The 42,108-nt window shown below is 71.0% G+C and carries 42 protein-coding genes and 1 pseudogene; 16 read left to right on the plus strand and 27 right to left on the minus strand.

Features of this window, described 5'->3' with window-relative positions:
* Both ABZY11_RS21150 and ABZY11_RS21155 read right to left on the minus strand, forming a co-directional pair.
* On the minus strand, positions 1-989 hold a 989-nt coding region (locus ABZY11_RS21150; protein WP_356480605.1), incomplete at its 3' end, for a protein kinase.
* A gap of 203 nt (positions 990-1,192) precedes the next feature.
* A complete protein-coding gene (locus ABZY11_RS21155) occupies positions 1,193-3,178 on the minus strand; it encodes a serine/threonine-protein kinase (RefSeq protein ID WP_356480606.1) in 1,986 nt (661 codons plus the stop codon).
* A 120-nt stretch (positions 3,179-3,298) separates the two neighbouring features.
* On the opposite strand from ABZY11_RS21155, the gene ABZY11_RS21160 reads away from it, so the two are divergent.
* Positions 3,299-4,393, plus strand: coding sequence for a serine hydrolase domain-containing protein (locus ABZY11_RS21160; protein ID WP_356480607.1), 1,095 nt, complete (start codon positions 3,299-3,301; stop codon positions 4,391-4,393).
* A 27-nt stretch (positions 4,394-4,420) separates the two neighbouring features.
* Here the strand turns inward: ABZY11_RS21160 and ABZY11_RS21165 are convergent, their stop codons facing one another.
* Positions 4,421-6,127 carry a glycerol-3-phosphate dehydrogenase/oxidase gene (locus ABZY11_RS21165; RefSeq protein WP_356480608.1) on the minus strand — a complete coding sequence of 569 codons (1,707 nt, stop codon included), beginning with the start codon at positions 6,125-6,127 and terminating at the stop codon, positions 4,421-4,423.
* Between the two features lie 259 nt (positions 6,128-6,386).
* Between ABZY11_RS21165 and ABZY11_RS21170 the strand changes: the two genes are divergently transcribed.
* Positions 6,387-7,649 carry a nucleotide sugar dehydrogenase gene (locus ABZY11_RS21170; RefSeq protein ID WP_356480609.1) on the plus strand — a complete coding sequence of 421 codons (1,263 nt, stop codon included), beginning with the start codon at positions 6,387-6,389 and terminating at the stop codon, positions 7,647-7,649.
* 105 nt (positions 7,650-7,754) lie between these two features.
* A complete protein-coding gene (locus tag ABZY11_RS21175) occupies positions 7,755-8,351 on the plus strand; it encodes a hypothetical protein (protein ID WP_356480610.1) in 597 nt (198 codons plus the stop codon).
* Positions 8,352-8,429: 78 nt separating this feature from the next.
* Here ABZY11_RS21175 and ABZY11_RS21180 read toward each other — a convergent pair whose 3' ends face one another.
* The 4 genes from ABZY11_RS21180 to ABZY11_RS21195 form a co-directional block, all read right to left on the minus strand.
* Positions 8,430-9,554 (minus strand): GuaB3 family IMP dehydrogenase-related protein, encoded by a 1,125-nt coding sequence (locus ABZY11_RS21180; RefSeq protein ID WP_072486665.1) that lies wholly within the window; start codon positions 9,552-9,554, stop codon positions 8,430-8,432.
* 105 nt (positions 9,555-9,659) lie between these two features.
* On the minus strand, positions 9,660-11,165 hold the full coding sequence (guaB, locus tag ABZY11_RS21185) for an IMP dehydrogenase (RefSeq protein WP_356480611.1): 1,506 nt from the start codon (positions 11,163-11,165) through the stop codon (positions 9,660-9,662).
* A 139-nt stretch (positions 11,166-11,304) separates the two neighbouring features.
* Positions 11,305-11,880, minus strand: coding sequence for a sigma-70 family RNA polymerase sigma factor (locus ABZY11_RS21190; RefSeq protein ID WP_356480612.1), 576 nt, complete (start codon positions 11,878-11,880; stop codon positions 11,305-11,307).
* 297 nt (positions 11,881-12,177) lie between these two features.
* On the minus strand, positions 12,178-12,789 hold the full coding sequence (locus tag ABZY11_RS21195; protein WP_003948568.1) for a response regulator transcription factor: 612 nt from the start codon (positions 12,787-12,789) through the stop codon (positions 12,178-12,180).
* Positions 12,790-13,203: 414 nt separating this feature from the next.
* On the opposite strand from ABZY11_RS21195, the gene ABZY11_RS21200 reads away from it, so the two are divergent.
* Positions 13,204-13,539, plus strand: a complete 336-nt coding sequence (locus tag ABZY11_RS21200) for a WhiB family transcriptional regulator (RefSeq protein ID WP_124716892.1) — start codon at positions 13,204-13,206, stop codon at positions 13,537-13,539.
* A 97-nt stretch (positions 13,540-13,636) separates the two neighbouring features.
* On the opposite strand, the gene ABZY11_RS21205 is transcribed toward ABZY11_RS21200, so the two are convergent.
* Positions 13,637-14,527: a LysR family transcriptional regulator gene (locus tag ABZY11_RS21205; RefSeq protein WP_356480613.1), complete on the minus strand. Its 891-nt coding sequence runs from the start codon at positions 14,525-14,527 to the stop codon at positions 13,637-13,639.
* Between the two features lie 108 nt (positions 14,528-14,635).
* On the opposite strand from ABZY11_RS21205, the gene ABZY11_RS21210 reads away from it, so the two are divergent.
* Together ABZY11_RS21210 and ABZY11_RS21215 are read left to right on the plus strand one after the other, a co-directional pair.
* On the plus strand, positions 14,636-15,310 hold the full coding sequence (locus ABZY11_RS21210) for an MOSC domain-containing protein (RefSeq protein WP_356480639.1): 675 nt from the start codon (positions 14,636-14,638) through the stop codon (positions 15,308-15,310).
* 35 nt (positions 15,311-15,345) lie between these two features.
* Positions 15,346-16,119: an SDR family oxidoreductase gene (locus ABZY11_RS21215; protein WP_356480614.1), complete on the plus strand. Its 774-nt coding sequence runs from the start codon at positions 15,346-15,348 to the stop codon at positions 16,117-16,119.
* A gap of 8 nt (positions 16,120-16,127) precedes the next feature.
* Here ABZY11_RS21215 and ABZY11_RS21220 read toward each other — a convergent pair whose 3' ends face one another.
* Complete coding sequence (locus ABZY11_RS21220) at positions 16,128-17,657, minus strand: right-handed parallel beta-helix repeat-containing protein (protein WP_356480615.1); 1,530 nt, start codon at positions 17,655-17,657, stop codon at positions 16,128-16,130.
* Positions 17,658-17,879: 222 nt separating this feature from the next.
* On the opposite strand from ABZY11_RS21220, the gene ABZY11_RS21225 reads away from it, so the two are divergent.
* The 6 genes from ABZY11_RS21225 (at position 17,880) to ABZY11_RS21250 (ending at position 24,080) form a co-directional block, all read left to right on the plus strand.
* Positions 17,880-18,968 (plus strand): substrate-binding domain-containing protein, encoded by a 1,089-nt coding sequence (locus ABZY11_RS21225; RefSeq protein WP_356480616.1) that lies wholly within the window; start codon positions 17,880-17,882, stop codon positions 18,966-18,968.
* Between the two features lie 192 nt (positions 18,969-19,160).
* Positions 19,161-20,489, plus strand: coding sequence for a sugar ABC transporter substrate-binding protein (locus ABZY11_RS21230; RefSeq protein WP_356480617.1), 1,329 nt, complete (start codon positions 19,161-19,163; stop codon positions 20,487-20,489).
* Entirely contained in the window at positions 20,489-21,382 is an 894-nt protein-coding gene (locus ABZY11_RS21235) for a sugar ABC transporter permease (protein WP_356480618.1), read from the plus strand. Before ABZY11_RS21230 ends, ABZY11_RS21235 begins: the two co-directional genes overlap by 1 nt.
* Positions 21,379-22,233, plus strand: a complete 855-nt coding sequence (locus ABZY11_RS21240; protein WP_356480619.1) for a carbohydrate ABC transporter permease — start codon at positions 21,379-21,381, stop codon at positions 22,231-22,233. The genes ABZY11_RS21235 and ABZY11_RS21240 overlap by 4 nt, the downstream gene beginning before the upstream one ends.
* A gap of 36 nt (positions 22,234-22,269) precedes the next feature.
* A complete protein-coding gene (locus ABZY11_RS21245; RefSeq protein ID WP_356480620.1) occupies positions 22,270-23,298 on the plus strand; it encodes a hydroxyacid dehydrogenase in 1,029 nt (342 codons plus the stop codon).
* A gap of 68 nt (positions 23,299-23,366) precedes the next feature.
* Entirely contained in the window at positions 23,367-24,080 is a 714-nt protein-coding gene (locus ABZY11_RS21250; RefSeq protein ID WP_356480621.1) for an ester cyclase, read from the plus strand.
* 69 nt (positions 24,081-24,149) lie between these two features.
* Here the strand turns inward: ABZY11_RS21250 and groL are convergent, their stop codons facing one another.
* Both groL and groES read right to left on the minus strand, forming a co-directional pair.
* Positions 24,150-25,775, minus strand: coding sequence for a chaperonin GroEL (gene groL / locus ABZY11_RS21255; protein WP_356480622.1), 1,626 nt, complete (start codon positions 25,773-25,775; stop codon positions 24,150-24,152).
* Between the two features lie 98 nt (positions 25,776-25,873).
* On the minus strand, positions 25,874-26,182 hold the full coding sequence (gene groES / locus ABZY11_RS21260) for a co-chaperone GroES (protein ID WP_351785952.1): 309 nt from the start codon (positions 26,180-26,182) through the stop codon (positions 25,874-25,876).
* Positions 26,183-26,498: 316 nt separating this feature from the next.
* Here groES and ABZY11_RS21265 point away from each other — a divergent pair, with 316 nt between their 5' ends.
* On the plus strand, positions 26,499-26,972 hold the full coding sequence (locus ABZY11_RS21265) for a DUF6234 family protein (protein WP_356480623.1): 474 nt from the start codon (positions 26,499-26,501) through the stop codon (positions 26,970-26,972).
* Between the two features lie 92 nt (positions 26,973-27,064).
* Here the strand turns inward: ABZY11_RS21265 and ABZY11_RS21270 are convergent.
* Positions 27,065-27,187, minus strand: a pseudogene (locus tag ABZY11_RS21270) (polysaccharide deacetylase family protein); the annotation flags it as partial.
* Positions 27,184-28,212 (minus strand): polysaccharide deacetylase family protein, encoded by a 1,029-nt coding sequence (locus ABZY11_RS21275; protein ID WP_356480624.1) that lies wholly within the window; start codon positions 28,210-28,212, stop codon positions 27,184-27,186. The pseudogene ABZY11_RS21270 and the gene ABZY11_RS21275, both read right to left, overlap by 4 nt.
* 109 nt (positions 28,213-28,321) lie before the next feature.
* On the opposite strand from ABZY11_RS21275, the gene ABZY11_RS21280 reads away from it, so the two are divergent.
* Positions 28,322-29,578, plus strand: coding sequence for a methyltransferase domain-containing protein (locus ABZY11_RS21280; RefSeq protein ID WP_356480640.1), 1,257 nt, complete (start codon positions 28,322-28,324; stop codon positions 29,576-29,578).
* 19 nt (positions 29,579-29,597) lie between these two features.
* On the opposite strand, the gene ABZY11_RS21285 is transcribed toward ABZY11_RS21280, so the two are convergent.
* The 4 genes from ABZY11_RS21285 to ABZY11_RS21300 all read right to left on the minus strand — a co-directional run bounded on the left by ABZY11_RS21285 (position 29,598) and on the right by ABZY11_RS21300 (position 32,907).
* Positions 29,598-29,963 carry a hypothetical protein gene (locus ABZY11_RS21285; RefSeq protein ID WP_356480625.1) on the minus strand — a complete coding sequence of 122 codons (366 nt, stop codon included), beginning with the start codon at positions 29,961-29,963 and terminating at the stop codon, positions 29,598-29,600.
* Between the two features lie 50 nt (positions 29,964-30,013).
* The gene (locus ABZY11_RS21290; RefSeq protein WP_356480626.1) at positions 30,014-30,679 is read right to left on the minus strand and encodes a hypothetical protein; all 666 of its coding nucleotides are present in this window, start codon (positions 30,677-30,679) and stop codon (positions 30,014-30,016) included.
* Between the two features lie 35 nt (positions 30,680-30,714).
* Complete coding sequence (locus tag ABZY11_RS21295) at positions 30,715-31,179, minus strand: VOC family protein (RefSeq protein ID WP_356480627.1); 465 nt, start codon at positions 31,177-31,179, stop codon at positions 30,715-30,717.
* A gap of 207 nt (positions 31,180-31,386) precedes the next feature.
* Positions 31,387-32,907 (minus strand): MFS transporter, encoded by a 1,521-nt coding sequence (locus ABZY11_RS21300; protein ID WP_356480641.1) that lies wholly within the window; start codon positions 32,905-32,907, stop codon positions 31,387-31,389.
* 189 nt (positions 32,908-33,096) lie between these two features.
* Here ABZY11_RS21300 and ABZY11_RS21305 point away from each other — a divergent pair, with 189 nt between their 5' ends.
* Positions 33,097-33,801: a TetR/AcrR family transcriptional regulator gene (locus ABZY11_RS21305; RefSeq protein WP_356480642.1), complete on the plus strand. Its 705-nt coding sequence runs from the start codon at positions 33,097-33,099 to the stop codon at positions 33,799-33,801.
* On the opposite strand, the gene ABZY11_RS21310 is transcribed toward ABZY11_RS21305, so the two are convergent.
* From ABZY11_RS21310 to tsaB, 4 genes are read right to left on the minus strand one after another with little or no spacing between them, the layout of a single operon-like run.
* Positions 33,798-34,079, minus strand: coding sequence for a hypothetical protein (locus tag ABZY11_RS21310; RefSeq protein ID WP_356480628.1), 282 nt, complete (start codon positions 34,077-34,079; stop codon positions 33,798-33,800). The two genes, ABZY11_RS21305 and ABZY11_RS21310, sit on opposite strands and share 4 nt — an antisense overlap.
* On the minus strand, positions 34,076-35,176 hold the full coding sequence (gene tsaD, locus ABZY11_RS21315; RefSeq protein ID WP_356480629.1) for a tRNA (adenosine(37)-N6)-threonylcarbamoyltransferase complex transferase subunit TsaD: 1,101 nt from the start codon (positions 35,174-35,176) through the stop codon (positions 34,076-34,078). Before tsaD ends, ABZY11_RS21310 begins: the two co-directional genes overlap by 4 nt.
* Positions 35,176-35,691 (minus strand): ribosomal protein S18-alanine N-acetyltransferase, encoded by a 516-nt coding sequence (rimI, locus tag ABZY11_RS21320; RefSeq protein WP_356480630.1) that lies wholly within the window; start codon positions 35,689-35,691, stop codon positions 35,176-35,178. Before rimI ends, tsaD begins: the two co-directional genes overlap by 1 nt.
* Complete coding sequence (gene tsaB / locus ABZY11_RS21325; protein ID WP_356480631.1) at positions 35,688-36,350, minus strand: tRNA (adenosine(37)-N6)-threonylcarbamoyltransferase complex dimerization subunit type 1 TsaB; 663 nt, start codon at positions 36,348-36,350, stop codon at positions 35,688-35,690. Before tsaB ends, rimI begins: the two co-directional genes overlap by 4 nt.
* A 152-nt stretch (positions 36,351-36,502) precedes the next feature.
* Here tsaB and ABZY11_RS21330 point away from each other — a divergent pair, with 152 nt between their 5' ends.
* On the plus strand, positions 36,503-37,069 hold the full coding sequence (locus ABZY11_RS21330) for a hypothetical protein (RefSeq protein WP_356480632.1): 567 nt from the start codon (positions 36,503-36,505) through the stop codon (positions 37,067-37,069).
* 53 nt (positions 37,070-37,122) lie between these two features.
* Here ABZY11_RS21330 and ABZY11_RS21335 read toward each other — a convergent pair whose 3' ends face one another.
* The 6 genes from ABZY11_RS21335 to ABZY11_RS21360 all read right to left on the minus strand — a co-directional run.
* Positions 37,123-37,326 (minus strand): hypothetical protein, encoded by a 204-nt coding sequence (locus tag ABZY11_RS21335; RefSeq protein WP_356480633.1) that lies wholly within the window; start codon positions 37,324-37,326, stop codon positions 37,123-37,125.
* Positions 37,327-37,456: 130 nt separating this feature from the next.
* Positions 37,457-37,987 carry a tRNA (adenosine(37)-N6)-threonylcarbamoyltransferase complex ATPase subunit type 1 TsaE gene (tsaE, locus tag ABZY11_RS21340; protein WP_356480634.1) on the minus strand — a complete coding sequence of 177 codons (531 nt, stop codon included), beginning with the start codon at positions 37,985-37,987 and terminating at the stop codon, positions 37,457-37,459.
* On the minus strand, positions 37,956-39,212 hold the full coding sequence (locus ABZY11_RS21345; RefSeq protein ID WP_356480635.1) for an alpha/beta hydrolase: 1,257 nt from the start codon (positions 39,210-39,212) through the stop codon (positions 37,956-37,958). Before ABZY11_RS21345 ends, tsaE begins: the two co-directional genes overlap by 32 nt.
* A 93-nt stretch (positions 39,213-39,305) precedes the next feature.
* Positions 39,306-40,460 (minus strand): alanine racemase, encoded by a 1,155-nt coding sequence (gene alr / locus ABZY11_RS21350; RefSeq protein ID WP_356480636.1) that lies wholly within the window; start codon positions 40,458-40,460, stop codon positions 39,306-39,308.
* A gap of 97 nt (positions 40,461-40,557) precedes the next feature.
* Positions 40,558-40,944 (minus strand): DUF488 family protein, encoded by a 387-nt coding sequence (locus ABZY11_RS21355; RefSeq protein WP_356480637.1) that lies wholly within the window; start codon positions 40,942-40,944, stop codon positions 40,558-40,560.
* Between the two features lie 52 nt (positions 40,945-40,996).
* On the minus strand, positions 40,997-42,108 hold a 1,112-nt coding region (locus tag ABZY11_RS21360; RefSeq protein WP_356480638.1), incomplete at its 5' end, for an NAD(P)H-hydrate dehydratase.

Raw genomic sequence — 42,108 nt, forward strand, 5'->3', positions numbered from 1 at the left:
GCGCCCGCGCGGTATGCGGCGATGGCTCCGGCGCGCTCGGCCCGCAGCTGCGCGGCGTCTCCCGTGCCGCCGTGCGGGACGTCGCGACCGTCGTCGCCTTCGTCGACTTCGTCGTACGGGTCGTCGTCCGCGTACGGGTCGTCATCGCCGTGGGGCGCGTCGGCCTCCCGGCCCGTCTCGATCGCCGCCGGACCGCGTGAGGCCGGCACCTCGGCCGGAGGGGCAGGCAGGGGCGGCATCGCGGGCAGGGGCGGCGCGAAGGCACCCGCGGAGCCCGTACCGAGCGCCGGGCGGGCGAACCCGTCCTCGTACCCGTAGCCGTCGTCGTGTCCGTAACCGCCCCGGCCCCCGTAACCGCCCTGGCTCTCGTCCTCGCCCTCGTCCTCGCCCTCGTCGAGCTGCGGTGTCGTCACGTACCCGCAGAGCGCCTCCTCCGCCGCCCCGGCCGCCAGGCCGGTCAGCACGACGCGGCCGTCGTCACAGATCAGCACCGTGCGGACGGTGATGTTCCGGTGGGTCCAGCCGTGGGCGTGCAGCGCGCGCAACGCGGTCAGCACATCGGAGCCGATCTCGGCGGCCCGGAAGGGATTGAGCGGTCGTTCCGCGAGCAGCGAGGAGAGCGGGCGGGCCGCGACGAGTTCGCTCACGATCCAGAGCGATCCCGCCTCGGCGAACACGTCGAAGACCTGGGCGAGCCTGGGGTGGTCGGGCACCTGGGCCGCCGCCTGAGCGGCTTCCACGGCGCGACGGACCGCCGGGTCGGCGAGCGCGCGCCCCGCCTGTCCGGTGGCCCGCCGGTCCGCCGGGGCCGGATCGTCGGCGTCGAGCACCTCGGCGTCCACCACCTCGGGCAACGGCACCTGCCGGACCAGGACTTCCTGTCCGCTATAGGCGTCAAACGCCCGGGTCTCGACCGCTTCGTACTCATCTGTCAGGGACAGCGGAAGGCGGTAGCGGTCGGCAAGCACCCGACCCGCATAGTCATCCACGACGCCTCCCCAGAGCGCGCTGTCCCCCGGTCACGAAGACCGCGTCAATCCATCAATTGCAGTCACTTACCGTGCAATTGACCTACCGTTCTGGCTGCGTACGGTCTTCCGGCTCTCACGATACGTGGCAAGTGACAGCCACGCTGCCGGGTCGACGCATCCCGGACCTTTTCGCCCACGGATCAGTCGGTGGGCCTGATCGTTCAGTCGATGGGCTTGAACGTGTCGAACGCGGTCTTGCGCAGCGTCCGGCACTCCTTGCTGTCCCACTCGTCGGCCTTGCAGCTGATCATGATCGCGTAGCCGTGCTTGCCGTCGACCTTGAAGCCCCGGTTGAGTACATGGACCCGCTGGCCCTGCTGGGTGCGCTCGAACTGCCAGTCGGCGACGGTCGGGTAGCCGTTGTACTGGACCTTTTTTATGCCGACTTGGTGGAAGCCGTTGCTGCTGGCCGCTACGGCGGCCTTCGCTGCGTTCCAGGCCGCGGCCGCATCACCGCCGGGCGAATCGGTGTAGTCGACCTGGATACGGGGGAAGCCGCCGCTGACGTTGTAGATGCCGCCGGAGTTGTTGCCCGCCGTGGTGTCGAACTGGAAGTCCTCGGGCATGGCCATCGCGAAGTGGAACCGCTTGTTCGTGATCGCCCGGAATCCGGCGGGCAGCGCGTCCCCCGGCTTGTCGCCCTTCGGGCCGCCCGACTCCTTGTCCGCCTTGTCCTTGTCCTTGCCGTTGTCCTGCCCCTGGCCCTGGTTGCCGTTCTGGTCCTTGCCGCTGCCACTGCCGCTGTCGGTGTCCGTGGAGCCGCCGGTCGCCGTCGAGGACCCGGCCGAGGTGGACTTGTCGTCCTTGCCGTTGGCGCCGCCCGCGTCGTTCTTGTCGTCTCCGCCGAGCGAGAGCGCGAGGACCGTGCCGATCACGGCGAGCACGATCACGGCCGCGATGATCGCCAGGGTGCGGCGCGGCACCACGTCCGTGATGGACGCCCGGGGCGGGGTGGTCGGCGACGTGGCCGGGCGCGGCGGCGGTACGACCGCGGAGGCCGTGGCGGCAGCGGCCGCGGGCCGGGCGGGCTTGGCGGAGGCGTCCGCGCCACCGGCCGAGGAAGAGACCGACGAAGGCGCCGAGGGCGGGGGCGGCGCGGTGGTCGGGGCCGCGGCGGCCGGGGCCGCCTTCGCGTTCCGTACGGAGCGCAGTGCGCCCCGCAGCCGGTCCCGCGCGCCCTCGCCCTGTTCCGCGGGCTTCGCCGTCGCCTTGGCGCCGGACTCGGCCGGCGTCGTGGGCAGCGCCATGACCTGGGTGGCGTCGGCGGGCGGGCGCACCACCGGCTCCGGCTTCTCGGGGGCGTGGATCACGTCGTTGAGCAGGGCACGGGCGCCCGCGTCGTCGAGCCGGTGCTCGGGGTCCTTTGCGAGCAGGCCGTAGATGACCTCCTCCAGCGGACCGGCGTTCTTCGGCGGGTCGAGCGGTTCGGTCATCACCGCGGTCAGGGTGGCGATGGCCGACCCCTTGTCGTACGGCGGGGAGCCCTCGACGCTGGCGTACAGCAGTCCGCCGAGCGACCAGAGGTCGGCGGGCGGTCCCGGCTTGTGGCCGCGGGCGCGCTCGGGAGAGATGTACGAGGGGGCGCCGACGAGCATGCCGGTCGAGGTGACCGACGGGTCCCCCTCGACCTGGGCGATACCGAAGTCGGTCAGCACGACCCGGCCGTCCTCGGCGATCAGCACGTTGGACGGCTTCACATCGCGGTGCAGGATGCCCTCGCGGTGCGCCGAGCGCAGCACGTCGAGGATGGCGAGGCCGACCTCGGCGGCGCGCTTCGGCGTCAGCACGCCGTCCTCGCGCACGGCTTCGGCGAGGGACTTGCCCTCGATGAGCTCCATCACGATCCACGGCCGGTCGTCCTCGTCGACCACGTCGTAGACCGTCACCGCGCCGTTGTTGCGGATCCTGGCGATCGCCTTCGCCTCGCGCAGCGTGCGCGTGATCAGCCGGCGCTTCTCGTCGTCGTCGATGGCCGAAGGGAACCGCAGTTCCTTGACCGCGACCGTGCGGCCCAGCGTCTCGTCGACGGCACGCCAGACCGTGCCCATACCGCCCCGGCCGAGCACCTCCCCGAGCCGGTACCGCCCCGCAAGGAGACGTCCGTCCTTGTCCCGTTGGGGCTCCCGTGCCTGCTCCGCCTCCGACATGCGTCCCCTCTGCGATCAACCCGCCCTGGCAGAGCGTTCATTGTCCCTCACCCCGGCACCGGTCATGGTGCCGGGTCCGCGGGCCCGTCATGATGTGCCCGGAGGAAGGGAATCCCTGCCATGTCGATACTCAGGGCGCTGCTCGCCGCCCCGTTGGTGCTGGCGCTGTCCGTCCTGGGAACAGCGACCCTGTCCAGCGAACCACACCTCACCCCCGCAGCCGCCTACCTTCCCCGGCTCGTCGCCGAGGGCGGTGCTCCCACGGCGGCGCTGCTGGCCCGTCGCGCCTCTTCCGCACCGTACGACACCTACCGCTCGACAGGTCCCGGTATCCGGCGGGCGGACCGGTTCCGGGCGGGGAGCATCACCAAGACCTTCCTCGCCACGGTCGTGCTCCAACTCGCCCGGGAACGAAGGCTGCACCTGTCGGACCCGGTCGAACGGCTACTGCCGGGACTGGTGCGCGGCAACGGCAACGACGGCCGCCGCATCACCCTGCGCGCCCTGCTCAGCCACACCAGCGGCCTCTACGACTACACCGCCGATCCATCCGCCCACCCCCTCTCCGCCGCCGCGGCGGTCCGTGTCGCCCTGGCCCACCGGCCGACGGGCGCGCCCGGCCACTACGCCTACTCCAACACCAATTACGCCGTACTCGGACTCGTCGTTCAACGGGTCACCGGACACGGCTACGCCACCGAGATCCGCAATCGCGTCATCACCCCCCTCCGTCTCACGGGCACCTCCCTCCCGGGCGCCCGCACCGCTCTGCCCTCCCCGCACGGCCGTGCCTACACCCGCGATCCGGACGACGGCAGCCTGCGCGACGTCACCGTGCTGGACCCGCGCACGGCGGGCCCGGCCGGTGAGCTGATCTCCACGCTCGACGACCTGAACCGCTTCTACGCGGCCCTGCTGGGCGGCCGTCTCCTCGCGCCCGCCCAGCTGGCGGTCCTGCTGAACACCCGGGCCACGCACGGCGTCTACGGCCTGGGCATCTATCCGCAGAAGCTCTCCTGCGGCATCACCGTCTGGGGGCACAACGGCCATATCTCGGGCAGTTACGTCCGCACCGCCACCACGCGCGACGGCCGGCACACCCTGACGTATCGCATCGACACGGACACTCTGGCCGACGCGGAGACCCTCGAACCCTCGCTGCTCGACGCGGAGTTCTGTCCCGGGGCGGGCGCGGGCTCGCGGGGCCCGGCCTGATCCGGCCTGATCCGGACGGGACAGCCGTTAGATCGGCACGATGTCCGGAGCCCCGAGCCGCGCCGCGTCCGCCGTGAGGTCGTCCGGCTGCCGCTGCGACTCCCGCTCCGCCTGCACCCGCTTCTCGTAGTGCTCGACCTCCCGGTCGATCTGCCCCTCGTCCCAGCCCAGCACCGGAGCCATCAGTTCCGCGCAGAGCCGGGCACTGCGCGTGCCCCGGTCGAAGGTTTCGATGGAGATCCGGGTCCGGCGGGTCAGTACGTCGTCGAGATGGCGGGCCCCCTCGTGCGAGGCGGCGTAGACGATCTCGGCCTTCAGGTAGTCGTCCGCCGAGGGCAGCGGCTCCCCCAGCACCGGATCGCCGAGGATCAGCTCAAGGATCTGCTCGGTCGTCGAGCCGTACCGGTTGAGCAGGTGCTCCACCCGGGCGACATGGAGGCCGGACCTGGCCGCGATCCTCGCCCTGGCGTTCCACATCGCCGGGTATCCCTCCGCGCCCAGCAGCGGGATCTCCTCGGTGACGCAGGCCGCCACCCGCTGGTCGAGGCCGTGCACCGCCTCGTCCACGGCGTCCTTGGCCATCACCCGGTACGTCGTGTACTTGCCGCCCGCCACGACCACCAGGCCCGGCAGCGGATGTGCCACCGTGTGCTCGCGCGAGAGCTTGCTGGTCGCGTCGGACTCGCCGGCCAGCAGCGGCCGCAGCCCGGCGTAGACGCCCTGGACGTCGTCCCGGCTCAGGGGGGTGGCCAGGACCGAGTTGACGTGTTCGAGCAGGTAGTCGATGTCGGCGCTGGACGCCGCCGGGTGTGCCTTGTCCAGGTCCCAGTCGGTGTCCGTCGTCCCGACGATCCAGTGCCGTCCCCACGGGATGACGAAGAGGACGGACTTCTCGGTCCGCAGGATCAGGCCGGTCGAGGAGTGGATGCGGTCCTTGGGGACGACCAGGTGAATGCCCTTGGACGCCCGGACGTGGAACTGTCCGCGCTCCCCGATCAGCGCCTGGGTGTCGTCCGTCCAGACCCCGGTCGCGTTGACCACCTGCTTGGCCCTGACCTCGTACTCCCCGCCCGCCTCGACGTCCTCCACCCGGGCGCCGACGACCCGCTCGCCCTCCCGGAGGAAGCCGATCACCCGCGCGCGGTTGGCCACGTGCGCGCCGTATCCGGCGGCGGTGCGCACCAGGGTCGCCACATAGCGGGCGTCGTCCATCTGTGCGTCGTAGTACTGCAATGCCCCGACCAGGGCGTCCTTCTTCAGCGCCGGGGCGACGCGCAGGGCATGGCGGCGGGAGAGATGCCGGTGCACGGGCAGGCCGCGGCCGTGGCCCGAGGACACCGACATCGCGTCGTAGAGCGCCACACCGGAACCGGCGTAGAGCCGCTCCCAGCCCTTGTGCTGCAACGGATAGAGGAACGGCACCGGCTTCACCAGATGCGGGGCCAGCCGCTCCAGGAGCAGCCCGCGCTCCTTCAGTGCCTCCCGGACGAGCGCGAAGTCGAGCATCTCCAGATATCGCAGCCCGCCGTGGATCAGCTTGCTCGACCTGCTAGATGTGCCGGACGCCCAGTCGCGGGCCTCGACCAGGCCGGTCGAGAGTCCTCTCGTCGCCGCGTCCAGCGCCGTACCGGCGCCGACCACGCCCGCCCCGACGACCAGCACGTCCAGTTCGCGCTCGGCCATCGCGGCCAACGCCTCGGCGCGCTCCGCAGGTCCCAGTGTCGCTGTCCTCACTGCTGCCTCCCGGGTAGATCGGGGTGGTCCGGCACGGAAAGCGACCCGGCCCGGCGGCCGGGGCGGCCCGCGCCCACCTCTCGATTCTGTCCGCCGTCCACGACTTCGGCCACCGCCTGTGGACAACACCAGGACGACAGGAGGCCAGCAATGCGGCATATAGGTCATATTTACGCCTAGTGTGACATTGCGCTGTCCACAGCGGTTGCGCTTTCTGCCCTCATGGTCATAGTCCGACCGGGAAGGACGGCCCATCCACATGCCCGCAGACCTCGCAGTCATCGGACTCGGCCACCTCGGCCTGCCCCTCGCCCAGGCCGCCGTGGCCGCAGGCGTACAGACCGTCGGCTACGACACCGACCCACGCCCCTACACGGAGCTCTCCGCGGGCCGCACCCCCGTCGAGGGCTCGCTCACCGCATCGGACATCCGCCGGATGCTCTCGGGGGGCTTCCGGCCCACCACCAACCCGGCCGAACTGGGCCGGGTCCGTACCGCGGTGATCTGCGCGCCCACCCCGCTCGGCGCCGACCGCACCCTCGACCTCACCGCCGTCGGCGACGCGGCCCGCGCGCTCGCCGCCCGGCTGCGCCCGCACACCACCGTCCTGCTGGAATCGGCCGTGCCGCCCGGCACCACCGAGAACTACCTGCTGCCGCTGCTCGAAGAGGGCTCGGGGCTGCGCGCCGGCCGCGACTTCCACCTGGCCTGCTCCCCCAGCCGCCTCGACCCCGGCAACAGGTCCCACGTCTACGCCAACACCCCCAAGGTCATCGGCGGCCTCACCCCCGCCTGCACCGAGTCCGCCGCCGCCTTCTACGGCCGGCTCACCGACAAGGTCGTCCGGGCCCGCGGGCCGCGCGAGGCCGAGATGACGAAGGTCCTGGAGACCAACTTCCGGCATGTCAACATCGCCCTGGTCAACGAGATGGCGGTGCTCTGCCACGACCTCGGCGTCGACCTGTGGGACGTCATCCGGTGCGCCGAGACCAAGCCCTTCGGCTTCCAGCCGTTCCGGCCGGGCCCCGGCGTCGGCGGCCACGGCGCACCCGTCGACCCGGGCTACCTCCCGTACAACAGCCGCACCCCCGGCCACCCGCTGCGGATGGTCTCGCTCGCCCAGGAGATCAACGACCGGATGCCGCAGTACGTGATCCAGCGCTGCGCGACCCTGCTGAACGAACACGGCAAGTCCGTCCGCGGCGCCCGGGTGCTGCTGCTCGGGGTCACCTACAAGCCGGACCTCGCCGACCAGGAGGGCTCACCCGCCCGGGAGATCGCGATCCGGCTGATGGACATGGGCGCCCAGATCGGCTACCACGACCCGCACGTCCTGGACTGGCGGGTGCGCGAACTCCCGGTCCCGCGCGCCGACTCGCTGTACGAGGCGGCGTCGAGCGCCGACCTCACGGTGCTGCTCCAGCACCACCGGACGTACGACCTCCAGGGCCTCGCGGTGAAGGCCCAGCTCCTCCTGGACACCCGGGGCGCGACCCCGGCGGGGGCCGCACACCGGCTGTGAAAGCCCGTCCCCCGGGATTTCGGTAGGCGATGTCACAGGCTGCTGCTAGCCTGCGGCGTCACTTCTCGCACAGTCGTGCGTTTCCGTCCCAGGGGGGATACCACCATGAGCCAGCCCGTGCCGCCGAACCAGCCGCAGCAGCCGTACAACGCCCAGCCCGACGGCGGCAACCCGTTCGCGGGCCAGCAGTCCGGCGCGCCAACCGGCAACCCGTTCGCGGGCCAGCAGCCCGGCGCGCCGACCGGCAACCCCTTCGCGGGCCAGCAGCCCGGCGCCCCGTTCACCCCGCCGGCCCCCGCACGCAACAACATCGGCCTCGGCCTGGTCGCCGCCGTCGTCGCGGCCGTGGTCGCCGCGGGCATCTACGGGGCCATCATCGGCGCCACCAAGCACGAGATCGGCTACGCGGCCGTGGGCGTCGGCTTCGTCGTCGGCTTCGCCGCGGGCAAGGTCGGCGGCCGCAACCCCGCGCTGCCGGTCGTCAGCGCCCTGCTCTCGCTGGTCGCCGTCTACTTCGGCCAGCTGCTCGGTGAGGCGATGATCGCCGCCAAGGAGCTCCCGGTCACCGTCTCCGAGCTGTTCTTCGACCACTTCAGCCTGCTGAACGAGGCGTGGAAGGCCGACTCGGACTTCATCTCGTACCTCTTCTTCGCCGTCGCGGCGGTCGCCGCGTTCTCCGGCGCCAAGAAGGCCGCCGACTAGTCGCGGATCGCGCCCCGCACACACGGGAGGGCCCGGACCGCCGCTGCGGTCCGGGTCCTCCCGTCGTGCTCGGAAGACTCAGCGGCGGTGCTGCGAGTCCGCCACCGTGACCTCGACGCGCTGGAACTCCTTGAGGTCGCTGTACCCCGTCGTCGCCATCGCCCGGCGCAGCGCGCCGAAGATGTTCATCGAGCCGTCGGGGGTGTGCGAAGGACCGGTCAGGACCTCCTCGGTGGTGCCGACCGAGCCCAGGTCCACCAGCTTGCCGCGCGGCACGTCCTCGTGGACGGCCTCCATGCCCCAGTGCCGGCCGCGGCCCGGCGCGTCCGTCGCACGGGCCAGCGGGGAGCCCATCATCACGGCGTCCGCACCGCAGGCGATGGCCTTGGGCAGGTCGCCGGACCAGCCGACGCCGCCGTCCGCGATCACGTGCACGTACCGGCCGCCGGACTCGTCCATGTAGTCGCGGCGGGCGCCGGCCACATCGGCGACCGCGGTCGCCATCGGGACCTGGATCCCGAAGACGTTGCGCGTGGTGTGCGCGGCGCCGCCGCCGAAGCCGACGAGGACACCGGCCGCACCGGTACGCATCAGGTGCAGGGCGGCGGTGTACGTGGCGCAGCCACCGACGATCACCGGGACGTCCAGCTCGTAGATGAACTGCTTGAGGTTGAGCGGCTCGGCGGCACCCGAGACGTGCTCGGCGGAGACCGTAGTACCGCGGATGACGAAGATGTCCACGCCCGCGTCGACGACGGCCTTGGAGAACTGGGCGGTGCGCTGCGGGGAGAGCGCGGCGGCGGTGACCACACCGGAGTCGCGCACCTCCTTGATGCGCTGCCCGATCAGCTCCTCCTGGATCGGCGCGGAGTAGATCTCCTGGAGGCGGCGGGTCGCCGACTCGACGGGCATCTCGGCGATCTCGTCGAGCAGCGGCTGCGGGTCGGCGTGCCGGGTCCACAGGCCCTCTAGGTTGAGAACACCGAGGCCGCCCAGCTCACCGATGCGGATCGCGGTCTGCGGGGAGACCACGGAGTCCATGGGAGCGGCCAGGAACGGCAGCTCGAAACGGTAGGCGTCGATCTGCCAGGCGATCGAGACCTCCTTCGGGTCGCGGGTACGGCGGCTCGGAACGACGGCGATGTCGTCGAATGCGTACGCCCGGCGGCCGCGCTTGCCGCGCCCGATCTCGATCTCAGTCACGATGGTGTGGCCTTTCCCTCTACGTCTGCGCTGTCCAGTATCCCCGACACACGGCTGAGGGGCGGTCCCGGGAACCCCGGGCCGCCCCTCCACCGCATGGATGCGTTACTTCCTGCTGTAGTTCGGTGCCTCGACCGTCATCTGGATGTCGTGCGGGTGGCTCTCCTTGAGGCCCGCCGAGGTGATCCGGACGAACCGGCCGTTGTCCTGGAGCTCCGGGACGGTGCGGCCGCCGACGTAGAACATCGACTGGCGCAGACCGCCGGTGAGCTGGTGGACGACCGCGGAGAGCGGTCCGCGGTAGGGAACCTGGCCCTCGATGCCCTCGGGGACCAGCTTCTCGTCGGAGGCGACGCCCTCCTGGAAGTAGCGGTCCTTGGAGAACGACTTGCGCTCGCCACGGGTCTGCATCGCGGCGAGCGAACCCATGCCGCGGTACGACTTGAACTGCTTGCCGTTGATGAAGAGCAGTTCGCCCGGGGACTCCTCGCAGCCCGCGAGCAGCGAGCCGAGCATCACGGTGTCCGCGCCGGCCACCAGGGCCTTGGCGATGTCGCCGGAGTACTGCAGGCCGCCGTCGCCGATGACCGGGACACCGGCCGCCTTGGCGGCGAGCGAGGCCTCGTAGATCGCGGTGACCTGCGGGACGCCGATGCCGGCGACGACGCGGGTGGTGCAGATGGAGCCGGGGCCGACGCCGACCTTGATGCCGTCGGCGCCCGCGTCGATCAGCGACTGGGCGCCGTCACGGGTGGCGATGTTGCCGCCGATGACGTCGACACCGGACGCGTTCGACTTGATCTTGGCGACCATGTCGCCGACCAGCCGGGAGTGGCCGTGGGCGGTGTCCACGACGATGAAGTCGACACCGGCCTCGATGAGCGCCTGGGCCCGCTCGAAGGCGTCGCCCGCGACACCGACGGCGGCGCCCACCAGCAGTCGGCCGTCCTTGTCCTTGGCGGCGTTCGGGTACTTCTCGGCCTTGACGAAGTCCTTGACGGTGATGAGGCCCTTGAGGACCCCCGCGTCGTCGACCAGCGGAAGCTTCTCGATCTTGTGGCGGCGCAGCAGCTCCATGGCGTCCACGCCGGAGATGCCGACCTTGCCGGTGACCAGCGGCATCGGCGTCATGACCTCGCGCACCTGGCGCGTGCGGTCGGACTCGAAGGCCATGTCCCGGTTGGTGACGATGCCGAGCAGCTTGCCCGCGGCGTCGGTGACCGGGACACCGCTGATGCGGAACTTGGCGCACAGCTCGTCGGCGTCGCGCAGCGTGGCGTCCGGGTGGACCGTGATCGGGTCGGTCACCATGCCGGACTCGGAGCGCTTCACCAGGTCGACCTGGTTGGCCTGGTCGGCGATGGAGAGGTTGCGGTGCAGCACACCCGCGCCACCCTGCCGGGCCATGGCGATCGCCATGCGGGCCTCGGTGACCTTGTCCATCGCGGCGGAGAGCAGCGGGATGTTCACCCGCACGTTCCTGGAGATGTACGAGGAGGTATCGATCTGATCGGGCGCCATGTCGGACGCGCCGGGCAGCAGCAGCACGTCGTCGTATGTCAGCCCGAGCGTCGCGAATTTCTCGGGCACTCCGTCGACGTTTGCAGTCATGACACCTTCCCCAAATGGCCTTGATCGGTGCGGATGTCCATGCTAACGGCCTCCGGGGGTGTCTCATTCCACGAGCAAGATCACCTAGAGGTTCTGTAGCTTCATACGGAACCTTCCGTGCGGACCCGACCGGGTCCGTTCACTGCTCCGCGAGGGCCCGCAGCCTGCTCAGGGCCCGGTGCTGGGCGACCCGGACCGCGCCCGGCGACATGCCCAGCATCTGCCCGGTCTCCTCGGCGGTGAACCCGACGGCGACCCGCAGGACGAGCAGTTCGCGCTGGTTCTCCGGGAGGTTGGCGAGGAGCTTCTTCGCCCAGGCGGCATCGCTGCTGAGCAGGGCGCGCTCCTCGGGCCCGAGCGAATCGTCCGGCCGCTCGGGCATCTCGTCGGACGGCACGGCCGTCGAGCCCGGGTGCCGCATGGCGGCCCGCTGGAGATCGGCGACCTTGTGCCCCGCGATGGCGAACACGAAGGCTTCGAAGGGTCTGCCGGTGTCCTTGTAGCGCGGCAACGCCATCAGCACCGCGACACAGACCTCCTGCGCCAGGTCCTCCACGAAGTGGCGGGCATCACCGGGCAGCCGGTTCAGCCGCGACCTGCAGTAGCGCAGCGCGAGCGGGTGGACATGGGCCAGCAGATCATGGGTGGCCTGCGCGTCGCCCTCGACGGCACTGTGCACCAGGGCACCGATCGCCGTCGTCTCGTCGTCGCGCATCGGACCATGGTGCCTCGGAGCCGCGTCATCCGCGCCGCCGCGTCCGTAGTTGTGCACCGAAGCGTTATGAGCGGGTGCGCCGGAAGTCATGTCCTGCGCCCTCCCCTTCCGCTCGACCGAATCGTTCCCGAGGAACTCCACGTCTCAAGGATGCGGCATCGGCCGGGAAGCGTCACATACCGTCGGCGCGACGGGCTCCGCCGGTGGAGCGGAACCCGTCCCGTGTATGTCGGTCACGCCACCCCGTCCGCCGGTGCGCGGACGGGGGTTCGATCGACTGCCGGCCACGGCCGGCCCTCAGCGGACCAGGCCCCAGCGGAAGCCGAGCGCCACGGCGTGCGCCCGGTCCGAGGCGCCGAGTTTCTTGAACAGACGCCTGGCGTGCGTCTTCACCGTGTCCTCCGAGAGGAACAGCTCACGGCCGATCTCGGCGTTCGAACGGCCGTGGCTCATTCCTTCGAGCACCTGGATCTCACGCGCGGTGAGCGTCGGCGCCGCACCCATCTCGGCCGACCGCAGCCGACGCGGGGCGAGCCGCCACGTCGGATCGGCCAGCGCCTGGGTGACGGTGGCGCGCAACTCCGCGCGGGAGGCGTCCTTGTGCAGATAGCCGCGGGCACCGGCGGCGACCGCGAGCGCCACACCGTCCAGGTCCTCGGCGACGGTCAGCATGATGATCCTGGCGCCGGGGTCGGCGGAGAGCAGCCGCCGGACCGTCTCCACACCCCCGAGACCGGGCATGCGTACGTCCATCAGAATCAGATCCGAACGGTCGGCGCCCCAGCGGCGGAGGACTTCCTCGCCGTTGGCCGCCGTCGTCACCCGCTCGACGCCGGGCACGGTCGCGACCGCCCGACGGAGCGCTTCTCGGGCAAGCGGGGAGTCGTCGCAGACGAGGACGGATGTCATGACCGTCCTCCGCAGCTGATGCGCGTCACCTTGAGCCTCCAGGCTGTTACAAGTCGTCACCTGTGCGGTTGACACTCTCGGACACCTGCCCGATCGCTTTTTCCGTCAACCGCCTCCGTCCTCTCAACGACGGTCACTCGAAAGAGTTACGGGTCGGAGAACCGGGTTCGGCACTCTACGTGAGGGAGCGCACACGGAGGAGAATCGGCGCGGATCATCCAATCCTCAACCAAAACTTCACATGAAGACGTGCCCCATTTAGCGGGTTTTCTTCACTTTTCCTGGTGTCTGTGACTAGATTCGCAATCAGTCATATTTACATCTGCTTACACCGTAGATGTACGGTCGTTGGGCACGGTCGATGACGGATGACAACGACGTTTCCGACTCAGCATGGTTTCGAGGGGACAAGCAATGGCAGATTTCTCCCGCCTTCCCGGACCCAACGCCGATCTGTGGGACTGGCAGCTGCTGGCGGCCTGCCGCGGGGTCGACAGCTCGCTGTTCTTCCACCCGGAGGGTGAGCGCGGGGCGGCACGGAGCGCCCGCGAGAACTCGGCAAAAGAGGTCTGCATGCGATGCCCGGTACGCGCCGAGTGCGCAGCACACGCCCTGGCGGTGCGAGAGCCCTACGGAGTGTGGGGCGGACTGACCGAGGACGAGCGTGAAGAGCTCATGGGACGGGCCCGCAGCCGGCTGATCGCGGCAGCGGCGCCTTCGGGCGTTCCGTCCCCGTCGGGGCACGGCTGATCCCGCCACACCCCGTACAGCAACAAAAGAAACGTTTCCGCGCTAAGAGGCGGCAGTCACCCGGTCACAGCGATGGGCCGGGTCTCAGGCAGGCCCTTCAGCGGGCGGCCGCCAGGGACAGCCGGTCCAGGGTGGCCGCCACCGCCGGGACCTGGGCCAGGTCGGGCAGGGTCAGGGCGACGATCTCGCGCTCGATGGCCGGCTCCACCGTCACGGTGCGCGCCCCCTTGGGACGTACCGACTCGATCGCCAGCTCCGGCAGTACGGCCACCCCGAGTCCGGCGCCGACCAGGCCGACCACCGCCGGGTAGTCGTCGGTGGCGAAGTCGATCCGGGGGGTGAAGCCCGACTCCTCGCAGACCTCCACGAGCTGGCGGCGGCAGCGCGGGCAGCCCGCGATCCACGACTCCCCGGCCAGATCGGCGATGCCCACTGCGGCCGAACGCGACAGCGGGTGCCCCTCCGGGACCAGGCCGATCAGCCGGTCGGTGAGCAGCGGGCGCGCCACCAGGTCGTCCCATTCGGTGCCGGAGGTGCCGTACCGGAACGCCAGCGCGATGTCGCAGTCGCCCTCGCGCAGCATCTCGACCGAGCGCGGCGGCTCGGCCTCCACCAGCGAGACCCGGGTGCCGGGGTGGGCCGCGCGCAGTGCGGCGAGGGCGCCGGGGACCAGGGTGGAGCTGCCGCTGGGGAACGAGACGAGCCGGACCCGGCCGGCCCGCAGCCCGGCGATGGCGGCGACCTCCTCCTCGGCGGCGGTGAGACCGGCGAGGATGCCGGAGGCGTGCCGGACGAGGGCCTCACCCGCCTGGGTGAGCCGCATCTCGCGTCCGGTACGGATCAGCAGCGTGGTGCCCGCGGAGGCCTCCAGGGCCTTCATCTGCTGGCTGACCGCGGGCTGGGTGCAGCCCAGTTCGCGAGCGGCGGCGGAGAACGAGCCGGTGGCGGCCACGGCGCGCAGGACACGGAGATGACGGGCTTCGATCACCCCTCAACCATAAGCGATTCTTGGATTGGGTGCGCATTATTGTCGTGCATCTTTGAGAATGGAATGGTTAGCGTTCTCCGCATGACGTCCCTGGAACCGACAGAGCCGATGCGACTGCTGACCGTCAATGTGGGACGGCCGAAGGCCGTCGAGTACACCGACGCCCCCGCGGGCGTGACCGGCATCGACAAGCGGCCGGCCGGCGGGCCGGTACGCGTCACCGACCCCGGCCCCAAGGGCACCGGCGGCAGTGGTCTGGCCGGGGACGCGGTGTGCGATCTGCGCCATCACGGCGGTTCCGACCAGGCGGTGTACGCCTTCGCCCGCGAGGAACTCGACGGGTGGGAGCGGGAGCTCGGCCGCCCGCTGGCCAATGGCGTGTTCGGCGAGAACCTGACGACCGCCGGGCTCGACGTGAGCGGCGCGAAGATCGGCGAACGCTGGCGGATCGGCGCCGATCTGGTGCTGGAGGTGACGTCGGGCCGGATTCCGTGCCGTACGTTCGCCGGTCACCTCGGCGAGGAGCGCTGGGTCAAGCGGTTCACCCGGGCGGCGGCTCCGGGCGCCTATCTGCGGGTGATCGAGCCGGGCGAGATCCGGGCCGGGGATCCGGTCGAGATCGTGCACCGCCCGGACCACGACGTCACCGTGAAGATGGAGTTCCTGGCGTCCACGACGCGGCGGGACCTGCTGCCGGGGCTGCTGGCGGCCGGGGACGCGCTGCATCCCGAGGCGTTGCGTGCCGCTCTGAGGTACGTCGAGAAGTCGGCGGCGGACAGCTGATCACCGCGCGCCGGACAAGCACTAACGTGCCGCGTATGACGACTGCACTGATTACGGGCGCGACCGCGGGGATCGGTGCCGCCTTCGCGCGGCGGCTCGCGGCCGACGGGCACAACCTGGTGCTGGTGGCGCGCGACACCGAGCGGCTGCGCGAGCAGGCGACCGAGCTGCACGACCGGCACGGCATCGAGGCCGAGGTACTGAGGGCCGATCTGTCCGAGGACGAGGGGATCGGCGCGGTCGAGGACCGGCTGACGGACCGCCGGCATCCGGTCGACCTGCTGGTCAACAATGCCGGGTTCGGCAACAAGGGCCGCTATCTGGACGTGCCGATGGTTGATGAGCTGAAGATGCTGAAGGTGCACTGCGAGGCGGTGCTGCGGCTGACCTCGGCGGCCGCGGCCGGGATGCGGGAGCGCGGCCGGGGCGGGGTGGTCAACGTGGCCTCGGTGGCCGCGTTCGTGCCGCGCGGGACGTACGGCGCGTCCAAGGCGTGGGTCGTGCAGTTCACCCAGGGCGCGGCGAAGGACATGGCCGGTACGGGGGTGCGGCTGATGGCGCTGTGTCCCGGGTTCGTACGGACGGAGTTCCACCAGCGGGCCGGGATGGGTACCGGCAACATTCCGGGCTGGATGTGGCTCGACGCGGACAAGCTGGTGGAGACGGCGCTGGCGGATCTGGCGCGCGGCAAGTCGGTCTCGGTTCCGGACCCGCGGTACAAGGCGTTGATGGGGCTCGTGAAGGTGACGCCGCGCGGCCTGCTCGGAGGGGTCACCTCCAAGACAGGCCGCAAGTACGGTCCTCAGTGAGCGGTCGGTTACCGCACCCCACGGCCCGCGTAGGCGCCGATGTTGGGGGCGCCGGGCTTCAGTTCGTTGCCGAAGTAGTCCTTGCCGCCGTTGTTCTCGATGACGGCTCCGGCGGCGAGGGCGGGCGAGCCCGCACCGAGCCGGAAGTCGTCCCGGAGCTTCGGGTCGGCCGTGATGCCGCCCGGGTCGGGACGGGTCATCTCGACGCCGTAGAAGGCGTTGTGGTCGAAGGAGAGCCCGGGGGTCGGGTTCTTGAAGGCGTAGCCGCCGGTTCCCTCGCTCACGAAGATGTTGTTGCGGATGGACAGTTCGTGCTGGGTGGTGGCGGGGCTTCCGGCGTCGTCCTGGACGAGGTAGCCGGGGATCTGCTCCTTGTTGTGGAAGGTGTTGTTGTAGATCTCGGTGCCGAGGATCGGGCCCCAGCAGTTCTGGATCAGCCGGGCACCGTCGTTGCGGCTGACGTTGTAGCGGGCGACCGTGCCGATGGTCTTGGCGCCGCTGTACGGGCAGATCAGCAGGAATCCGCCCTTGTTGTCGTGGCTGTAGTTGTACTGGAAGACGGTGTTCCGGGAGGCGCCGTCGGCGTCGAAGGACATCCCGTCGTGGGTGTTGCCGCCGCCCGAGACCTCGTTGTACTCGACGGTCGTGTCGTCGGTGTTGAAGGTCCAGATGCCCGCGTTGGCGGAGGGCGAGCGGAGCTGGAAGCCGTCGACCCGGTTGTGGTCGACGCGGGCGCCGCTGGTGGTGTCGAGCTTCATGCCGTCGCCGGCCAGGGACTTCAGCGTGTTGTGGTGGATGCGGACGCCGGTGCTGGGCGTCCACTCCCCCGGGTACACGTTCGGGTCCTGCTGCTGGCCGACCAGATCGCGTTTGGAGAAGGTCGACTTGAAGTAGATGCCCTCGCGGTCGACGTCCTCGATGCGGTTGTGGCCGATGTCCAGGCCTTCGTACCAGCTGGCCTTCGCCTTGCCCTCGACGGCGATGTGGATCGCGCTGGAGCCGGAGACCGTCTTGTAGTCGCCGCCGCGCACATCGTGGATGTAGAGGCCGGAGATGTCGAAGCCGCGGGCGACGCCGTAGTCGGTGAGGCGGAGGCGGACACCGTTGCGCTCGCTGCCGGGGTTGTCGGCGTTGGTGATCTCCAGGGCCTTGAGGTGCACGTACTGCGTGTTGGCGAGCAGGACGGCATCGTGGGCGCCCGCGCCGTCGAGCCGGGCGCGGGCCGGGCCGCTGCCGTAGTCGGCGATGGTGAACGGGGCGCGGGCGGAGCCGGCGCCCGTGGGGGCGAGGGTGCCGGTGCAGGTGGCGCCGCGCTTGAAGAGGAGCCGGTCACCGGGGCCGTAGGTGTGCGCGTTGGCCTCGGCGACCGAGGTCCAGGGTTGCTCCTTGCTGCCGGTGGCGCCCGCCGGGTCCGCGGCGCAGTCGACGTGGAAGGTACGGCCGGCGGGTGCGGCCTGCGCGGCGGTCTGGCTCGCGACGGTCAGGCCGCCGGCGGCCGTCAGGGCCGCGAGCGCCGCAGCAGTGACGCGATGTCTCACAATTCCTCCGTACGAACAGTCAGGGTCGGGACGGACAGTCGGGGTGGGGGCGGGACGAGTCCGCATCGCCGGAATCCTGGACTCGGATTGATCGAACGTCAATGGATTGCGTTTGAATGATCGAAACTCCCATCGTTCGATCACGCTGGTCTAGGGTCGGACAACGGCCCCGGCACCGGCCGGACCGGGGGCCGGGCCACACACTGCGAGGGGACTGCTGCCGTGCGCGAAAGTGCTGCTGAACGTCATGACCGCCTGCTCGGGCTGGTACGGGAACGGGGTTCGGCCCGGGTCTCGGATCTGGCCTCGCAGCTGGGCGTCTCACCCGTCACGGCGCGCCGGGACGTGGAGGAACTGGCCGGCCGCGGCCTGCTCGACCGGGTCCACGGATCGGTGTCCTGGCCGCAGGACGCCCCCACGGGCGCCGCCGGGCCCGGCTCCACGGGCAGCGGCCTGGTGCTCGGCATGCTCGCGCCCTCGTCGACCTACTACTTCGCCGAGGTCATCCGCGGCGCCCACGAGGCCGCCGCCAGGGCCGGGGCCAGGCTCATCCTGCGGATCTCCGACTACCGGCCGCAGGAGGACCACGCCCGCACCGAGGGGCTGCTCTCCGCGGGCGCCGAAGGGCTGCTGGTCGCGCCCGGCTGGCAGGACCCGGGCGACCCCGCCGCGTTCGGCGACTGGATCGCCTCGCTGCCCGTGCCGACCGTCCTGCTGGAACGCAGGCCCACCGCGGGCTCCCCGCTGGACGGCCTGGACCGGGTCTGCTCGGACCATGCGCACGGCGTGCTGCTGGCGGTGCGCCACCTGGTGGATCTCGGACACGGGGCGCCGCTGCTGATGGCCCGCGCGGACTCCCCGACCGCCGTCGCGGTGCGGTCCGGGTACGTGGAGGCCCTGGGCGTGCTCGGGCTGCGCGCACCGCAGGACGTGATCGATTCCGTACCGGCCGAACTCGCCCCGGACGCCTTCGAGCAGGCCGTACAGGCGTTGCGCGAGGCGGTCCTCTCGGGGGTGGCGACGGCGGCGCTGATCCACAACGACGTGGACGCGATCCAGGTGGTGCAGCGCTTGGCCGAACTGGACGTGCGAGTGCCGGAGGACCTGGCCCTGATCGCCTACGACGACGAGGTTGCGGCCCTCGCGGACACCCCGCTCACGGCGGTGGCGCCGCCCAAGCGCGAGGTGGGCCGCCACGCCACGGAACTGCTGGTGGAGCGGCTGGGCCAGAGCGCGGGCGCCCCCCGGCGGCATCTGACGCTGCTGCCGCAGCTGCGGGTCAGGGACTCGTGCGGGGCGCGTCTCCCGTAGGCACGGGCGCAGACCTCGGAGCAGGCGTTCCCGCGGCTCTCGCGCCCGATTTCGCAGGTTACCTCACGCAATTCCGTACGTAACTTATCTGATCTTTTTTCGATCAATCGATCGTTCGCTCTTGACTTCGGTCACGACTGGTCCAAGGATCACGGCCAACGCCAATGTCGCCGCCAGTTCAGGAGCCTCGCTGTGAGCCGCAGTCCGAGCAGAACGTCCCTCGCCGTTGTCGGCACCGCCACCGCCCTCGCCCTTCTCACGGCCTGTGGCGGCAGCGGCGACGACGACTCCGCCGCCGGAAGCGACGGCAAGCCCGTCAGCATCACCTTCTGGGGCTGGGCCAAGGGATCCAAGGAGGTCGTTGACGCGTTCAACGCCTCGCACAAGAACATCAAGGTGGTGTACGAGGAGATCCCGTCCGGCAACGCGGGCGGGTACGCCAAGATCTCCAACGCGGTCAAGGCGGGCAACGCCCCCGACCTGGTCTCCATCGAGTACCCGCAGCTTCCGGAGTACGTCAGTCAGGGCGCGCTCCAGGACATCGGCCAGTACTTCACCGAGGACATCAGGAAGAAGCTGCTGCCGCAGGCGGTAGAGCTGACGACGCTCGGCGGCAAGAACTGGGCCGTTCCGTTCGACGCCTCGCCGCAGTCCTTCTACTACCGCAAGGACCTGTTCGAGAAGTACGGCGTCGAGGTCCCCAAGACCTGGGACGAGTTCCGCAAGGCCGCCGAGAAGGTCAAGAAGGCCGACAAGAAGGCCCGGATCGGCACCTTCTTCCCCGATGACCCGACCACGTTCCAGGCGATGGCCTGGCAGGCCGGCGCCCAGTGGTACAAGCCCGAGGGCGACACCTGGAAGGTCAGCACCGCCGACGCGGCCACCAACAAGGTCGCCGACTACTGGCAGGGTCTGCTCGACGACGACCTGATCCGCGCCAACGCCTCGTTCAGCCCCGAGTGGACCAACTCCCTCAAGAACGGCGGCACCGTCGGCTACCTCGGCGCCGCCTGGGGCGCGGGTGTCCTCAAGGGCACGCTGCCCGAGCAGAGCGGCAAGTGGGCCGTCGCCCCGATGCCCAGCTGGGACGGCAAGCCCGCCAGCGGCATGCTCGGCGGCTCCACCTTCGCGGTGACCAAGACCAGCAAGAAGGCCAAGGCCGCGGTCGAGTTCGCCACCTGGATGTCGACCACCGAGGAAGGCATCAAGGCCCGCATCGAGTCCGGTACTTCGAGCGCCTTCCCGGCCGCGGCGGCACTGCGCCCGGTGGCCAAGAAGTCCTTCGACGCCGGCTTCTACGGTGGCGAGGACATCTACCAGGTGTTCGAGGGCGCCGCGACCTCGATCGGCCAGGACTGGAACTGGGGCCCGACCACCGGCACCACGAACACCACCATGAAGGACCAGTTCGGCAAGGTCGCGAGCGGCGGCACCACCCTCAAGGACGCCGTGAAGGCCGGGCACGACGCCACGGTCGCCGAGCTGAAGAAGCGCGGTCTGAAGGTCGAGGACGCAGGCTGATGAAGCGCGCCCGGACGACCAGAGCCGCCGCCATCCTGCTGGGGCCCTTCTTCGTACTGTTCACCGTGGCCATGGTGCTGCCGATCGGTTACGCGGTCTGGCTCAGCCTGTTCACCGAAAAGCAGTCCGGCCTGGGCTTCGGCGGCACCGAGACCGTCTTCAGCGGACTCGACAACTACACGGCGGCCCTGGGCGACCGGGCGTTCCGCGAGGGCTTCGGCGTACTCCTCGGATACTGCCTGTTCTACATTCCGCTGCTGCTCATCGGCGCCCTCGCCCTCGCCCTGCTGCTGGACTCCGCGCTGGCCCGCGCCCGCCGGTTCTTCCAGCTCGCGCTCTTCCTGCCGCACGCCGTGCCCGGCATCATCGCCGCGCTGATCTGGGTGTACCTCTACACACCGCAGCTCAGCCCGGTGGTCAGCGCCATGGAGTCCGGCGGAATCGGCTTCGACTTCTTCTCCCCCGAAGGCGCCCTTCCCTCCGTCGTCAACATCGCACTGTGGGAGTGGCTCGGCTACAACATGGTGATCTTCTATGCCGCGTTGCAGGCCATCGACCGCTCCGTACTCGAAGCGGCCACGGTCGACGGGGCCGGTGCCTGGCGCGTCGCGCTCAGCATCAAGGTTCCGCTGATCCGCGCCTCCGTCGTGATGGTCACGCTGTTCACGGTCATCGGCTCGCTCCAGCTGTTCACCGAGCCGCTGATTCTCAACAAGGGGACCGGCTCCGCCGTCTCCTCCACCTGGACGCCGAACATGTACGCGTACACCGCGGCCTTTGAACGCAATGACTACGGTCTGGCCGCGGCCGCCTCCATCCTGCTGGCGCTCACGGCCGCGCTGCTGTCCTTCGTCGTCACCCGCTTCACCGGCCGGAAGGGCAAGAAAGCATGAACTCCCCCGCCTCCCGCAGCCGATGGATGTCGAAGACCGCTGTCAACGGCTTTCTCCTGCTCGCCGTCGTCTACATGCTCTTCCCCCTCGTCTGGCTGGTCACCGCCGCCACGAAGGACACCGGCGGTCTGCTCGCGGGCAACGCGTTCTCCTTCGAGGGCTTCAACCTCGGCGAGAACCTGTCGAACCTGGCCTCCTACGGCGACGGCATCTACTTCCGCTGGTACCTCAACAGCCTCATGTACGCGGGCGGCGGGGCGATCGTCTGCTCGCTGATCTGCGTCGCCGCGGGATACGCCTTCGACAAGTACGAATTCCGGGGCAAGGAGAAGCTGTTCGGCCTCGTGCTGATGGGCGTGCTCGTGCCGACCACGGCGCTTGCCCTGCCGATGTACCTCCTGGCCTCCAAGACCGGCCTGGTCAACACCTACTGGTCCGTGCTGATCCCGGTGCTGGTCAATCCGTTCGGCGTGTATCTCGCCCGGGTGTTCAGCACCGGCTACATACCGAACGAGGCCCTGGAGGCCGCCCGTATCGACGGGGCCGGCGAGCTGCGCGTCTTCTGGTCCATCGGACTGCGCATGGTCATGCCGGGCTTCGTGACGGTCTTCCTCTTCCAGTTCACCGCGATCTGGAACAACTTCTTCCTCCCCCTCGTGATGCTCTCGGACCGCAAGCTCTTCCCGCTGAGCCTCGGTCTGTACTCCTGGAACACCAACACCCACGGCGAGCCGAGCTTCTACCCGCTCGTCGTCACCGGTTCCCTCCTCGCCGTCATCCCCCTGATCGTCGCCTTCGTCTCTCTGCAGCGGCACTGGAAGGCCGGACTGACCGCCGGCAGCGTCAAGTGACTCTCACCGCGAGCCCTGAGGAGTACGAGTTCCACCATGCCCCACGCCACTGACAACCGGCCGGCGGCCCTGCTCTCGATGGGGCCCGGCATCGCCGACCGCCTCCTCGCCGACCGCCACCGCACCCGGCTCGCCGCCCTCACCCGCACCGACCCGGACTTCGTCGCCCACGACCTGGCCGACCCGACGCCCGAGGTGGCCGCCGCGCTCGCCGAGGCCGAGGTGTTGTTCACCTGCTGGGGCGCGACACCGCTCACCGCCGGGGTACTGGCCGGCGCGCCCCGGCTGCGGGCCGTCGTGCACGCCGCGGGCTCCGTGAAGCACCACATCACCGACGCCTGCTGGGAACGCGGCATCACCGTCACCTCGGCGGCCGGGGCCAACGCCCTGCCGGTCGCCGAATTCACCCTCGCCGCGATCCTGTTCGCCGGAAAGCGGGTGCTGCACACCGCGCACCGCTACCGCGGTCTGCGCGCCGACCACGACTGGCTCGCGGAGCTCGACGGAGCCGGCAACTACCGCCGTACGGTCGGCATCGTCGGCGCCTCCCGCATCGGCCGGCGCGTGATCGAGCTGCTGCGCCCCTTCGACCTGGACGTGCTGCTGTACGACCCGTACGTGGACGGTCCGGAGGCGGCGCGGCTCGGTGTGCGGCTCACCTCGCTCGACGAGCTGTGCGCGAGCAGCTCCGTCGTCTCGGTGCACGCGCCCCAGCTGCCGGAGACACACCATCTGATCGGTGCGGCGCAGCTGTCCGCCATGGCGACCGGGACGACGCTGATCAACACGGCGCGGGGTTCGCTGATCGACGAGGACGCGCTGCTTCCCGAGCTGACGGCCGGACGGCTGCATGCGGTGCTGGATGTGACGGACCCCGAACTCCCGCCCACGCACTCGCCGTTGTACACCCTGCCCAATGTGCTGCTCACCCCGCACATCGCGGGTTCGCTGGGCGACGAGCTGCACCGGATGGCCGACCACGCGCTGGACGAGATGGAGCGGTTCGCGGCCGGTCTGCCCTTCGCGGACCCGGTGCACTCCGGGAGTCTGAGCCACTCGGCCTGAACCGTCGAAAAGCCCGTTCCTCACTAAACTGGAAGCATCCCACCCAGAATGTGAGACCGGGAGACATCATGAGATTCGTACAAGTTATCGACTGCAAGACGGAGCGGTTCGAGGACATGGACCGTCTCATGGACCAGTGGGTCGAGCAGACCAGGGGCACCCGGACCGCCACTCACAGTCTCATCGGCAAGGACCGCTCCGACGGGTCGCACTATGTCGAGATCGTCGAATTCCCGTCGTACGAGGACGCGATGGCGAATTCCGGGCTGCCCGAGACCGAGCGGATCTTCCAGGAGATGGTGGCGCTCTGTGACGGGATGCCCACCTTCACCGACCTCGACGTGGTCCGCGACGAGCAGCTGAACCAGGCGCAGTCCCGCCGCTTCTTCCACGAGATCGCGGTCGGAGGCAATCTCGACGCCATCGACGAGGTGTTCGCGGCCGACTACATCGACCACGACATCGCGAAGACGGAACGAACCGTGGTCGGTTCCGAACAGCTGCGGAACAACGTCGCCGGATGGCGCGCCGCCTTCGACTTCACCCTCGACCTGGACCGGCAGATCTGCGAGGGCGACGACGTCGTGACGCTGTGGACCTGGACCGGTACCCACAAGGGCGAATTCAGGGGCATCGCCCCCACGGGCAGGCAGTGCGTCATGACCGGCACCACGATCTTCCGGTTCAAGGACGGCAGGATCCAGGAAGGCTGGTGGCACGAGGACCTCATGGGCCTGATGCGCGAGCTCGGCGCCCTCGACAGGGGCACGACACCCGCCTGAACGCCCGAAGGCCCCCTGTCCCACCGCTCGGCGGTGGGACAGGGGGCCTTCTGCGGCTGAGGCTGCGCGTCAGTGCGAGTGACCGTGACCGCCGTGGGCGGCCTCGGCCTCCTCCTCGGCCGGCTTCTCGACGACCAGGGTCTCGGTCGTGAGCAGCAGCGACGCGATGGACGCGGCGTTCTCCAGCGCGGAGCGGGTGACCTTGACCGGGTCGATGACGCCGGCCTTCACCAGGTCGCCGTACTCGCCGGTCGCGGCGTTGAAGCCCTGGCCCTTGTCGAGCTCGGAGACCTTCGAGGTGATGACGTAGCCCTCGAGGCCGGCGTTCTCGGCGATCCAGCGCAGCGGCTCGACCGCGGCGCGGCGCACGACCGCGACACCGGTGGCCTCGTCGCCGGTCTTGCCGAGGTTGCCCTCCAGGACCTTGACGGCGTGGACCAGAGCGGAGCCACCACCGGAGACGATGCCCTCCTCGACCGCGGCGCGGGTCGCGGAGATGGCGTCCTCCAGACGGTGCTTCTTCTCCTTGAGCTCCACCTCGGTGGCGGCGCCGACACGGATCACGCACACGCCGCCGGCCAGCTTCGCGAGGCGCTCCTGGAGCTTCTCGCGGTCCCAGTCGGAGTCCGTGGCGTCGATCTCGGCCTTGATCTGGTTGACCCGGCCCTTGACGTCGCCGGGCTCGCCGCCGCCGTCCACGATCGTCGTGTCGTCCTTGGAGACGGTGACGCGGCGGGCGGTGCCCAGCACGTCCAGACCGGCCTGGTCGAGCTTGAGGCCGACCTCCTCGGCGATGACGGTCGCACCGGTGAGGGTGGCGATGTCGCCGAGCATGGCCTTGCGGCGGTCACCGAAGCCCGGGGCCTTCACCGCGACGGCGTTGAAGGTGCCACGGATCTTGTTGACGACGAGGGTCGACAGCGCCTCGCCCTCGACGTCCTCGGCGATGATCAGCAGCGGCTTGGAGCCACCGGCCTGGATGACCTTCTCCAGCAGCGGGAGCAGCTCCTGGATCGAGCCGATCTTGCCCTGGTGGATCAGGATGTACGGGTCGTCGAGGACGGCCTCCATACGCTCCTGGTCGGTCACCATGTACGGGGACAGGTAGCCCTTGTCGAAGGCCATGCCCTCGGTGAAGTCGAGGTCCAGACCGAAGGTGTTGGACTCCTCGACGGTGATGACACCGTCCTTGCCGACCTTGTCCATCGCGTCCGCGATGAGCTCGCCGACCTGCGGGTCCTGCGCGGAGAGCGCGGCCACGGCGGCGATGTCGGTCTTGTCGTCGATCGGGCGGGCGGTCGCGAGGAGTTCCTCGGACACGGCCTTGACCGCGGCGTCGATGCCCTTCTTCAGGGCGGCCGGGGAGGCACCGGCGGCGACGTTGCGCAGACCCTCGCGGACGAGCGCCTGGGCCAGCACGGTGGCGGTGGTCGTACCGTCACCCGCGACGTCGTTGGTCTTGGTCGCCACCTCCTTCACCAGCTGGGCACCGAGGTTCTCGTACGGGTCGTCGAGCTCGACCTCGCGCGCGATGGTGACACCGTCGTTGGTGATGGTGGGAGCGCCGAACTTCTTGTCGATGACGACGTTGCGGCCCTTGGGGCCGATCGTCACCTTGACCGTGTCGGCAAGCTTGTTGACGCCGCGCTCAAGGGCGCGACGGGCGTCCTCGTCGAACTTCAGGATCTTCGCCATGGGAGCTGAGCTTTCCTCTCGAACGAACTGCGCCCCCGACCACCCGGCTGGTTATTCGCGGGGGCCAGGGGCGCAGAACAGAAGCAAACGTGGGTGAATTACTTCTCGACGATCGCGAGCACGTCGCGAGCCGAGAGGACGAGGTACTCCTCGCCGTTGTACTTCACCTCGGTGCCGCCGTACTTGCTGTACAGCACGACGTCGCCGGTGTTGACGTCGAGCGGAAGGCGCTCGCCGTTCTCGAAGCGGCCCGGGCCCACGGCCAGGACGACGCCCTCCTGGGGCTTCTCCTTGGCGGTGTCCGGAATGACCAGGCCGGAGGCCGTGGTCTGCTCGGCGTCGAGCGGCTGGACCACAATGCGGTCCTCGAGCGGCTTGATCGCAACCTTGGAGCTGGCGGTCGACACGATCCGGTCTCCCCCTTCGGAGATCTCACGGGGTAACAGTCTTTGGGTGGCGACCAGGTCGATCCGTCGTCGCGGGTGCCGGACCTGCCAGTCGCGCAGTACTGCTGGCACTCTCCAGTGGTGAGTGCCAGCACCGAGACTATGACCGGGATTAGCACTCGGTCAAGCGGAGTGCCAATTCAGGCGATCGTGGCGTCGCCTTCGCGCCGCTCCCCCGGTGCGAAACGCGACGACCGGGGCACGGTCCGGACAACAGTCCGGACAACATGGGGACAACGCACGGACGGACCGGACCGTTCCGTACGACCGTGTGGACATGACCCGACCTCGGTACGAGCAGCCGCACCCCGCGCCCCGGCGGTCCCCGCCCGCATCGCGTGCCGCGAACGGCTGCCTCGATGTGGTGCTCGGGCTGCTGCTGGTTCTCCTGGAGGGGCTGATCTGCGCGGTCACCGCCTTCCGGCTGGCCTTTTCGCGGTGGGCCCCCGACGGGCCGGAGACGACGGGCCCGCCGCCGATGGACTGGACACCCGTCCTCGTCTTCGGCGGGATCGCCGCGGTGATCTGTCTGTTCGCCGTCGTGCTGATCCGCGGCAACTGGCCCTGGGCGGGCGCGATCCAGTTGCTGGCAGCACTGGCGCTGTGCGTGGTGACGGTGCGGATCGGCCACGAGGACTACCGCCGCTCGCACCCGGCGCCCGCGCCCGCTCCCTCGTACGATCCCGGCCGGACCGGCCACCAGTGCCTCAGCGGCGGCGACAACCGGGAGTGCCTGGACTCCGGCGGCTGACGGCAGGAGATCACCACTGTCGACCCCGGCTCGCCGTGATCACCGTGCGCCGGCGCCGACGGGCCCGCCGCGGGCGTCCGCGGCGGGTGGTGCACCTTCTGCGCGGCCTTGCGGCCCAGCCGTTCGATCGGGTCCACCGACTGTGCGCAGCCGGTGGCGGTGAGGAGCGCACCGGCCGCCAGCAGTCCGGCCAGCAGCCGGTACGCCTTTCTCATACGTAGTCCTCCAGCCGGGCCACGGCGTACCCCCTGTCCGTGACGGTCCTCATGACCGCCCGGACCAGGTCGGCCATGCTGCCGCCCCATTCACCGCGCCCCCGGAAGTGCGTGAGGATGATGTCGCCCGGGTGCAGGTCCTCGTCCTCCTCGCGCCACTCCATGCGGTCCGGGAACGCCTCGGCGTTCCAGAGGGGCACGGCCCTGATCCCGCACGACTTCGCGATGCGGAGGGTGTCCCCGTTGTAGTTGCCGTACGGCGGGCGGAAGAGGATGGGCCGCTTCCCGAACCGCTTCTCGATGATGTCCTGCTCGTCGCAGATCTCGCGTTCCTGCTCGGCGTACGAAAGTCCGGGCAGATAGGGGTGGCCGAGCGTGTGGTTGTTGAGGGTGACGCCCAGCCGCTGCGCCTCGCCGAAGTACCCGTAGTTGTCGCTCACCTCGTAGTCGGTGAGGAACGCGCTGTACGGGATGTCCAGCTCGTCCATCATCTGCAACAGCTCGGGGTCCTTCTCGGAGCCGTCGTCCATCGTCAGGAAGACGACGCGGTCCTTGGTCGGGACGGTGGTGAAGACCGGTGGCAGCGAGTCGTCGCCGCCCTCCACCTCGAAGCCCCTGCGAGTGGTGATCCGCGGCTTCACGGCGGGCGGCGGCGGCGCGATCAGCGGCGTCTTGTCCAGCCCCCACTTCTTGGCGAGCGCCGCCCGCACGGCCGGGCTGAGCTCCGCGTTCTCATGGGCTCCGGCGGGTACGCGCACCTCGCCGGCGCGCCGTCCGGGGCCGCCCGGCTGACCGGCGGCGGGGTTCGAGCCAGGGTTCGCGCCCGCCTCCGCGCCCGGGTTCCCGGCGACGGGCAGGTCCCGGTGCTCGGTGTCGCCGCTCTGCCCGTCGGACCCGGAGGCGCAGCCGGAGCCGACCGCGGCGACCAGGAGTGCGGCCAGGACGGCGCAGGCGGGGCGGTGCCCGCCTGCGCCCCGCCCCCGTTCGGAATGAGGCGTGCCTGATTCACGCCATTTCGTGGTCATATTTTCCTTTTGTCGTACAAGCTGCATGGCGCCGCATACTGCCAGCACTCGATCGGCCTCCCGGCCCGACACCGCCGCCGGGCGGGCCGGTCTACCCGGCTGGCTCACAATGGGGCGGGTGAACGCTCTCGCCCCGAACGGCCCGTCCGCCGCCGACGACCGGTCCGACACCCCCGACCCGCTCGCCGCCTTCAGGGCCCTGCGCACCCCCGAGGGCGCCGCGCTGCTGGACGAGCTGCGGTCGTACGACCCCGCCCAGGAACTCGCCACCGCCACCCGGCTGCGCCGCGCCCACCCGGCCTCGCTGGTCTCGGCCGCTCTGGGGCAGGCGCGGCTGCGGCAGCGGGCGGTGGCGAAGTTCGGCGCCGAGGACGCGTACCGGATGTTCTTCACGCCGAACGGCGTCGAGCAGGCGACCCGTACGTCGGTGGCCACCCATCGCGCGCGGCGGTTCGCTGAGGCGGGCGGGGTGCGCGGCGTCGCGGACCTCTGCTGCGGGATCGGCGGCGACGCGATCGCGCTCGCGCGGGCGGGCATCTCCGTGCTCGCCGTGGACCGCGACCCGCTGACCGCCGAGGTGGCCCGAGCCAACGCCGCCGCGCTCGGGCTGGACGAGCTGATCGAGGTGCGGTGCGCCGATGTCGCCGACATCGACACCTCGCCCTACGACGCGGTCTTCGTCGACCCGGCCCGGCGCGGCGGCAGGGGCCGGATCTTCGACCCCGAGGCGTACTCGCCACCGCTCTCCTGGGCGACCGGTGCCGCGCTCGCGGCCCCCCGCGCCGCGCTGAAGATCGCTCCGGGCATCCCGCACGAGGCGATCCCGGCGCAGGCGGAGGCCGAGTGGATCTCGGACTGCGGCGACGTGAAGGAAGCGGTGCTCTGGTTCGGCGAGGGCTTCGCGGCCGGTTCGTACCGCGCCACCGTGCTCCCGGCCGGGGCCACCCTGTGGTCCGGGGCCCCGCTGCCCGCCCCGCCCGTCGGCCCGGTCGGCCGCTATCTGTACGAGCCGGACGGCGCCGTCATCCGCGCCCATCTGGTCGCCGACCTCGTCGCGCGGTGCGACGGCCGGCTGGTCGACGAGACCATCGCGTACATCACGAGCGACCGGCCGTACGAGTCCCCGTACACCTCCGGGTACGAGATCACCGACCAACTGCCGTTCAACATGAAGAAGCTGAAGGCCCTGTTGCGGGAGCGGAAGGTGGGCGTCCTGACCGTCAAGAAGCGCGGCTCGGCGGTCGAACCGGAGGAACTGCGCCGCAGGATGAAGCTCCAGGGGCCGAACTCCGCGACTGTCTTCCTGACTCGGGTGGCCGGAGCCCCGACGATGCTGATCGGCCACCCGCTGACCGGCCCGGCCTGACCGGCCGGGCGGGCGGCCGTCAGGCGAGGTCGGTCAGGTCCTCCGCGTACACCTGCGACAGCGGCTGAGGGCCCACGTACTGCTGGCAGTTGCACTGTCCGGACTCGAAGCGGACCGGCTTCCTGGTCTCGTCCCAGGCGGTCGGCACCTCGACCCGCTCATGACACTTGCCCTGCTTGTCGTGCTTGGCGAGATGGTGTGTGCAGCCGCAGACGGGTTCCGGCGGCCTGTTCGCCGCTTCGAGGGCCAGCCGTTCCTGCTTGGACACCTCAAGCAGTTCCAGCTTGCGGTCGTGCCGGTTGCGCAGTGCCGTACGGACGTTGTCGACGGCCCATCCGAAGCCGCCCGTCCAGAAGATGATGAGCACCCACCAGTACCACTCCATGTCGTCCTCCCCCGGCGTGACCCATGTGTCCCGTCAGGACAGGTCCGCGGTCAGCGGTGGGCGCCGCCCCCGACGGAGACGAGCGGCTCCCGAGCGGGTGCCCCGGCCAGTACGCGCAGCACCCAGCGGCGGTGGGCGAACGCCTTGACGAGGCCGATCAGTCCGACGATCCAGCCGATCAGCCCGAGCCCCATGACCAGGGCGGCCAGGCCGTAGGCGTTTCCGTCCAGCACGCCACTGGCCGGAACGGCGAAGCAGGCGTACAGCCCGGCCGCACAGAGCGCGAAGGACATCAGCAGCCAGGCGAGGGAGGCGCCCGGCATCCGCAGCGCCGCGTCGCGTGCCGGATCGCGGTCCAAGCCGCCCCAGGCGTCGAGCAGTCGGCGGATTCGGCGGTCCCGGCGAAGACCGATGACGACGAGGATGATCGCGGGCACCATGCAGCAGGCGCCCATGGCGGCGAGGATCACACCGATCCCGGCGCTGATGACGTCGTACGACTCCTCGAAGGTGATGAGCGCCGAGCTCACCAGCATCCAGCCGAACGCGCAGAGCGCTCCCCAGAGCCACAGCATTCCCAGCCGCCCCGGCGAGAGATGTGCTTTCACCAACTCGCCGAGCACCGCGGCCCGGTCGGCGAGCAGCGCCTCGCGGTCCGGCCAGGAGCGTATTTCCACGGGCGGTGGTGGTGGCGGCAGTTGTGCGCGGCGAGACATGGGCCAGACCTTACCGACCGCGCGCGCTCACCGGTTCAGGCGCTGCGCAGTGCCTCGATGTCCAGCTTCCGCATACCCATCATCGCCTTCATGGCCCGCTCGGCCTTGGCCGGGTCCGGGTCGGACAGCGCCTCCTCGAACCCGTGCGGCACGAGCTGCCAGGACAGGCCGTACTTGTCCTTGAGCCAGCCGCACTGCCCTTCCTCGCCGTCCGCGGTGAACTCGGCCCACAGGGCGTCCACCTCTTCCTGCGAGGCGCAGTCCACGGAGAGCGAGATCGCCTCGGTGAAGGGGAACTGCGGGCCGCCGTTGAGCGCGACGTACTCCTGGCCGGCCAGCCGGAACTCGACGGTCATGACCGATCCCGCCCGCCCCGGCACGGCCTCGTTGTAGTACGTCGTCCTCAGCACCTCCGAGTCGCCGCCGAAGACGGACACGTAGTAGTTCGCGGCTTCCTCGGCCTGGGTGTCGAACCACAGGAAGGTCTTGATCTTCTGCATGGTCTGCTCCTGTCGGGTGGGGCGGAAGTCGGGCGGGTGGTGCGGAAAGCTGTGCAGGGTGGACCCGCCCGGCGGCCGGAACTCATCGGTCGTCGCGGACCGGACGCCCCGCGCGGTCCAGGAGCATCGCCCGTTTCCGTTCGTTGCGGGTCGGCCCGGCCGCCCGTACGGACTCCGCCCACGCCTCGTCCGTTCCTTCCCCGCCTCTCACCCTTGCGTCGAACGGGACCCGGCCGGATCGACAGCTCCCTGGGAATTCTTCTGAGAATCTTCCGGCCCGGCCACCGGAGCGGTCTCCGGGGCGGCCTCCTGAACGGCCCCCGGAGCGGTCAGCGGGTCGGTCACCGGGGCAGTCGCCTGGTCGGTCGCCGCAGCGGTCCGCCCCCGTGCCGGGAGCAGCACCAGGGCCGTCAGTGCCGCGACCGCGAGCAGCCCGGCGCAGACCCAGAACGCGGCCGAGTACCCGGCCGCCAGGTCGGCCGGACGGCGCCCGTCGCCGGTGACCCGGGCGGCGACGGTGACCAGGACCGCGAGCCCCAGCGAGCCGCCCACCTGGCGGGCGCTGTTCAGCAGCCCGGAGGCCATGCCCGTCTCGTCGGGCGCCACATCGGTCGTGGCGGCCGTGCCGAGCGGTACGAAGCACATCCCGATGCCGACGCTGCAGACCAGGGACGGGCCGAGGATCGAGTACAGGAAACCGCCGTCCGCCCGCGCCGTCGCCGCGAATCCGGCCAGGCCGAGCCCCGCCAGGAAGCCGCCGAGCGCCAGCAGCCGTCCGGTGCCGAGCGCCGCGACCGTACGGGTTGCGACGAGCGAGCCGGCGACGACGCCCGCCGAGAACGGCAGGAAGGCGATACCGGCGGCGGTCGGCCCGTAGTCGAGGACCTGCTGCATGTACAGCGAGACGAAGTAGAAGGCGGCGAACTGCCCCGAGCTCAGCAGCAGGCAGAAGAGATTCGCGGTCAGCACCGGCCGCCCCGTCAGCAGCCCGGGACGGAGCAGCGGGGTACGGGTCCGCAGCTCGACGGCGACAAAGGCGATCAGCAGCAGCACGGCGGCGCCGAGCGTGCCCAGCGTCCGGGCCGACCCCCACGCGTCGGTCGAGGCGCGTACGAGTCCGAGGACCAGCAGCGTCGTCCCCGTGGTGGCCAGCAGCGCTCCCGTCACATCGAGCCGGGCCCCGGTCCGGGCCCGGCCGCCCCGCAGTCCGCTGCGCACGGCCCCCACCAGCGCGAAGCCCACGATCGGCACGTTCACCAGCATCACCGCGCGCCAGCCCAGCGCATCGGTGAGCACCCCGCCCGCGAGCACGCCGACCGCGCCGCCCGCCGCGCCCGCCATGCCCCACAGCCCCAAGGCGCGGGAACGGGCGGGCCCGGCCGGGAAGGCCAGCGCGATCAGCGCGAAGGCGACCGGGGCGAGCGCGGCGGCGCCGATCCCCTGCACCGCCCGCGCGGCGATCAGCCCGCCGGGCGACCGGACGAGCCCGCCGGCCAGGCTGGCCACGCCGAACAGCACCAGGCCCGCCGTCAGGACCTGACGGCTGCCGAGCAGGTCGGCGAGCCGCCCGCCGAGCATCAGCAGCCCGCCGAAGGCCAGCGCATAGGCGTTCACCACCCACAGCAGCCCCTGGGGCGTGAAGCCGAGATCGCTGCGCATGTCCGGCAGCGCGACGTTCACCACAGACATGTCCAACGCCACCATGAACTGCACGATGAGGGCCACCATCAGCAGCCAACGCGTATGCCGTGACTGTTCGTTCACGACTTCCCCTTCCTTCGCGGCCATCCGGTCGAAGAATTACTATACGCGTATAGAAATCAATGACGAGGAGGCCCCGGAAGGACCGGGAGCAGCGGAACGGGAGACAATGCCCGGGTGTCAGGGACAGAGAAGAAGCAGCCACCGGCGGAGAAGGTGCCCATAAAGAAGGCGCCTGCGAAGAAGCAGGCGCCGGCGAAACGATCCGTGGGGCGCCCGCGCAGGCTCGACCCGGACGCGATGGTCGCCACCGCGCGCCGCATCATCGAGGAAGAGGGCGTGGATGCCCTGAGCATGCGGCGGGTGGCGAAGGAGCTCGGCTCCACGCCGATGGCGCTCTACCACTACGTGCAGGACAAGGACGAGCTGCTGATGCTCACCCTGTCGGGCACCGCGGCCGCCTTCCCCCGCCCCGAGCTGCCCGAGGACCCGCGCGAGCGGCTGCTCGCCGTGGCCGTGCACCTGCACGGCATCCTGGCGCGGCTCCCATGGGTGCTGGACATCCTGGCGCTGGGCGAGCTGACCGACCGCAACGCGCTGTGGATGGTCGAGGAGATCATCGACTCGGCGCTTGCCTGCGGCCTCTCCCCCGCCCAGGCGGTACGCGCGTACCGGACGATCTGGAGTTACGTCTACGGCGACCTGATCTTCCGCCGGGCGGCCGAACGCCGCGCGCAGAACCCGTCGGGCAGGCGCTACTTCCCCGAGATGGTGACCGAACAGGACGCGGCGACACTGCCCCGGCTCGCCGCGCTCAGGGACGAGTGGCGCACGTACGCCGCCGACTACGAGGTGGCGGACGAGCTCGACGCGATCATCCGGGGGCTGATCGGCCGGGGGACCGCCACCGACAGGACCTAAGGGCTGTCGAGGGACCCCGTGGCCCCCAGCGACTCGAAGCGCCAGCGATGCACCGGGCGGGCGATCAACTCGGCGGCGGGTTCGGGGAGTTCGGGCAGCTCGTCGCCGTATGCCGCTTCCCACCAGGTGATGACCAGGACCCGGTCCTGCGGGGCGCGCAGCAGCTCGCGGCGGAGCGGCTCGCGGGCCAGCTCGGCCGAGCGGGCCCGCGCCCACTCCAGGAGTTCGGCGCCCCGGCCGCCGGTGGCGCGGGCCTCCCACATGAGGGCAACGGTCATGAGTAGAGGTTGTCCTTGCTGATCTCGTGGACGTGGTCGTGGTCATGCGCATGGGCGCCCGGTACGTGGGTGTCGGTGACCGGCAGCGACGAGTCCGCGGACAGCTCCAGGTCCGAGGCCGGCCGGTTCCGGGCCACCATCTCCGCGCCCAGCGCCGCGACCATCGCGCCGTTGTCCGTGCACAGCCCGGGGCGCGGCACCCGCAGCCGGATGCCGGCCCGCTCGCACCGGTCCTCGGCCAGCGCCCGCAGCCGCGAGTTGGCCGCGACACCGCCGCCGATCATCAGGTGGTCGACGCCCTCGTCCTTGCAGGCCCGGACGGCCTTGCGGGTGAGCACGTCCACCACGGCCTCCTGGAAGGACGCCGCCACGTCCCGTACCGGCACCTCCTCGCCCGCCGCCCGCTTGGCCTCGATCCAGCGGGCCACCGAGGTCTTCAGGCCGGAGAAGGAGAAGTCGTAGGCGGGGTCGCGCGAGCCGGTCAGACCACGCGGGAACGCGATCGCCCTCGGGTCGCCCTCCTTCGCCAGCCGGTCGATGACCGGGCCGCCGGGGAAGCCGAGGTCCAGCACCCGGGCGATCTTGTCGAAGGCCTCGCCCGCCGCGTCGTCGATGGTCGCGCCGAGCGGCCGTACGTCGGCGGTGATGTCCGGCGCGAGCAGCAGCGAGGAGTGGCCGCCGCTGACCAGCAGCGCCATCGTCGGCTCGGGCAGCGGGCCGTGCTCCAGCTGGTCCACGCAGATGTGCGAGGCGAGGTGGTTCACCCCGTAGAGCGGCTTGTTCAGCGCGTACGCGTACGCCTTCGCCGCCGATACGCCGACCAGCAGCGCGCCCGCGAGCCCGGGGCCCGCGGTGACGGAGATGCCGTCGAGGTCGCGGGCGCTGATCCCGGCCTCCTTCAGGGCGCGCTCGATGGTGGGGACCATCGCCTCCAGATGCGCGCGGGAGGCGATCTCCGGGACGACGCCGCCGAAGCGGGCGTGGGTGTCGACGCTGGACGCGACGGCGTCGGCGAGCAGTGTCGTACCCCGGACGATGCCGACGCCGGTCTCGTCGCAGGAGGTCTCGATGCCGAGTACGAGCGGTTCGTCAGCCATCAGTCAGTCTCTGTTTCCTGTACGTGTTCTGGCACGTGTTCTTGTACGTGGAGGCGCATGACGAGTGCGTCGACGTTGCCCGGCTGGTAGTAGGCGCGACGGAAGCCGATCGGCTCGAAGCCGAAGCGTTCGTACAGCTTCTGCGCCCGGGTGTTGTCGACGCGGACTTCGAGGAGCACCTCGGCGCACTCGAAGGCCGTGGCGTGCTTCAGCAGGTCGGTGAGGAGTACGGAGCCGAGGCCGCCGCCCCAGTGGCCGCGGGTGACCCCGATCGTCTGTACGTCGGCGAGGTCGCCGGCCGCGGCGAGCCCCGCGTAGCCGACGATCCGGCCGGTGGCGGGGTCCTCGGCGACGACGTAGCGGCGGGTGGCCCGCGGGCCGCGGGAGTGCGCCAGCTCGGACCAGAACATGCCGGCCGACCAGGCGTCGTCCGGGAACAGCTCGTGTTCGAGCTCCAGCACCGGATCGATGTCCCACCAGCGCATCTCGCGCAGAACGGCAGTCGTGGTCGTCACTTCGGGGTGACCACCTTGTAGTTCTTCGGCACCTGGGCGTCGGGCCTGCGGAGGTAGAGCGGCTGCGGCGGCAGCAGCTCCGCGCCCGCGGCGAGCCGCTCGGCGGCGAGGGCGGCCAGCGCACCGGCACCGACGTGCTCGGGCTCCCGGGCGTCCGGGAACGCCTCGGGGTAGAGCACCGCGCCCGCGCCGACGACGGGCAGTCCGGCGAGCTGTTCGGCGATGTCGGCGGGCCGGTCGACGGCGGGCCCGGCGACCCGGGTGCGCGGGTCGTCGTACCTCGCCCAGTAGACCTCCTTGCGGCGGGCGTCCGTGGCGACGGCGAACGGGCCTTCCAGGCCCTTCTGCCCGGCGGCGTACGCGAGTCCGTCCAGGGTGCACAGCCCGTGCACGGGTACGGCGAGGGCGGAACCGAAGGTCGCGGCGGTGACCAGACCGACCCGGAGCCCGGTGTACGGTCCGGGGCCGACGCCGACGACCACGTCCGTCACGGCGTCGAGTTTCACCCCGGCCTCGGCGAGGACCCGGTCGACGGCGGGCAGCAGCAGCTCCCCGTGCCTTCGGGCGTCGACCTGTCCGGACTCGGCGACGACGGAGGTCCCGTCATGGAGGGCGACGGTGACGGCGGGGGTGGCGGTATCCACGGCGAGCAAGAGCACGCAAACAGCCTACGGCTCCGCCGACGGGGGCACGGCGCCCGTACGGCGTCCCGGCACGACCGGCCCCGGCTGCTACCGTCACCGTGCACACGCGGGTACGAAGTAAACGCTAAACGCTTGTACGACATACGGAAGCGAAAGGGGCGCGCACGGTGTCTAGGGGCAGCTCGGGAATCGTGGCCGGGCTCACTGCGGCGGCGCTCGTCGCGGTCGGCGTCCTGGCCTTCCAGGCATCGGCGAACGCCCCCGACAACCTCGCGGCCCCCAAACCGAAGGCGTCCAGCAGCGCCACCGCCACCGAGCACGCCAAGCCGAAGGAGAAGTCGCGCCCGACCGCGCTCCCCGCGGGCTCCGGCACCGGGAAGCGGGTCGTGTACGCCCTGGCCGACCGCCGGGTGTGGCTCGTCGACGCGGCCGGCGAGGTGACCCGGACGTTCGAGGTCATGCCGAGCACGCTGAATCCGCTGCCCGGCAGCTACCAGGTGAACACCCCGCGCTCGGGAGCCCCCACCAAGGGCTCGGACGGCGTGATGATCGAGCACGTGGTGCGGTTCGCGATGGTGGACAACATCGCCGTGGGATTCAGCGCGGCGGTGGACGGCTCGATGCAGAGCCCGGACCCGACGCTGAAGACGGGTGGCGTGCGGATGTCCCGGGCCGACGGGGACGCGATGTGGGACTTCGCGATGGTGGGCACGAAGGTGGTCGTCGTCCCGTAGGACGCCCCCGGCGGCCCGTTCACCCGGACCGCCGTTTCACCCCGACCGTCGTTTCATCCTGCCCGTCGTTCGAGGTCGGACCCGGAACGGGGCGCGGGGGCGGCGGCCTGGGCTTCGTCGCCTTCGTTCTCGCCTTCACCTTCGCTCTCGTCCGCGGACGGGGGCGGCGTGGAGACCGCCGTGGCCGCGGCACAGGCCGCCAGCAGGTCCTTCATCGATGGCGGCGGCGGCACTTCATGTTCGGCGGACGTCGTCATGGATGCCTCCTGAGGCTCCGGTGGAAGGCGTGGTTAGGCAGACCTAACCAGCTCTCGCCATCCATGTGACCACGCCCGCACCGCCCGGCGCAACAATTTACCGACAGCCTGTCGGAACCCGGCCCCGCGCTCAGACCTCGCGCAGTCCCGCCCAGCGCGCGCCGATCCCGACCAGCGTCACCTCGCGCCGTTCGTCGTCCGTGTCGCCGACCGCGCGGTCGATCACCACCCGCAGCCGGTCGTCGGACAGCTCCTCGACCTTGCCGTCGCCCCACTCCACGACCACCACCGACTCCGGCAGCGACACATCGAGGTCCAGGTCCTCCATCTCGTCGAGCCCGCCGCCCAGGCGGTACGCGTCGACGTGGACCAGCGCCGGACCACCGGTCAGCGACGGGTGGACGCGGGCGATCACGAAGGTGGGCGAGGTGACCGCGCCGCGCACGCCGAGGCCCTCGCCGAGGCCCCGGGTCAGCGTCGTCTTCCCGGCGCCGAGCTCGCCGGAGAGCATCACCAGATCGCCGGGCCGCAGGATCCCGGCGATCCGGCGGCCCAGCTCCTGCATCTGTTCGGGGGACTCGACGGCCAGGCTCACGGTGACGGTGACCGGCGCGGCGCCCTCGACGGCCTCAGCCGCCAGGCTGTTGTGCGGTGCTTCCATGTCCGCCAACGTTAGCCGCTGCCGGCACGGCTCCGACGCGTACCAGCAGGTCCGCCAGCCGGTCCGTGACCGTCTCGGGGTGCTCCAGCATCACCAGGTGGCCCCCGTCCGGGACGATGACCAGCTCCGCGTCCGGGAGCTCGTCCGCGATGGTCTCGCTGTGCGAGCTGGGCGTCACCAGGTCCTTGTCGCCCGCCAGGATCAGCACCGGAACGCCCCGGAAGGCGGGCAGTGCGCCGCTCTTGTCGTGTTCGGTGAAGGCCGGATAGAACTCGGCGACCACATCGATCGGGGTGGACTCGATGAGCCGCTCGGCGAACCGCTCGACCGCCGGATCGACGTCCCGCGAACCGAACGAGTACCGCTTGATCAGCCCGGCGAAGAGATCGGCGGTCGCCCGACGGCCCCGTTCCACCAGCTCGGCCTGGGAGCCGAGCGCCCTGAGCACCCCGGGCAGCACCCGCCGCACCGCGTTCACGCCCGCGACCGGCAGCCCGAAGCTGACCTCGCCGAGCTTCCCGCTCGATGTGCCGACGAAGGCGACGGCGGCCACCCGGTCCCGGATCAGCGCGGGGAACTGGTCGGCGAGCGCCATCATCGTCATGCCGCCCATCGAGTGCCCCACGAGCACCAGCCGTCCCTCGGGAGCCGCCGCCTCGATCACGGCCATCAGGTCGCGGCCGAGCTGGTCGATGCCGACGGTGACGCCCTGCGCGTGGGCCCGGCCCCGCTCGGAGCGGCCGTGGCTGCGCTGGTCCCAGTGGACGGTGCGGACCAGACCGCGCAGCGCCGCCCGCTGGAAGTGCCAGGAGTCCTGGTTCAGGCAGTAGCCGTGGCTGAAGACCACGGTGACGGGCGCGGGTGCCTTGCGGCCGAAGAGTCTGCGGCGGCGCGTGCCGGGGCCCGCGGCGTCGCCGCCGCTGCCCGGGTCGGTCCCGGCGCCGCCGTCCGGTTCGACCTCGTCGACCTCGTAGTACAGCTCGGTGCCGTCGTCGGCCGTGGCCCGGCCCGGCAGTCCGCGCAGCGAGCCGTACGGCCCGGTGGCGTCCAGCGCCAGCCTGGCCCGCCTGCGCATGCCCCGGCCGACGGTGAGCCGCTCGACCGCGACACCGGCGGCCGCGCCCGCCGCGATCACGCCTATGGCGGCTCCGGCGATACCTGCCCGGCGCCAGCCGACCGCCGTAGCAGCCGTCGTCACCGCGTCCCCCGCGCTGATCTCGCTCACCGTGCCGCGCTCCTCGTCGGTCGTATCCGTCAGGTCAGGGCCGGTCCGTTCCGGTCGTGATCCGATCGTGCCTGGTCAGCGGCGCACGATCGGTCAGGACTCGGCCGGGGTCGCATGCAGATGCACACGCGGTACGCGGGTGCCGATCCGGGTGACGATCTCGTACGCGATCGTGTCGGCGGCCCGCGCCCAGTCCTCGGCGCTCGGCTCGCCCCGGTCCCCCGGGCCGAAGAGCACCGCCTCGCTGCCCACCTCGATCTCGTCCCCGTCGAGGTCGACGACGAACTGGTCCATGGCCACCCGGCCGGCGATCCGCCGGGTGACGCCGCCGACCAGGACGGGCGCCCGGCCGGAGGCGTGGCGCGGGATCCCGTCCGCGTAGCCGACCGGCACCAGGCCCAGGGTGGTCTCGGCGGAGGTCGTGTAGTGGTGGCCGTAGCTGATCCCGTGACCGGCCGGCACCTGCTTGACCAGGGCGACCGAGGCGATGAGCGTCATCACCGGGCGCAGCCCGAAGTCGGCCGGGGTGCCCAGCTCGGGGCTGGGCGAGATGCCGTACATCGCGATCCCGGTCCGTACCAGGTCGAAGTGGGCCTCGGGGATCGTCAGCGTCGCCGGGGAGTTGGCCATGTGGCGCACCTCGGGTTCGACGCCCGCCTTCTCCGCGTACGCCACCAGGTCCCGGAACACGGCCAGCTGGGCGGCGATGGAGGGGTGGCCGGGTTCGTCGGCGCAGGCGAAGTGGGACCACAGGCCGGTGATCCTGACGGTGCCCGTGTCCTCGGCGGCCCGGGCGGCGGCGACCAGCTCCGGCCAGTCGGCGGGCTGGCAGCCGTTGCGCCCGAGGCCGGTGTCGGCCTTGAGCTGGATCCGGGCCGGAACGCCCGCCTCCGTGGCCGCGGTAACGACCTCGCGCAGGGCCCACATCCCGCTCACCGACACATCGATGTCGGCCTCGATCGCCTCGCGCCAGGGGCCGCCCGGGGTCCACAGCCAGCACATCACCCGGCCGCCGAGCCCGGCGGCCCGCAGGGCGAGCGCCTCCTGCGGCGTCGCGGTGCCCAGCCAGGTCGCCCCGGCCTCCAGTGCGGCGCGGGCGCAGGGCACCGCCCCGTGCCCGTACGCGTCGGATTTGACGACGGCCATGAGTTGCGCGCCCGCCGCCCGCGCGCGCAGCACACGCACATTGGCGCGCAATGCGGCGAGGTCGATCTCGGCACGGGCTCTCAAGGACGCTGTCTCGTTCATCGCGCCCAGTCTCTCAGAGGCGCGGGACGGGGCCCTCGGGCGGCGGGGCGGAAGGGGCCCGGCCCAGTCGGCGTCCGCCCGGTGACGGGTGTGCACCTCAGTGATGACGCAGCTCGTGTTCCAGATGGTCGACGATGACCGGGACATGGCTGTGGGGTACGTCCTTGACCGCCGTGACCAGGGTCACCGGACCGCCCGCCCGGACGAGTTCGACCAGTTCCCGGACGGCCGCGGTGTGGACGGGGTCGGTCAGTTCGGTGCGGTAGCGGTCGACGAACTCGTCGTAGCGGGTGGCGGTGCGGTCCTCGTGGTACCAGTCGCGGAGCTCGTTCGACGGGGTGATGTCCTTGAGCCACTTGTCGATCGCGGCCCGTTCCTTGGACTCGCCGCGCGGCCAGAGCCGGTCGACGAGGACGCGGGTGCCGTCGTCGTCCTCCTTGGGCTCGTACACCCGGCGCACCCGCACATCGCTGCTGCTGCCCACGATTCCGCCCTCCTGTCGGCCGCGGTCGGTCCCTGCCTGCGCCCAGGATCACTCAGGCCCGGACGTCCCGCCACGCCTCCGGGATCGCCTCCGCGACGTCCTGTGCGGCGACGGGCGAGCCGTCGGAGGCGTGGCGGGCGGCGAGTCCGTGCAGATGGGCACCGGCCGACGCGGCGTCACGCGGGGCGAGGCCCGCGGCGAGCAGCGAGCCGGTCAGTCCGGAGAGGACATCGCCGCTGCCGGCCGTGGCCAGCCAGGAGGTGCCGGTCGGATTGACCCGTACGGGGGTGCTCCGGTCCTCGGTGGCGACCAGGGTCGTCGACCCCTTGAGCAGGACCGTGGCGCGGAAACGGGCGGCCAGTTCCCGTACGGCGGCGAGCCGCCCCGCCTCGACCTCCTCGCGCGGGACGCCGAGCAGCGCGGCGGCCTCACCGGCGTGCGGGGTGAGGACGGTCGGCGCGGTGCGCGCGCGTACGGCGGTGGCGTCGAGCAGCCGCAGCCCGTCCGCGTCGACGAGCACCGCGACATCCGCCGCCAGCACGTCCCGGACCGCCTCGGCGGCCTCCGTGCCGTCACCGAGTCCGGGCCCGACGACCCAGGCCTGCACCCGCCCCGCCTTCGACGGCGGCCCCGCGTGGACCAGCGTCTCGGGATGACGGGCGATCACCGCGTCCGCGCCCGGACCGACGTACCGCACGGCCCCCGCGCCGCCCCGCAGCGCCCCGGAGACGGCCAGGACCGCCGCCCCCGGGTACCGCGCGGAACCGGCGACGATGCCGACGACACCGCGCCGGTACTTGTCGCTCTCGTCGCCGGGGACGGGCAGCAGCGCGGCGACGTCCGCGTACTGGAGCACTTCCAGGTCGGGCACGCCGGGCAGTTCGGGCCCGAGCCCGATGTCGACGAGGTGCAGCGCGCCGGCCCGTCCGGCGGCCGGGTCGATGAGCAGGCCCGGCTTGTACGTGCCGAAGGTGACGGTCGCGTCGGCGCGCACCGCGTCGCCGAGCACCTCGCCGGTGTCGGCCTCGACCCCGCTGGGCAGGTCGACGGCGACGAGGGGCGCACCGGTCGCCGCGAAGGCCCGCACCAGCTCGGCGGCGCCCGGACGCAGCCCGCCCCGGCCGCCGATGCCGGTGATCCCGTCCACCACGAGGTCGATGTGGC

Source organism: Streptomyces sp. NPDC006510, assembly GCF_040611955.1.
In the GTDB taxonomy this organism is placed as follows: domain Bacteria; phylum Actinomycetota; class Actinomycetes; order Streptomycetales; family Streptomycetaceae; genus Streptomyces.

Coding starts and splice junctions, on each gene's coding strand:
- ABZY11_RS21250 (WP_356480621.1), top strand. CDS start 23,367: ATGAGATTCGTACAAGTTATCGACTGCAAGACGGAGCGGTTCGAGGAC.
- ABZY11_RS21240 (WP_356480619.1), top strand. CDS start 21,379: ATGAACTCCCCCGCCTCCCGCAGCCGATGGATGTCGAAGACCGCTGTC.
- ABZY11_RS21160 (WP_356480607.1), top strand. CDS start 3,299: ATGTCGATACTCAGGGCGCTGCTCGCCGCCCCGTTGGTGCTGGCGCTG.
- alr (WP_356480636.1), bottom strand. CDS start 40,460: ATGAACGAGACAGCGTCCTTGAGAGCCCGTGCCGAGATCGACCTCGCC.
- ABZY11_RS21175 (WP_356480610.1), top strand. CDS start 7,755: ATGAGCCAGCCCGTGCCGCCGAACCAGCCGCAGCAGCCGTACAACGCC.
- tsaE (WP_356480634.1), bottom strand. CDS start 37,987: ATGGAAGCACCGCACAACAGCCTGGCGGCTGAGGCCGTCGAGGGCGCC.
- ABZY11_RS21265 (WP_356480623.1), top strand. CDS start 26,499: ATGACCCGACCTCGGTACGAGCAGCCGCACCCCGCGCCCCGGCGGTCC.
- ABZY11_RS21280 (WP_356480640.1), top strand. CDS start 28,322: ATGGGGCGGGTGAACGCTCTCGCCCCGAACGGCCCGTCCGCCGCCGAC.
- ABZY11_RS21295 (WP_356480627.1), bottom strand. CDS start 31,179: ATGCAGAAGATCAAGACCTTCCTGTGGTTCGACACCCAGGCCGAGGAA.
- ABZY11_RS21235 (WP_356480618.1), top strand. CDS start 20,489: ATGAAGCGCGCCCGGACGACCAGAGCCGCCGCCATCCTGCTGGGGCCC.
- guaB (WP_356480611.1), bottom strand. CDS start 11,165: ATGACTGCAAACGTCGACGGAGTGCCCGAGAAATTCGCGACGCTCGGG.
- ABZY11_RS21170 (WP_356480609.1), top strand. CDS start 6,387: ATGCCCGCAGACCTCGCAGTCATCGGACTCGGCCACCTCGGCCTGCCC.
- ABZY11_RS21290 (WP_356480626.1), bottom strand. CDS start 30,679: ATGTCTCGCCGCGCACAACTGCCGCCACCACCACCGCCCGTGGAAATA.
- tsaD (WP_356480629.1), bottom strand. CDS start 35,176: ATGGCTGACGAACCGCTCGTACTCGGCATCGAGACCTCCTGCGACGAG.
- ABZY11_RS21210 (WP_356480639.1), top strand. CDS start 14,636: ATGCGACTGCTGACCGTCAATGTGGGACGGCCGAAGGCCGTCGAGTAC.
- ABZY11_RS21200 (WP_124716892.1), top strand. CDS start 13,204: ATGGCAGATTTCTCCCGCCTTCCCGGACCCAACGCCGATCTGTGGGAC.
- ABZY11_RS21310 (WP_356480628.1), bottom strand. CDS start 34,079: ATGACCGTTGCCCTCATGTGGGAGGCCCGCGCCACCGGCGGCCGGGGC.
- ABZY11_RS21195 (WP_003948568.1), bottom strand. CDS start 12,789: ATGACATCCGTCCTCGTCTGCGACGACTCCCCGCTTGCCCGAGAAGCG.
- ABZY11_RS21300 (WP_356480641.1), bottom strand. CDS start 32,907: ATGGTGGCCCTCATCGTGCAGTTCATGGTGGCGTTGGACATGTCTGTG.
- ABZY11_RS21335 (WP_356480633.1), bottom strand. CDS start 37,326: ATGACGACGTCCGCCGAACATGAAGTGCCGCCGCCGCCATCGATGAAG.
- ABZY11_RS21285 (WP_356480625.1), bottom strand. CDS start 29,963: ATGGAGTGGTACTGGTGGGTGCTCATCATCTTCTGGACGGGCGGCTTC.
- ABZY11_RS21245 (WP_356480620.1), top strand. CDS start 22,270: ATGCCCCACGCCACTGACAACCGGCCGGCGGCCCTGCTCTCGATGGGG.
- groL (WP_356480622.1), bottom strand. CDS start 25,775: ATGGCGAAGATCCTGAAGTTCGACGAGGACGCCCGTCGCGCCCTTGAG.
- ABZY11_RS21215 (WP_356480614.1), top strand. CDS start 15,346: ATGACGACTGCACTGATTACGGGCGCGACCGCGGGGATCGGTGCCGCC.
- ABZY11_RS21190 (WP_356480612.1), bottom strand. CDS start 11,880: ATGCGCGACGACGAGACGACGGCGATCGGTGCCCTGGTGCACAGTGCC.
- ABZY11_RS21155 (WP_356480606.1), bottom strand. CDS start 3,178: ATGTCGGAGGCGGAGCAGGCACGGGAGCCCCAACGGGACAAGGACGGA.
- ABZY11_RS21275 (WP_356480624.1), bottom strand. CDS start 28,212: ATGACCACGAAATGGCGTGAATCAGGCACGCCTCATTCCGAACGGGGG.